Genomic DNA, 57,671 nt, shown 5'->3' with positions numbered 1-57,671 from the left:
TTTGATTACATAGGTCATCTTTCCATCGGTATTGGGTCTTAATTTGTTTCTAGATAAAGCTCCTCCATTATTCCAAGACCATCCAGAAATCTTTTTAATCTCTTGTTGTTGTATATTAAGAGACGATACATTTTTCCACGATACCTGATACTGCCCATAATTAACTTTAGCTATTATGACTAGCAATAATATTACTATAAGAAATCTTAATTTTTGCATCTCTTTATTGTTTATGATATTCTGCTTGAACTGTATTTGACAATCTTCCCTGATTATCTTCTAAGTATACCTCTCCATATAGATCACCAACATTGTTGTACATTCCTAAAACCAATTTTATTTGATTTAATGTTCTACTATAAGTTATTGCTCCATGGATTTGATTATCATCATAAACAACATTCCCGTTAAGCACATCATTTGAATTTTGGGCTCTTCCCATTTTATAGTGTATTTTGGCTATATCTGCCGTATCACTAAGTATGATATACATTTTTACTAAACCATTGAGCTCCCCCTGGTGTTGTAATAACTCTGTTTTATATTGAATTATCATAGGGTCTTCTTGCATTGCAGGATCATTTAACATTACTGAATCAAGCATTTGTAAATCATTATTATTCATAACTCCATTATCTACCTCCTCTACAGAAATGGATAATGAGAGTGGTGTAGAAATTGTTACCTGTGAACAATACTGAAGCTGTATAAAAAGCAATAAAGAAACTAATATTAGTGTTTTCATAATTTTTGGTATTATAACATAAGTGTAACCATAGCTAGCGATTTAAGGTATACACCTATCGTTTTTTCTATTTAACGGTCATTTTTTGACGATTTTTGTGCAATTAGACTCTCTTTACAAAAGTAGCTTTCACTCTTTACCACACTAATCTGGTTATCAACAATATACACCCACAAACAAAGATTCCTCTCCATAAACGACCACTTAATTGTTAACAAATCTAAAGCACCTCCCAACAAACACTTAGAGCTTAAGTATTATAGAAAAACAGCACTAAACAAGTTGTTCGCATAACATTTACAATCTGGTAAGAAAAGTCTATCTGAACACCTTAATTTTATTCCGTTATAAAACATTCAGAACAAAAAAAAGCCAGTTGCTTTTGATAAAACAACTGGCTTTAAAAATTTCTATTTTTACTTAATAAGAGTGTTAGCTCTTTATCAGCTTAACTATTTTAGCTCTATTATTATCTATTGTTACCTTAACAAAATAAACTCCTGCAACTAAACGGCCAACATCCTGAGTATAAACCAACTCTTCAGGCGTAGCATTTAATATTTTATGACTTAATATTTGTCCACTAATATCAATAATTGAAATAGCAATTTGCTCTCCACGTACTTGACCTAACTCAACAGTTAAGAGGTCTCTAACTGGATTTGGATACACAACCATATTGACAACCTCTTCTAACTCTTCTTCTACTCCTACTACAGCTGGAGTAACCTCAAATACTAAGGTATCGTTATTACAATTTCCGTATGCAATCAATGTAACAGTATAAATACCAGTAGTTGCATATACATGTGTAGGATTCATTGCTTCGCTTGTTGTACCGTCACCAAAGTTCCATAAATAACTATCAGCATTAATCGATGTATTAGAAAACGAAGCGGTAACAAAGGAGATTGAACTATTAGCACTTGCAACTGTTTCTGGGTTAAATGCAACGTCAATTGTATCGGTATATGAACCACAAGCATCTGTTACTGAAACAGTATATTCCCCGATATCATTAACAGCTATTATTTGACTTGTTTCTCCCGTACTCCATAAATAAGCAACACTGCCTGACGAAGCTCCAGCATTTAATTCTATAGGAGAATCACATATCCAAGCTACATCTGAAGCAAAAACATTTTCATTGGTTAAAATTTCATCTGCTCCAATTGTTGGAACTGTTGACCTAGCATTTCCATCTACATCAGACATTACATAACTCACTGGTAATCCCGCCACTAAAACTGAACCGCTACAATCAGTATGTAAATCTGTCGTATCGTTAACATAGGCTGGATCAGCATAAAAAGAATGTGTATCATAACCCGTTATTGAAGACCATTGTGCTAATCCATTAGTTATATAATCTGAACTTGAAAAATTATTTCCTATAGTATCAAATTCAAAAACATTGTAATCTAAATTAATAGTGTAAGCATTCCAAAAATCATAAACTGTTCCCGCTCCTCCATTATTGATTGAAAAAATATTATTGTAGGCATCTACCTCATTGACATACGACAATCTTAAAGCAGCTATATTTGAAGGTGAACTCGTAGAGTTATGAATTACATTTACCTTACTTGAGTTCTCGATTAAGACACTATAATCTGTACCTGAAATAAAGTTGTTGGCAATCAACCCATCAGCATCTATGAAATTACAATTTGAAAGGTGTACTCCATACATCTCATGTTCTGAGTATAATTTATTGGCAACAACTTCCATATATTTTTTCACATTATAGGCATAAAACAATTGCGCATTACCAGTTGCTTTTGGCGCCATTAATGTATTATTTCTTACATAATAGTTATGTCCTCTATTTAAATAAATTCCATATTGATCTATACTACTAATTGTATTATGCTCAATATAAAACCCTTCTGAGATTCCTTCACTACCTCTAATTTCTATTCCTTTTGCTAAAGTATCATTATTAGGACTTATTGTATTGTACTGAATATGACAGTCTGTACCTATTCCATCTACATAAACCCCTCTATTGTGTGCTATAATATCATTATGTTCAATCCATACGTTATGAGTTCCTCCATAGTCGGCTTCTACTTTTATCCCGTCATATCCTTTAAATGTATTATTTTGAACCCATACATTTAACCAATCTCCATAATCTGATTCTAAGTCCAATGCTTCTCCATAGGTATTGTCAGAAATACTATCACAAATAAAAGAAGAGTTGGTTACCCAAATAGAATCTCCTACTAAATAGTTGGATTCAATTTCTGCTACCTTTCCTGGTAATAAACGGGTACAAATTGTAGAATCCAACACAAAATTTCTCAACCCTCCATCATAGGTCTCAACATCTAAAACGTAACTATTTTTTGAAGTTAAAGTTGAGTTTCGAACAGAACAATTATGAATATCATCATCAGAATCTAGATAAAGTGCTTTGCTGTTTGCCCAAACATCACAGTTGAAAATATGGAAATTATGAAATGCTGCATCTGAACCATACAATCGTATTCCTGAAGAGTGATCACTTCTAAAAGAAGAGTTAGAAATCGTCCAATTTCTTGCCACATTATCATCAAAATAAGTGTTGATGGCATTGCTTCCAGTAGCGTGCACTGTACAACTGTCAATTAAAACATTATTACTATAAGTATTCCCCTCAAGGTCGATTCCTCCATACCCTAAAAAGCTTGAATTAGTAATGGTAATATTATTTAGAATATAATCAGAATTATAAAGGTCTAGTGCATAACTTGCATTCATTGTATCAGTCCAAAAGTGAGAGTGATCAACAGTAATATTTTCAATTTTTTGATCTCCATCAATATAAAGACCTTTTGAGGTTTCACTCATTATTGAATCATTATAAAAATAAGCGTTCTCTACTAAAAAATCACTTTCTAATCGCATTCCATAACCATCTGCTCCATAAGATTTTGTATTGGTTACTTCTATATTAGTTACACCAGAATAGTACCCTCTGATTTTAGCTCCGCTTCCTGATGTTGAATATAAAGTCGAATTATTGACAGTCACACTATCAATGGCTTCATTACTTGTTAAATCAAACGCATCTTCTCCTACTGTAATCGTAGTGCTTTCAACATTTGTATTTCCTATTTTTCCAGCATAACCTCTTATATGTAGTCCATCAGCTGTAGATAATAGTGTTGAGTTATTTACAGTAGTATTTAAGACATCGTATTCTGAGTCAATCCATACAGCATCTTCAAAACTTGACACATAAAGGTTGTTTATTGTAGTGTTATGAATATCTAATTGTGCATCAATATATATTCCACTACCATTTACAGACACAACACTATCATTCTGACTGGTAAATAAGTTTAGGTTCCCCTCACAATCAATTCGTAAAGAGTGCATTGTATTATTAAACTTATTCCCTGACAATTCAAAAGCACTCACTTCATTTACACTTGACAGATTAAAACCGTATTCTGTATTAAAAGTGTTACTATTTAAATTGATACTCTCAACATTCACATCTCCACTTTCGACATAAACACCATAAGCCAAAGCTCCTACAAAGTTATTCTGTAAAAACTCTACACTTTTTACATCGTGCATATACAACATTGTATCTGATGCAGCATTTTGAAATGAGATATTTTTGAAGTTAATATAACTCACACTATCGGTATAAAAGTTAAAACCAGAAGCGACGCTTATTTTAACTGCTGAGCTATCTGCACTTTCACTTTGATAAGTTATTGTATTCACATTGGATACACCTGAAACGAAATTTTGTACAACATTTTCGTTATAAATACCGTCTCTAATATTTAAGGTTACTGCTCCAGATATACCTTGGTTTGACAAAGCATCTGCTGCTGTTTGAATTGACGCAAAATCTGGTGCTGTTCCTCCCACTGTATAACTCCCAGAATACTGTGCTTTAGCTGAGCTAAAAAACAATAACCCTGCAAACAACAACGTGGATAAAGTCATGTAATTTTTTTTCATAATTAGGATTTTTAATTTAGCGCAAAAGAAGTACATAACCTTGACAAAAACAACTATTTCCCAACTTAAAGACTTTATTTTTTCCACAAAAACTTTTCACAAAATAAATGATTCCCCAAAAGCAATAAAGACACTTGTTTAAAACAAGTGCCTTTATTCTTTTACAAATTATATGAGGTTATTTTATACCCAATTTCTTTTGTAGTTTTTTATTGATTGCATCTTTATGGATTAAGATATTCATTGTTTTATATCTAGCATAAGGAAATGATGCGTAAAAGTATCCATCGCATTCATTACTTTTTCCCCAAGAGTTTTTAACGATAAAATATTTTGTTCCGTTTTGGTCTTCCACTAAACCAGTAACATGCATTCCATGATCATCAGTTGTTTCTTGGTTATCGAAAGCAATCTGACGTTCTTCTTGAGTAACAATACGCTCTTTTACAGGAGTAACAAATGCGTTACTAATTTTCTTTGCTCCTGCATCACTAAAGTGCTTATTATCTCTTCCTTCTCTTTTGATTGTTGATTCATCTTCAGGTAAGATTGCTAAAGCATCTCTATAATTGAATCCTTTTTCAGAGACATCAGCTCCCCAAGCGAAAGTATAACCATTTTTAATCGCATCTTCCATTACTTGCATAAACTCATCTAAAGGCAAGTTATAACCTGATTGCATCGCCCAGTTATCTTGTACCTCTAAAACAAATTGAGAATAAAATGGGTGATGTGTATACGATGTTAAAGAAACATAATCATCCATGTTTAACCCTAAAGATTCTGAGTATGATTTTGGTGTATACTCCTTTCCTTCATAAGTAAATTTAAAATCCTCTACATTATCTGGCAAGTCTCCTAAATAAGCATCTAAAATACCTGTATAAGCCTTTTTCCAAACAGGCGTTAAGTGATCGTTTTGTGGTTTTTTAGCCAATTCTTTTACAGTAGCTCCTAAAATTGCCTCCATTTCTGCATGGCGATGAATGGTATCACCATAATTTAATCCCTTATAAACTTCTTCTGGAACAATACCATATCTTCTAATCACCCATGGAATATCGTGAAATGCACCACCTGGTCCAAATGTAAATGTTCCATACATTCTTAAGAAGTTTTCTGCTTTACCAATGTATGCATTACGAGCAATAAACATCTCAGACAGATTATGCTTCCCGTGACCTAACCTTAAAATTTCTGATTCGAAAAACGATAATGAAGAAAAACTCCAACATGTTCCTGTTCTTCCTTGGTTTTGGACATCTGTGGCTTCTAAGTCTTTTATTACTTTAAACTTATACTCACTTCCTTCCTTATTAGTCTCAAACTTCTCCTGCCCAAGTGCTAGTACACTTGCCGACATGAAAACTCCAACTAAACCTTGCTTTAAAATTGCTTTCATTTCTGTTGTTTATTATTTAATTGTGTATGTAGTTCCTTCTTTACTGTCTTTTAGCTGTACACCCAAATCGTTTAATTGATCGCGAATTTGATCTGACAATGCATAATCTTTATTTTGCTTAGCCTCTTTTCGCATATTAATCAACAATTGGATCGCTCCATCTAATACTCCATTATCATTTTTATTTTCAGAAATTAACCCAAAAACATCTTCAATAAAACCATTAAACGTAGCTTTTAATTCATCAAATACTTTTTCTGACAAATCAATCGCATTACTTGTAATCATTTTGTTGATTTTGTTGACCATTTCAAACAATACAGCGATTGTTTTTGGTGTATTAAAATCATCATTCATATTCGCATAAGTAGCAGCAATTAAATCCAGAACTTTTTGTTCTTCTGTTTCAGAAATTGTGCCAGACTTATATTCTAATTGATTCAAAGCTTTCTTCGCCTCCATTAACTTGTTAAAACCTTTCTCTGAAGCATTTAAAGCCTCACTAGAAAAATCTAACACACTACGATAATGAGCTTGTAGCATAAAAAATCGTACTACCATTGGAGAATATGCTTTTTCCAACAGATTATTCTCTCCACTAAACAGTTCATGAGGCAACAGTGTATTTCCTGTCGACTTGCTCATTTTTTGCCCGTTCAAGGTCAACATATTCGCATGCATCCAATAATTTACTGGACTAACTCCATTACAAGCTTTTCCTTGTGCAATTTCACATTCATGATGCGGAAATTTTAAATCAATACCTCCACCATGAATATCGAACTGTTCTCCTAAATATTTGGTCCCCATTGCTGAACACTCTAAATGCCAACCAGGAAAACCTTCTCCCCATGGAGAATCCCAACGCATAATATGTTCAGGTGATGCTTTTTTCCACAAAGCAAAATCTTGAGGATTCTTTTTTTCTGACTGTCCATCTAATTCTCTAGATCCAGCCATTAAATCTTCTATATTTCTTCCAGAAAGTTCACCATAACCTCCCCCTTCTTCATTGTATTTCTTAACATCAAAATACACAGAGCCATTAGCCTCATAGGCTAAACCTTTGTCTAAGATGGTTTTCACCATATTGATTTGCTCAACAATATGCCCTGTTGCAGTTGGTTCTATACTTGGAGGAAGCGCATTAAATTTACGCAATACATCATGAAAATCCAAGGTGTATTTTTGAACGATTTCCATTGGCTCTAATTTTTCCAAACGAGCTTTTTTAGATATTTTATCTTCACCTTCTTCAGCATCATCCACCAAATGACCAGCATCAGTAATATTTCTTACGTAGCGAACATTGTATCCTAAAAACTTAAAGTAACGTACTACATTATCGAAAGACAAAAATGTACGACAATTTCCTAAATGGACGTAGCTATAAACTGTAGGTCCACATACATAAATACCTAAATTGGGTTTACTAACTGGTTTAAATTCTTCTTTCTCTCCATTTAGAGAATTGTATATAAAAATCTGGTTAGAATCAATTTTACTCATTGTCTGTTAAATTCGATGTGCTGTTAATGTGATTTAAAAATTCTTGCTTCACCTGAGGATCTTTAAAACGTCCTCCATATTCTGCTGTTACGGTACTACATTTAGAGTCTTTTACTCCCCTCATGTTTACACACAAGTGTTTTGCTTCTATTACGCAACAGACATTTTCCGTGCCTAAAACAGCTTGCATTTTGGCTACAATTTGTCTAGTTAAGCGCTCCTGCACTTGAGGTCTTTTCGCAAAATATTGAACATATCTATTGATTTTAGATAGTCCTACCACATTTTCTTCAGGAATATATGCAACATGCACTTTTCCGATAATCGGTACAAAATGATGTTCACAATATGAATACAATTCAATATCTTTTTCTACCAACATTTCATTATACTGGTAAGTATTTTCAAACAAAGATGTAGATGGCTCATTAGCTGGATTTAATCCACTAAAAATTTCCTCTACAAACATTTTTGCTACACGCTCTGGTGTTCCGGCCAAACTATCGTCTGTTAAGTCCAACCCTAAAACATCCATTATTTTTTCAAAGTGCTCTGAAATTTGTGTTATTTTTTCAGCATCACTCAGATCAAAAGCATTCTCCTTTATAGGCGTTTCTAAACTTGTACCTACATGATCATCACCCTGCTCTTGTATATATCTCTTTTCTGACATTAACTTGTTATTGAAAACATTATAAACCTGTAAAGATAATAATAGGATTCGATTTTTTGGGCTTTTTTTGTGTTAAAACACTATGCTAACCTAGCCATTCAAACTAGAAGACAGCCACCTTTCCATTTTATCGTATGGAATATTTTTTCGAATGGACAAACTTTGTACTTGATCCTTTTCTATTTTCCCTACTCCAAAATACTTACTTTGAGGATGAGCGAAATACCACCCACTTACAGAAGATGCGGGAAACATCGCTAAACTTTCCGTTAGCTCTACCCCTGTATTTTCTGTTGCATTCAACAACTCAAACAACCCTATTTTTTCTGTATGATCTGGGCAAGCCGGATAACCTGGAGCAGGTCGAATTCCTCTATACTTCTCTTTAATCAATTCTTCATTTGTAAATACTCCTCCCACTTCGTACCCCCAATCTTTTCTTCTTACTTTTTGGTGCAAGTACTCGGCAAATGCTTCTGCTAAACGATCGGCTAATGCTTTTAATAGTATTGAGTTATAATCATCATGATCGGCTTCAAAGCGCTTGATATGTTCTTCTATATTTAATCCCGTTGTAACAACAAAACCTCCTATATAATCTTTTATCCCTGTTTCTTTAGGCGCAATAAAATCAGCTAAACAATTGTTAGGTGCTCCTTTCACTTTTTTCAATTGCTGACGCATTTGACAAGACAATAAAGCAACTTCATTTCTATTTTCATTGGTATAGATCTCAATATCATCATCGTTTACTGAATTGGCAGGAAACAAACCATAAACAGCATTAGCAGTCAACCACTTTTCAGAGATAATTTTTTCTAACATTTTTTGAGCATCGGCATACAGTTTTTTAGCTTCTTCACCTACTACTTTATCTTCTAATATTCTCGGAAAACGGCCATGCAACTCCCAAGTTTGAAAGAAAGGCGTCCAATCTATAAAATCAACCAACATCGACAAATTAAAATCCTTTATCACTTGTACTCCTAATTGATTTGGGATAGCAATATCTTCGGCTTTCCAATCAATCTGAATCTTATTTTCACGTGCATCTTCTAACCTTAAAAACGACTTTTGGCCTTGCTTTTTTTGATGATTAACTCTTACTTTTTCATATTCGCTTTTTATTTCTGAAATGTAAGCCTCTTTTTTATTTCCTAGTAAACTTTCAACAACTGTTACAGAACGTGACGCATCTAAAACATGAACCACTTGTGAGCTATTTAAATGGGGCTCTATTTTTACTGCTGTATGCACTCTAGAAGTAGTAGCTCCACCAATCATCAATGGAATATTTAACCCTGATTGTTCTAATTCTTTGGCTACATCAACCATTTCATCTAAAGATGGGGTGATCAAACCACTCAATCCAATAATATCTGCCCCTTCTTCTTTTGCTCTTTTTATAATTTCATTTCCTGGAACCATTACTCCGATATCGATAACCTCATAGTTGTTACACCCTAAAACAACACCAACAATATTTTTACCAATATCATGTACATCTCCCTTCACTGTTGCCATCAGTACTTTCCCTGCACTAGCGCTTTCTCCATCTTTTTCGGCTTCTATATAGGGTAATAAATAAGCTACAGCCTTTTTCATTACACGAGCTGACTTTACAACCTGAGGCAAAAACATTTTCCCAGCTCCAAACAAATCGCCCACTACATTCATCCCACTCATCAAAGGCCCCTCAATGACTTCAATTGGTCGAGTATATTGTTGACGACATTCTTCTACATCTTCATCTATGTATTCTGTTATTCCTTTTACTAAAGCATGTGTTAGTCTTTCTTGAACTGATTTAGTTCTCCATTCTAATGTTTTTTCTTCTTTTTTTTCAGTTCCAACTACAGTTTCTGCAAAGTCAAGTAGTCGCTCTGTCGCATCCGATCTCCGATTGAGCAAAACATCTTCTACATGCTCTAATATATCTTTAGGAATATCATCATAAACTTCTAGCATAGCAGGATTAACAATCCCCATATCCATCCCCTCATTAATCGCATGGTATAAAAAGGCCGAATGCATAGCTTCTCTCACTACATTATTTCCTCTAAATGAAAAGGAGACGTTACTTACTCCACCACTCACATGCGCTCCTGGTAAATTCTCCCTAATCCAACGTGTTGCTCTAAAAAAGTCTAGTGCATTATTATTATGTTCTTCAATCCCTGTTGCTACAGGAAATATATTAGGATCAAAAATGATATCTTGGGGAGGGAACCCCACTTTATCTACTAATATTCTATAGGAACGCTCACACATTTGCACTCTTTTTTCATAAGAGTCTGCCTGTCCTTCTTCATCGAATGCCATAACTATGGTAGCAGCTCCATACCTTTTTATCAGTTTAGCTTGTTGTATAAACTCTTCTTCCCCGCCTTTTAAACTGATTGAATTGACGACACACTTTCCTTGCACACATTTTAACCCTTCTTCTATGATTTCCCATTTCGAAGAATCTATCATAATCGGGACTTTTGAAATATCTGGCTCTGAAGCTATTAGATTTAGAAATGTTCGCATAGCATCAACACCATCTAACATTCCCTCATCCATATTGATATCAATAATTTGTGCACCACCTTCAACCTGATCTCTTGCCACTTGCAAAGCCTCTTCATAGGCTCCAGTTTTTATTAAACGTAAAAACTTTCGAGACCCCGTTACATTGGTACGCTCTCCAATATTTACAAAATTTAGTTCAGGGGTAATCGTTAACGGCTCCAAACCACTTAATTTTAAATAAGGGATATCAAACCATTTATATTTATATTTTCCGTTATAATCTTTGTGTAAACTCATTATTAATGTATTAAGTACAATGTAACTTGAATAATATTTTGGGCAAACCTCCAATCTAAGATTGGAGTCAGGTTATCCGCTATATCTTTTTTTAGTACAAATATTAAGCATCATTTTCACCATCTTCTTCATCTCCCTTATCCAAGGAAAAGCATTTGTGAACAAAAAAAGGATGCCACTCCTACCCTTTTTGCAATTGATAGGCTCTAGGTTTATATTCTGCGGCTATATCTGCAATCACCTTGATGTGCGCAGGAGAAGTCCCACAACAACCTCCTACAATATTTAATAAATTATTTTCTAGGAAGTCTCTTATTTGTTCTCCCATCATCTCTGGAGTCTCATCATACTCTCCAAATTCATTAGGAAGTCCTGCATTTGGATGCGCACTTACTCCAAAAGGACTTTCTTTGGCTAAAACGGACAAATAGGGTTTCATATCCTTTGCTCCTAAAGCACAGTTTAAGCCAATTGATAATAATGGGGCATGTTGCATAGAGATATGAAAAGCTTCAGTTGTCTGCCCTGTTAAGGTTCTTCCACTAGCATCCGTAATTGTTCCTGAAACCATAATTGGCAATATTTTTCCAACTTCATCGTAAACGGTTTGAATAGCAAACAATGCTGCTTTTGCATTTAACGTATCAAATATTGTTTCCACTAACAACACATCCGCCCCACCTTCAATTAGCCCTCGAGCCTGTTCGGTATAGGCATCTACTAATTCATCATAAGAGATATTCCTAAACGCTGGATTATTAACATCAGGAGAGATGGAAGCTGTTCTATTTGTTGGACCAATTGACCCTGCTACAAAACGAGGTTTATCTGGATTTTTAGCCGTGTATTCGTCTGCAACTTCTCTAGCTATTTTTGCTCCATAAAAATTAATGTCATAAGCATATTTTTCCAAATCATAATCAGCTTGAGCAATCCAAGTCCCACTAAATGTATTGGTTTCTATAATGTCAGCCCCAGCTTCAAAATACTTAGCATGAATAGCCTTTATTATTTCTGGTCGAGTTAGCGACAACAAATCATTATTTCCCTTTAGTGGACTTTTATGATTTTCGAACCAGCCTTTTCTAAAATCCTCTTCTTCAAGTTTATACTGTTGAATCATTGTCCCCATTGCTCCATCCAGCACTAAAATTCTTTTCTTTATTTCTTCTAAAATATTTGCCATTTGATTATTCTATTAGCTACACACAACTTCAAACAAAAAAATCCCTTCCAAACAGATTGAAAGAGATTTTTGCAAATATTATATCTAACTTATCTATTTGGAATTGGCACCTTCATTCTCAGAATGGGTTGCCAAGGCTTCAAAGGGCCAATCCCTCCACCTTTCTTTATAAGATTATCTTTGTAAGAACTTCTTCAAAGATACATTATAGATTTGTATTCAACAAATAAAGTCGCTTAAGGCAGTGTTTTTAAATCTTTAATAAAGCCTATAATTTGTTTACGAAACAGAAAAAACAAAATGACATAAGGAACTCCCATTAAAATATAAATCCCTGTATTTAGTCCATTACCAACGCTTAAATCTGAACCTTCGGCAGACTCTATTTGAGCCCTACAAGTTGAGCATCCTTGAGCAAAGTTTTGCAACGACCCAAACAATATAATAATGAAAACAATTATTTTTTTCATAACGTCGATCCTTAAGAGTTTAACACCTTAGGTATTTTAAAATAAGTTGAATCTTTTTTAGGAGCATTTTTTAACGCTTCCTCTTGCGAAATCGAAACAACATTAACATCAGGTCTTAAAACATTTACTTCATCTGACATGTGAATTAGCGGTTCAACTCCATCTGTATTCACCTCATTTAATTTCCCAACAAATTCTAACATTTTATTCATGTCATTTTTGATGGCTTCTTGCTCTTCTCCTGAGAAAGAAAGCTTAGACAAACTAGCGATTTTAGCTACAGTTTCATTATTTATTTCCATAATTCTTCAGTTCCGTATCGATTACTCGAAATGTTTCGTTACGCAAAGATAATAAATCTTTAAAATCTTTTGGGTATAATGGTTGATGAACCTTAGCTTTTGACACCCCTGGCTGAGCAGGACCAAACAAATCGGTATGATCGCTAAACAACCTCCAGTTATTGTAAAAGGTAATAGGAACTATTGGTACATTATTTTGTACAGCTAATGCAAAAGCACCACGTTTAAATGCTGTCATTTTAGGTGTGTTCTCTGGGATTTTCCCCTCGGGAAAGATGACTATCGAACGTTTATTTTTTAATTCATTGGCTGCAGGAACAAGGCAATCTAACGCTTTTTTATTTCCATCTCTATATACAGGAATATCAACGCCTCTTTTAAAAAACAAACTAATAATGGGCCACTTTAAAATCTCTGCTTTTCCTAAAAATGCAATATGATGTGGCAACATTAAATAGAGCATTACGATATCTAGATAAGATGTGTGATTGGGACAAAAAATATAAGGTTGATCGTGGGGTAATTCTTCCTCAAAAACCACTTTGGGCCTAACGAATACTAACCAACAAACTATTCTAGACCAAATTCGTTTAATAATAATCCCATTTCTCACCCTTTTTTCTCCTCTAATAAATAGTAACATAAACGGATACATTACTATTCCTAATGAAAGGTACACCACCCCAAAATAGAGTTTATAAATAAAACGAAATATACCAAACTGCTTTCTCATTCTGAAAGCAAAGTTAATTTTTTTCTCTAATTTGCTCCTATAAATCTCTCTTGTGAACAGAATACCATTATTTTTGCAATTCAAAAACAAGCAAAATGGCAAGAATACTTACTGGAATACAAAGTACAGGAACCCCTCACTTAGGAAATATTTTAGGGGCAATTTTACCAGCAATTGACATGGCTAACAATAAAGAGAACGATTCATTTCTTTTTATTGCTGACCTCCATACACTCACACAGATTAAAGATGGCGAGCAACTAAGAGAAAATACTTATTCTACTGCAGCTACGTGGCTTGCTCTTGGTTTAAACACCGAGAACACTGTATTCTACAGACAGTCTAACATTCCTGAAGTAACAGAGTTAACTTGGTATTTAAACTGTTTTTTTCCTTATTCTAGGCTTGCTCTTGCACACTCTTTTAAAGACAAAGCCGATCGTTTAGAAGATGTTAATGCAGGACTATTTACCTATCCAATGTTGATGGCTGCTGATATTTTACTATATGATGCCGACATTGTTCCTGTTGGAAAAGATCAAATGCAACACTTAGAATTTGCGAGGGATGTTGCCAGCAGATTTAACCATAAAATGGGAGAAACATTAATTTTACCCCAAGCAAAAGTCAACGAAGAAACGCAACTTATACTAGGAACCGATGGTGAGAAAATGAGTAAATCAAGAAATAACTTTATCAATATTTTCTTGCCAAAAAATGCGTTAAAAAAAGTCATCAACAAAAATATCATTACTGATGACACTCCTCTAGAAGAGCCTAAAGATGCTGAATCTTCTACTGTTTATCAATTATATCAATTAATTGCATCACCAGAAGAAGCTGCAGCAATGAAAGCTCAATTAGAAGCAGGTGGATATGGATGGGGACATGCAAAAAAGGATCTACTCAACGCCATCTTAACTCGTTTTGAAGAAGCCAGAGAACGTTACAACTATTACATGGAAAACAAACATGAAATAGACAAAGTATTGGAGGAGGGAGCTGCTAAAGCTAAGAAAGTAGCCGACCAAACTTTAGCACGTGTAAGAGCCAAATGTGGTTATTAATTTTTTTATACATTTGCTCATTATTAAAACACTTATTACGCTATGAAAATTTTAAAAGGTATTGGTATTGTGTTGTTAACACTTGTTGTTATCTACATTATACTAGGGTTATTTGGCCCTTCTAATTACAAAGTTGAAAGAGCATTACTAATTGATGCTGCGCCCAACAAAGTATGGAGTCAAATCGCTGACTTCAACGCATGGGAAAATTGGAGCCCTTGGAAAGAAAAAGATCCTACAATGGTTAATACTATTGAAGGTACACCTGCTACCGTTGGACACTCAAACTCTTGGACAGGTAATCCTGAAACTTCTGGAAAAGGAGGGATGACATTTACCAACGTTAAAGAAAATGAAAGTCTAACTTACGACCTAAGCTTTACTGAGCCTTGGGAAATGCATTCTACAGGAGGTTTTACTTTAACAGAACAAGATGGAAAAACATTAGTGAATTGGTATGATACTGGCGATATTCCATTTGGGCAAAGACCAATGATGTTATTCATGGATTTAGATCAAATGATGGGACCTGACTTTGAAAAGGGGCTAAAAAACATCGAACAACTCGTTAAATAATTACATGACAATAAAGTAAAAAAGCTACTGTTCTAGAATAGTAGCTTTTTTTTATGCATAAAAACGACCTAAAAACTTAATCTTTATAATATTTTTTAGTAAATCGAGTGATATTGATTTCCTTTTCTAGTGTTCTATCGTCAAGCAAAAATTCACTCATCCTTTTAGCATAATATGGAGCTAATTGCACTCCCTTACTTCCTAAGCCATTAAAAACATGTATTACAGGAATTGCTGGATGTGTTCCTAAAATAGGCTTTCGATCGATAGTTGTTGGTCGAATTCCTACTCTTTGTTCCAAAACTTCAACTTTTTCATCACTAATATTACTAAACTTTTCTAATAGCTCTTCTTTAGCTTCTATAGTTTTTAAATAATCTTTGCTTCCCCAATCGTAGGTCGCCCCCAATATATACTCTGATTTACCTAACGGCAATACAAAACAATTTTTACTTAATGCATAAGGAGGCAAGTTTTGGGCTTTAATTCTTAAAATTTCTCCCTTAGTCAAATTCTCTGGTAAATATTGTAAATATGGGTTATGAATAGACTGATGCCCTTCACAAAAAATAACCCCATTAGCTTTAATTTCTTTATACTCAACCCCCTCATCCATTATCATTAAGCTATTGTAATCGAATTGTTCTTCTATGATTGCTTCTTTTGCTTTTAATTCTTTTTTTATTGCCTCTAAAAAGACACTTACATGCAAACGATAAGACCAGTTTACCCGACCCAGCCCTTTATTATTCTTAACATTATACGACGATAAATCATCTTTAAAATCAAACAATACTTGATCAAAAGGCGCTATCGATTGCTTTGCAAACCAAGTATTTTGTTCTTCAATAGAACCAAACAACCTTAAAAACGTTAAAGGTTCAAAGAATGTACAATTCAACGCGTTTTCTTTTTCTTGGTAATATGTTATGGAATAATCGGATAATAAAGCTGCATTCCAACTTAAAATTGTACGTTTAAACGACATAGGATGTACTAAGCCCCCTGCTATATTTGATGAAGATAAATGGTGAGAATTATCTATCACTTTTACGCTCTTCCCTCTCTCCATTAGTTCCATTGCTAAAACAGACCCTGCCAATCCTTGCCCTACAATAATATAATCTAACATCACTACAATTTTAAATGCATTAAGTATAAATCTAGGCCCTCTGCCCAAAAATTTTGAGTTATTGTTTGTAATTTAAATCCAAACTTTTGATAAAAGAGAGTGGCTAATTGCGAAGTACGCACCACAACTTTTTTTTCTTTTCGATTATTTTTAACCCAATCAATTCGATACTCTACTAAGCTCTTTCCTATTCCTTTTCCTTGGTAATTTGGATGAACTACATCCCAAGAAAACCTTACTTCTTGGTCATCTCCAACGCAATAATTGATTCCTCCGGCACCCACTACATCATTGTCTTGCTCTACCACCAAGTAATCTTCTTTTAAATGAGTTAAATAGTGAATAAAATCTTTTTCTTCGGAGGGATGAAAAAATTGAGGAGTATTAAGCCGTAATAACTGAACAACTTTATCAAAGTCTTTCTCAGTATACTTTCTAATCATCTTAACTGATATCTTTAAAAGCAATCACTACACCAAATCCTATCAGGACACAGCCTACAACCACACTTATTCGATGTAATGCTTTTGCTGTTAACTTGTTTTTCAGTTTACTTGCGTAGTATATTTTTAGCACATCAATTCCAAACATTGTTCCTAATGTAGCCACAAAATAATAAACCAATAAATGCTCAGGTATATGTAATTCTTCAGTAGCTGTTGTACAAGCTGCAATCCAATAAACTAAAACCCCAGGATTAATTGCATTTAACCCAATTCCTTTTAAGATATAGGTTAAATAAGTCCTTTTTCTAAAGATAATGGTATCCATTTCAGAAGGGGTATCTAAAGCTTCTACATCGATATTCCTTCCTTTTTGCGGAGATTGCTTTTTTAAGATAGAAAGTACCCCCATAAAAATAAAGACTGCAGAAGCTACATACTTGATATAACTGTTTTCATTAAGGCTTTCTAAAATTTTTTGCGCAAAGAAATAAGCAGCAATTAAATATAAAATATCACTCAACAGCACTCCTATATCTATAAAGATTGCTGGCTTCACTCCCTTTTTGATACTTGTTTCGAGTAACACAAAAAAGACTGGTCCTATTAAAAAACTTAATAAGACTCCAAAAAAGACACCGTTGAGTAATATTGTAACCAAACCTTTTAGCGTTTTTTATCTAGCTTCCGTAAATATAAGCATTTATCCATTTAAGATTTATGATTCTTGTCAGAAAGGCAGCTTTTAACTATAATATTCTTACTTCTGTACGTCTATTTTTTGCTTTGTTATCTGGAGAATCGTTCGGAACAACCGGCTGCTCTTCCCCATACCCTTTAAAAGTTAATCTTCCAGCGTCTATTCCTTTTTCAACTAGCCAATTAACAACTGCTTTTGCTCTATTTTCTGATAAGACCTTATTTTGACGATCATCACCATCACTATCTGTATGCCCTCCCAATTCAATTTTAAGATTAGTATTTTCTGCTAGAATAGTTTTTAACTTTTCTAATTCAGCAATAGATGCAGGTTTTAACTCATACTTATTCACATCAAAGAATATATTTTCTAGCACAAAAACATCTCCCGATTTCATTGGTCGCATAGGGACATCCACTAAGAAGCCATCTTCATTTCTTTTAAGTTTATCTACAGAATAATTTTTAGAATAGAAAAAGTAACCATCGTGTTCAGCTATCAAAGCAAAATCTTTGTTTTTGGGCAAAGCAACAATAAAGTCTCCACTTCCACTATTGGCAATTGCTGCTTTAAAGACCTTATTCGTTTTTAAATCGATGAGTTGAAACTTAGCAGCCAAAGGTTTCTTTGTGTCTTGATCATAAACCAACCCTTTCATAAAAGTTGTTTCAATAGGTTGATATTTTTTAGGCAATTCAAAAGAATACAAATCCAAACTTCCAAAACCACCCTCTCTATCTGAAGCAAAAAGCGCAATATTCCCTCCTGAAGAAACCAACAAACTGTTTTCATCTTTATGGGTATTAATTGGATAACCTAGGTTGATTGCTTTTCCCCATCTTCCAGCAGCATCCATTCTACTCATATACAAATCTTGCCCCCCCATTCCTGTATGTCCATCTGAGGAAAAATAAAGCGTTTGTCCATCAGGGTGAATTTGAACAGATTCTTCTCTTCCTGGCGTATTAACATTGCTTCCCAACTTCTCTGGTTTAGACCATGTGCCATTTGGCAATATTTCTGTTTTATAAATATCTTGATTCTTAGGGTCTCTTCGCTCTCTATGTTTTACCAAGCCTCTTACAAAATATAAGGTTTTTCCATCAGAAGAAAAGCAAGGTTGAGTTTCCCAATGCCCTGAATTAATTGGTTTACCCATATTAACTGGTTCTGTCCATTGATCTCCAATACGTTCACTTACAAATAAATCGCAACTTCCATACCCTTGTCTGCCTTTTCCATATTCTCCATCAGGACCTGTTGCACAACCCACCATAATAATATACTTCCCATCTGCAGATAAGGTTGGCGCCCCCTCATTGGCTACTGTATTGATGCTAGGGCTTACAGAAGCTGCATTTTTCCATACTCCATCGCTACTCTTATTCGTAATAAAAATATCTTCTTGCTTTTGAAAATAAGGGACTCGGCTATCATCTATTGTTCTGGTAAACAACAAAGTACTATCATCTGCAGTCAACGAAGGAAAATATTCCGGGTTTTTAGTATTAATATTCCCTCCCATATTTTTTGGTTCAAAAGGAACAGGACTACGTTTTGCCTGAATCCCAAACTCTGAATTCCTAATGTATTTTTGACATGCTTTTACAAATACTGGATTCGGATTTCTTACCTCTAAATATTTTCTAGCATACCCCATACATTTTTGATATTCTCCTTGTGCCATGAGCAAATTAGCTAAATAGAAATATTCTGATGGAGAAAACCTAGTTGATTTTTGCAACATTGCCTCTTTATAAGCTACAGCCTGTTTATAGTCTCCTTTTTCTACATACACATTTGACAACAAACTATATGCTTCAGCAAATTTTGGATCTTTATCGAGTGCTTTTTTCAAGTTCACTTCAGCACAACCTAAAGATCTTTTTCCAGTAGTTGGATCCATTTGATTAAAACAAGCTCTTCCTGCCTCGTATAGTTTGATCGCTTTCTTGCTTGATGTTGAATATCTTCCTGGTTGTGCAACACTACATGATGAAACCAAAGTAAATACACTTAACAATAATATATAATACAATTCTTTCATAATTCTAACTAAGGTACGTTGATATATTTATGGGTTTGTAAAGAAAGGGTCCATTTAGGATTTTCTTTAATATAATCGATAATTAGGGGAAGCATTTCTTCACTTTTACTCCACTCGGTTTGTAGGTAAAGCTTACAGTTCTTGTTTAACTTTTCTGCATGTTGTTCTGCCCATTTTAAATCGTGTTTATTGAAAACGATTACTTTTAATTCATTGGCTTGAGCATAAATAGACTCGTGTGGTGCTTTAAACTTTTTTGGGGAAAAACAAACCCAATCTAGTTCTCCAGAAAGCGGATACACTCCCGATGTTTCTATTGCTAAATAACACCCTACAGCTTTAAGTGCTTTCGTTAAACCTGTTAAATCATACATTGCAGGCTCACCTCCGGTGATTACAACAAAATCGGCATGTGTTGCTGCTACTTCTTGAACAATTGTTTCTATCTTTTTTAACTCATGCTCTCCTGCATCCCAACTTTCTTTTACATCACACCAAACACAACCAACATCACAACCTGCTAATCGTATAAAGAATGCAGGACGCCCACTATAAAACCCCTCTCCTTGAACAGAATAAAACTGCTCCATTATGGGTAATTGACTCTCGAATAACTTATTCGTCATTTTATCACTTCTTATCTTTCTTCTTCTTTCCTTTCTTTTTCTTTCCTGCCTCTTCGGCTTCAGCTGCTTTTCTTTTTGACAACAGTTGATTTAACTCTGCTTCTTTCTCTTCATCTCTCGCTCCTCCAAATCGATCATACTCTACTACGATCACTTCTTTTCCTTTATCATATAATACTTCTGCTTGTTTTTGTCCCTCATCCAAAAAGTATTGCCACAACCCATCTTTTTTCCCTCCTGAGTGCTTACCTGTTTGACTCAATTGGCCATTCGGATGAAAATACTCCCATTTCCCAATGGGCTGCCCTCCACTAAACTTCTTCGTATAGGAAATTTGCCCATCTTTATAATAATAAACCGATTCTCCATCTACCTTTCCATTTTTATATTGTTTTTTTGACTTTAGCACACTATCTTCTCCAACAAAATAAGTAAGGTAATCTCCATGAAACTCTCCACCACTGTAATTAACTACTCTCATAATTTTGCCTCCTTTTCCATAGTACTTGCATTCTCCATCGAGCACATCATTTTTATAGTTCATTACTTTTTTTATACTTCCATCATCAAAAAAGAAACGCCATGTTCCAGACTTTCTTCCCATTTCATAAGTATTTTCCCAAGCTAAATTTCCATTTTCATACCAAAACTTCCATGTTCCATTTTCGATACCTTGATCCCACTGTGTAACTGTCCATGGTGATCCTGTTTGATAGTAAGAATAAGACGTATCCTGTTCTTTTCCATCCACAAACTTTGCAACACGTTCTCGTTTATTATTGTTATGATAAGAAATACAAACTCCAGAATAAGGTTTATTCGTTTTTCTATGGTAAATTAACTTATTACCTGGATCCATTTCTAGATCACTATCACAATCTACAGCGTGAGCTGGCGTTTGAAAATTCTCTCTTGGGTTATCAGGATAACTTGGCGCCTCTTTTGGCGTAGCTGGAGATGACCCTCCTCGGGTAATTTGCCCAAAACCTACGATCGTACACACCATTAAAAAAGTTGATATCAAAACTTTCATCTTATTTATTTTTGACTAATATAAGTATTCTAGATTGAATGCTACCTTGCAAACACTTTCTATTTAATCTAAAAACAGAAATTATGCCAATAAAAACACCGCTTTAAAGTTACTCTAAAGCGGTGTTTGTTTTTTATTTAAAGTTTGCCTAAAACTTATTCAATACTAATTTTTCTTACTACAGTTCCTTCTAGTGTTTCAATTTTCATGAAATAAGTTCCTTTATTGAAACGAGACACTTCTATTTGTTGAAGATTAGTTGCTGTACTAAATACATTTTGTCCAATTACATTATAAATTTTAACAGAAACTATTTGCACTGCCGACTCAATATTAATAACCTCTCCTGTGGATGGATTAGGATATATTCGTATGTATTCTTCTGCTAATTCTTCTACAAAAGATGGAACACCAACAGCTACATTAGTGTTAGTTGTATCTGTACATCCGTTGGTCGCCGTTACCACTAACGCTACATTATATGTTCCATTTGCTCCGAAAGTATGTGATGGATTCTGAGTTGTTGAAGTATTCCCATCTCCAAAAGTCCAAGCCCAAGCAACGGCATTGGTCGAACCATCAGTAAAACTAACCGTTGGACTTCCTGAATGTGTAAAACTTGCTGTAGGGCTTGGATTAACAACAATCGTTTCAGTAGCTACGCTAGTACATCCTTGAGCACTTGTTACTGTTTGGGTAATTGTTACACTACCTGTTGAACTCGTCATATAATTAACCACCCCATTTGCATGTGATAAAGTTGAAGTCCCGTCTGAGTAAACATAAGTATTTGCAGCATTATAATTTGAAGCTGCAATAGCTACTGTTTGGTCAGTGCAAATTGTAGATGGAACTGTCATTCCTGCGGTTGGAACATTGTTCACGACAATATAAAACACAGAATCATCAGTTGCTCCTACTCCATCGGTAACCGTTAAAGAAATCTGGTAAACACCAAATGTATTAAAAGTAAACGCGTCTGAAGCATTTGTAGATGTATTACCATTTCCAAAATTCCAAGCAACAGTATAAGGAGTTGTTCCTCCTGTTGAAGCATTTGAAAACTGAACAGTTTCTCCTGCACAAATAGTATCATTACTCACTGTTGGTATAGCTGTTAGAGGTGTTTGAGGAGCAAAGCAGCTATTGTTAGCATGCCCTCCTAAATCACTTACATCATCATTCGCTAACACATTCCATTGCTGATCAACAAAACCAACCCAAACGTCAGTTCCTTTTCTTATGGTATTCATCCTCACCAATGTATTATTTGCCGTTGAACCACTCCCAACAGTCCAACTTGAACCTGGATCTACTCCAACTTGCCCGATAACATCAATCACCCTTGCATTAACGACATCATACAACTCTATGGCATCATCTCCGTTAAAGTTTGCAATCGTACTATTTTGCAAATCAGTTTGTGCCAATATTGATGCCATTGCACTTTGATTAGCAATTACAAAAACATCATTAGAAGCTACTGTTCCCGACAAGGTCACTGTAGTAGGTGTTGTTGATCCATTTGCATACTTTCTAATTTGATAATTGGACAAATCAATTGAAGAGTTAGTTGGGTTAAAGATTTCAAGTGCTTTATTATTTCCTGACCCCTCTATATACTCAGAGAAAAATGGTTGTGCACAATCTTGTAAAACAACAGGTGTATGTTGCGTTAGTTTAACTGCAATAGCCATTGATTCGTACAAATAATTTGGAGAAGCTCCCATGAAAGCATAACTAGGAATATAAGAGCCATTCCAACCTCCTGCATTATCATACCTAACATTATCATTTACAATACTTCCGACATTATAATCTGTCCTACTATAGTTTGGATAAGTTCCACTACCATTTAATTCATAAGAACCAAAAATCCATCCATTTTTATTCACTCCTAACGTATCTAAATTGGCATTCCAGGTATACCCAGGTATAAAATCAATCGTTATAGCAAATATTCCATTGGCATTGCTTGAGATTAAATCTCCTGCAGCAACCCTTGCTCTATGAAGTCCTTGCCCTCCATTTGAAGCAAAAAAAGTTTGATCTAAAGGTATTTTATATACTGACAATGGCCCGATGACTTTTTGAGATGGCTGATCCCAATCTAAATTTCGAATAAAAACAGAATCAGCATTTAAATTGACATTAATATTTTGACCTTGAAAATAAGATTCAGAATTTAAGTTTGTTCCTACATTTACGACACTTACGACCAATGTATCTACCACACTGTTATCTGGTCTTAAATAAGACCCTACCACTTCGATGGAATCTATCGTAATATCATTCAGACCATTAATCCCTATTCCTGTATTCAAATAGGCTGCGGCGTTCATATCAAAAGTTTGTGCTACTGAATGAATCCAAGGCCCAGCATAACCTCCAGTCCCATAATCTACCAAGATTGTTGTATCTGGGAATAAAAAATTACCAATCACACCGTTAGGTGTAGAGCCATAATTCCCCATATAAGCTGCGGTATAATCGACCCATTGACTTTGAGTTGTTCGATTTGTTATGGCCTCATGAGCTACTTCTTGATGCGAGAAATAAATAGGGTTTGAAATTATTTTTTGATTAATTTCAGTAGATTGATTTTGTGCTAAAAAACCTCCTCCTAAAACTAATACACTAACTAAAGTAGAAAGTATTTTCATAGTTGTTAATTAAGGTGAATATTACACTAATTTAACACTTTTTACTTAAACCTCAAAAAACTGATTTAATGGTTTATTTAGAATTGAAATCGTTCATAGTTCTTTGCACACCAATTGTTGCAAAAGCTTTAATGATCTCTATAGCCAAGTCTATCTTTGCTACAAGTTCTTCCTCTTCTATATTGGTCCATTCTCCAAGTACAAAATCGACTTGTTTTCCTTTTGAGAACTCATCTCCTATCCCAAAACGTAGTCTAGCATAAACATTTGTTCCTAAAACAGCTTGAATATCTTTCAACCCATTGTGCCCACCTGGACTTCCTTTAGGCTTCAACCTTAACTTCCCAAAAGGCAATGCTAAATCATCGGTGATAACCAACGTGTTTTCTATGGACACATTTTCTTTTTTCATCCAATAGTTAACCGCTTTACCACTAAGGTTCATGTAAGTAGACGGCTTTATCAACACCAATGTTCTTCCTTTGTGTTTTACGACAGCACGCTCTGCTAACTTTGCTGTATTAAAAGCAACATTGGACACTTTAGCTAAAGTGTCCAATGTTTTAAATCCGATATTATGTCGGGTATTTTTATATTCAACTCCAGGATTACCTAATCCTACTATTAAATATTTCATACGATTAAATTTGAGCTGTTGATTAAGCTTCTGCTTCCTCTTCTTCCTCTTCACCTGGTTTCTTAGCACCACGCGCCATTTGTACAGCTACTACTACTGCTGATTCTGGGTTTAAGAAAGATACTCCTTCGATATCTACTTCTCCAACTCTTACTTTCCCACCAATCTTAACTTTAGTCACATCAATATCAATAGTATCTGGCAAGTTATCTGCTAAAGCTTCAGCAGTTAATCTTCTAAAGTTTTGAACTAATTTACCACCATTCTTAACACCAACAGCTAAACCACTAATATTAACAGGAATATCTACTTTTACTTTTTTACCTTCTATTACTTCTTGGAAGTCTGCATGCAACACTTTATCTGTAACAGGATGTATTTGAACATCTTTAAGAATAGCTTGTGCTTTTCTTCCGTCAACATCTAAATCAATCATATACACATTAGGTGTAAAAACGATTTTGTTGATGTCATTTTCTTTTACTGAGAAATGTACTTGTTCTTTATTTCCATAAACAACACTAGGAACTAGCCCTTCTCTTCTCATTAATTTTGCATCTTTCTTCCCTACGTTCTTTCTTACAGAACCGCTCAACGATACTTTTTTCATTTTACTTTATTTATTTGTTATTTAATTTACTTATTGGTTTGCAAACACAAAATGTTCACTAATTGATTCAAAATGTATTGCCTTCTTCATAACGTCTGCAAACATATCTGCTATTGACAACACTTTAATTTTTGAACTCTCCTGTTTTTGAGGAATGGTATCTGTTATGATTAGTTCTTCTAAAACAGAGTCATTAATTCTTTCATACGCAGGTCCAGACAATACCGCATGCGTACAAATTGCTCTTACGCTCTTTGCTCCATGCTCCATAAACAACTGCGCAGACTTAGTTAAAGTCCCTGCTGTATCTACCATATCATCGATAATTACAACATCTTTCCCTTTAACATCTCCAATAACAGTCATACTCGCAATTTCATTGGCCTTTTTACGTTGTTTGTAACACAATGCTAAATCAGCATGTAAGAACTTGGCATATGCACTTGCTCTTTTAGACCCCCCAGCATCTGGTGCAGCGATTACGATATCTGGATTATTTAAATTCTTCAAATAAGGCGCAAATAGGCTTGAAGCGAATAAGTGATCCACAGGAACTTCAAAAAACCCTTGAATCTGATCTGCGTGTAAGTCCATTGTCATAATTCGATCAACTCCAGCAGCCTCTAATAAATTAGCGACCATCTTTGCTCCTATAGCAACCCTTGGTTGATCTTTACGATCTTGTCTTGCCCAACCAAAATAAGGTATTACTGCTATAATCTTACGAGCTGATGCCCTTTTAGCAGCATCAATCATCAACAACAACTCAAAGATATTGTCTGTTGGTGGAATTGTAGATTGAATTAAGAATACATCACACCCTCTCACTGTCTCATTAAAAACAGTTGTAAACTCCCCATCACTAAATTTTTGCAACTCAACATCTCCCAATTCTTGTCCGTAAGATGCTGCAATCTTTTCAGCTACTGGTTTTGAAGCTGAACATGAAAATATTTTAACCTTATTAGCCATTTTAAAATAGTTTTTGGGACTGCAAAATTACGCCTTTTATTAGATATAAAAAATTATTTAACATTAATATTTGCTGAAATAAAAACTAATACTAACTTTGCGAAACCTTTTAGCCGAAGTGGCGGAACTGGTAGACGCGCACGACTCAAACTCGTGTTCCGAAAGGAGTGTCGGTTCGATCCCGACCTTCGGTACTAAACCTCATCTTAATTCTAATAAGATGAGGTTTTTTTATTCCTTATATCTACCCCAAAAAAAAACAAAGCTTTACCCCTATTCATAACCTCATTTTTTGTTTTAGATTTTTTTTACTAAAAAAACGAAGGATTTCCTTTACAGCCTCGTCTACTTTAAGAAATGGTTAAATTAATTGAAAGAAATTCTAAAGCCCCTAAAGGCAAAAGGATGATCTTTTTCTAAACAAAAGAATATGAACCCAATTAAACTACTTGTAGTTATTCCAGCTCTTTCATTCATCCAAGCTCAACAGCTTCCCAGTGAAATGTTTTACTCTTCTAATGGAAAAATCCTACACACAGGAGGGACTGCTCCTAATGGGCTTTACAAAATAGATTCTGTAAAAAATGTTTATTTAAACTTTTCTCAAGCAAACTATTGGACACAACTAACCAATAATTATGATTCAGAAACGTTACTAGAAGCCTCACTAACATATGATGGTGTAACATACGATAGTATTGGAGCTAGGTTTAGAGGAAACACTTCTTACCAACAAACAGGTAGTTCTCAAAAAAAATCATTTAAAATAGAAATGGATTTCTTAAAGGATGACCAAGAACTTTTAGGATATAAAAACTTAAAATTCAACAATGGCCATGAAGACCCATCGTTTATGAGAGAAGTTCTCTATGGAAACATGGCCAATATACACATCCCTATAGCTAAAGCCAACTTTGTACACCTATACATCAACAATGTTAGCTGGGGAATCTACCCTAACATTCAATCTGTAGACAAAACATTCCTAAAAGAATGGTTTTTAAGCAATGATGGGGCAAGATTTAGAGCAACTACAGATGAGAATGGTACTACAGGAGGTGGACCAGGTGGTGGTGGGCCTGGTGGAGGCGGACCAGGTGGCGGCGGAGGGCCCAACTGGGGAGATGGAACGGCGGCACTAAACGATCTGGGTTCTGACACTACAACATACCAAGATTACTACTCTTTAAAATCTAGTGATATTTCAAACTCTTGGCAAAAACTTGTTGACGCTTGCGAAACATTAGACAATGCCACTAACAACAACACCCTCTCCACAGCAGCAAAACTAGACATTGATAAGGCTCTATGGTTTTTAGCTACTGAAAATATCTTTACAGACGACGACAGCTACACGATGAAAGGGAAGATGGACTATATGGCATATTACGAACCAGAAACCGACAGACTTACCCCTTTAGAATATGATGGCAACAGTACTTTTCAAATTTCAGAGGCTACTAGTAACAACTGGTCTCCTTTTAAAAATGTGACCAACCAAAACTATCCATTATTAAATAAACTCTTAAACATTCCTGAATGGAGACAGAGATATCTTGCACACTATAGAACAATACTGGAGGAATCATTTACCGCAACCAAAATAACAGAGCTCGTTAACAAATACGACTCACTTATCTCTGATGGTGTGGCTAACGACACCAAAAAACTATATACGACCAATGCTTACGTTAATGAACTGCCTGACTTAATTAATTTTGTAACCAGTCGACGAAACTATTTGTTATCAAACTCTGAAGTCGCTGAAGTCGCTCCTACGATAAGCTCAGCACCATTCTACAACAACAATATGGAACTATATACGGAACCTTTAGCCAATGAAGTTACAAACATTAAAGCTACTGTTTCATCCACTAATGGAATCAACAGTGTATACCTTTATCATGCTTCAGGAATTGTTGGTAATTTCACTAAAGTTCAAATGTATGATGATGGGCTACACAACGATGATGGAGCAAATGATGGTGTATATGGCGCAGAAATACCTGGATATTCATCGGGGGAAATGGTAAGATATTATATCGAAGCAATAGCCAATAATACTGCGCTATCTGCCTCATACCTTCCCAAAGGAGCTGAACACGACATCTTCGTGTATCAAGTCTCCTCTCAAAACACCTCTTCTCCAAACGGAGTCGTGATTAATGAGCTTATGGCCTCAAATTCCAATTCCGCATTTGACGAGCAAGGGGAATTTGAAGATTGGATTGAACTTTACAACACCAACAATCACAGCGTTGACCTTGGAGGTTTTTATTTATCTGACGATACAAGCAACTTAAGTAACTGGCAAATTCCCGCAGGAACAGCTATCGCTGCAAATGGGTATTTAATCATTTGGTGCGATAACGATCTTACTGACGGAACTTTACATACCAACTTCAAACTTTCTGCTGGAGGGGAAGCTGCTGTACTATCCACACCATCATTAAGTGTTGTGGATCAGGTTACATTTTCGACTCAAACAGAAGACATGGGATATGCAAGAGTTCCTAACGGCGTAGGACCTTTTATGATTCAAGAAGCTACTTTTAACTTTTCGAATGATGAAACAACTAGTATAAGCGAATCTTCAAACACAGAAGCAACATTCAAATTATACCCTAATCCTACAAGCAGTATTTTAACCCTTGAGTTCAAAAACCAAATTCCTAATGACAACTTAATAATCTATTCAAGTGTTGGAAAAGTTATTCTAGAAATAACTCCAAATAACAAAACACAAATAGAGGTAGAACATCTAAGTAAAGGAGTCTATATTGCAAAATGTGGTAACTATCACAGCAGGTTTATTGTTCAATAAATAAAAAACTACCTTTATCACACTTTAATTGTATATATAAAAAAAGGGTACATCAAAAGATAAATTAATGAACGTTAAAATCATAACTATATTTACACTTTGTTTTCTGTCTCTTTCTAACTTCGGTCAAGAAATAGGAAGTAGTGGTTGGTTTTCAGTTATTGCAAAGAAAAAGCTTTCAAAGAACACAACTTTAAAAACAGAATTAGGGTTTAGAGAAAGTACTATAAATGACAAAACAAGATATCTAGATTTAGCTTTAAAATATAAAATCAATAAACATTTAAAACTATCAGGAGGATATAGATATGGACTTGACAAAGAAAACTTCGATTATTTTGAAACCGGTCATCGATTTAACATTGATTTATCTACAAAATACTCGATTATAAAAAAACTAAAGTTCAACTACAGGTTTAGATTCCAAAAAAGGTATTCAAATCCATTTACAAGTGACCTTGGACACCTACCTAACAATAATTTCCGTAACAGGTTATCATTGAGATACAAACAAAACAAAAAACTTTATTTTGTTGGTGGAACTGAACTCTTTATAAAACAAAATTATTCGACAACACCATTTTTCAACAAAATAAGGGGACTAGCAGGAGCAGATTATAAAATAAATAAAAAACAAACGATAAGCATCTCTTATATTTACCAACAAGAAATTCAAGTCACCAATCCCAAAACTCAAAACATTTTATCTTTAGAATATTACCTTGATTTCTAACACTATACCTATGAAACATTTAAAATACATCTTTATTGGCGGTATTATTGCCGCAACCTCATATTCCTGCAAAAAAGGACCTGGAATAGGAGGCAAAGCCACAATTACAGGAAAGGTTTATGAATACAACTATAACAACGACTTTAGTGTCCTAAAAGACGAATATTACAAAGGAGATCATGACGTATACATTGTATATGGCGATGACAACATCTATTCCGACAACTTTAAAACACACTATGACGGCACTTTCGAATTCAACTATCTACTACCAGGAGAGTACACGATTTATGTTTATTCATCTGATACAAACATTACTTCAGCAAACAACATGACAGTAACACAAAAAGTGACGATAAACGAAAAGAAAGAGGTTGTAGACATAGGTACTATAGAGGTATATGACCTATAGCTCATTATGACTAATGTTGTTAAATTAATTGGTAAGAAAGCTCACCACTTACAACCAAAGCACTCCCTATTTTTTTTGAATAGAGAGTGTTCTTTTGTTACTTCAACTCACTTAACTCTTTTACTTTTTTACTCCATTTTTCTATTTTATCTTTTTGAAGACTCGCCCCTTCAATAAAAGGACCACAAACTATTTTTAACACCGTTGATTGCTTTGTTTCATCTTCCAAGAGAAAAAACTTTTCTGTATAATTCATCTTTTCAAAATCATTTTGGATATAATAATTTCCAAACAATTTATCACCATAAGCACTAGCTACCTTGCCCGCACTTTCATATTTAAAATTAACCCCTAATTCTTTTTGGTTATTTTTCACTCCTAAAACCGCAAATAGTTCTTTGGCATATTGATCTTGTGTTAAGACTTCCCAAACTCTTTGCTGCCCCTCATCTATTTGAACATCAACAGCTATAAACTTAGACGACGGTATTGCTAACAACTCTACTTCTGAAAGAATTTTAACATCGCTAAGTCTAGCACTACCGTTTCCTCCATTTAAATAACGAAACCCAACTATTGAGTCTTCCTGAACTGAAAACGCCTGAATCACAATTACTAAATCTTCTCTTTTCGAATAACGATTATAAAACTTCGCCAGTTGAGGCAGTTGAATTGGCAAAACTTTAGCCTCAGGATATTTCTCTAAATCAACATCAATTAACGAAGCTCCCTTTTCAAACTCTTCCTCATTCGCAAACCTTCCATTTACAACTGGCACTCCTCTCCAACTTTCAATATCCACAGCTGGAAATTGATTCAAGTTATCCGGACAATACCACCCTCCATACCTATGAGGCTCCAACTTCTTATTAACTTGAGGGACTACCTGATTTATTTTTTCTTCCAATGATTGCTCTTGTTGTGCACAAGAAGAATAAAAAACAATAGTTAACAGGAATAACAATTTAAAACTTTTACTTTTTTTCATAATTCTATTTTTTTGTGTTAGTCCCTAAAAGTATTCCCCCATCGTTTAAAGCTAGTTTAAAAAGTGTAAAATAATGTAAAAAACCATGATTAAGCAGCAAAAACAAGGAAAGTCCAACTTAATTCTACTAGTTTTGTTTGTCTATACTTTACCCAATGAGAAGAATAATATTACTGTTTATAATCACTCTTGCAACACTAACAAGTTCCGCGACCCAAAAAGAACAACACACCAAAGTTGTTCTTAGAGCCATTGCCGATGAGTTTTTATTACAAATAAAAGATAGCACTTCTCGCATTTTACCCATTAACAACATCAATGGGAAGTATGTTATAACATTCGAAAAGGAGTTTTCTTTTGAACCTGATCTCCTTTTATTCTCAACATTTAAAGTTCTAGAAAAAACCGCACCTACAGAGCACTACATTGTTGAAGTGAAAGAATGCAATTCACCGCTAGTCATCCATAGCTTCCAAACAACACCTAACCAAGAACTGGCCCCTTGTAAACACAGAGCACTTCCACTTGGTTGCTACACCTTCTTTTTTACTGAAATTCCCAACCCAACTCCTCCTCCACAAAAAAACACCGCTATCTATTTAGGACTTTTTCTATTAATAGCTTTAACTGGAGGTTTTTTCTATTTTAAAAAACAGAACAGCACCTCCAACCTTATCTCAATTGGAGAATATCAACTTTCACCACAAAAAATGACCCTAATCTACCAAGGAGAAACGATGGAATTATCCAACAAAGAAACCAACTTATTGACCTATTTCCATACCAACATCGATCAAGTACTTGAACGAGAAGAAATACTCAACATTATTTGGGGAGACAATGGAAATTACATTGGTAGAACACTCGATGTTTACGTTTCAAAACTACGAAAAAAGCTTCAGCATGACACCAACATCAAAATCATAAACATAAGAGGAGTAGGTTATAAATTTACTATTGACCAATAAGACCTTTGATAAAAACAATACACCATGTTGTCTTTACTCTCTTCTCTTTTCTCTTTTCTCTTTTTTCTTTACTCTTTACTCTTTATTCTTTTCACTTCATTCTTCTTTCAAGACAAGCACCCCGTCTGGTTCTCGATACTTCTCCTTTGTCGAAACTCAAACTGACTGATTTGATAAAACAATAGATTAAATTGGAGACTACCAGATTCATGACCATCAGATTCAAGACTGTTAGACTCAAGATTTTAAGTTTTGTACTCATTGAACAGGGTTTAATTTTATTTGCATTCGGATTTTAAAATTTGTTACTGTATATTTATAGCCATAACACTGACATCAAAATGAAACCAACATACCGTTTAGTACTTTTACTTAGTTTTTTGATTCCCTACTCCTTTTTCTCGCAACTTTCCGACGATTTTAGTGATGGTGATTACACTAATTCTCCTGCGTGGAATGGTGACCTCAACAAATATGAGGTGAACGCTAGCAATCAACTACAAAGTAATGGACCATCAGTAAGCGACACTGCATACTTAAGCACCAACACTGGGAATTTAGACTTTAATGCTACCATTGTATGGGAGTTCTATCTTGAAATGGGATTCAACCCATCCAACAGTAACAACTGTAGAATTTACCTTGCTTCTGATAATGCTAACTTACGTTCCTCATTAAATGGCTACTATATAAGAATTGGAGAAAATGGAAGTTCTGACGCTATCAAATTCTACAAACAAGTAGGAACAACAAGCACCTTACTCCATACAGGTACCGGGAACACATTTGGAACTTCTCCTGTTGCAAGCATAAGAGTTACAAGAACCAATAATGGAAATTGGACTTTTGAATCTGACGCTACGGGAGGCACTTCCTATATTGCTGAGGGCTCAACAACAAATACCGACATTACCGCTAGTCAATTTTTCGGCGTATGGAGTAAATATACCTCATCTAACTTCGATAATTTTATTTATGATAATTTTTCAATTACTGGCTCTACTATTGTTGACAACATTCCTCCTGTTGTTTCCAATGTAGCAATAATCTCAAACAATCAGTTGGACATCAGCTTTAACGAACCGCTAGACCCTACCACTGCACAAAACACTAGCAATTACTCTGTTAACAACGGAATCAGCAATCCCAGCTCAGCAACCCTAGATGGTAGCGACCCAACATTGGTGCACTTAAATTTTGGTTCAAACTTTACTGATGGACAAACCAACACCATCACTATTCAAAACGTTCAAGATTTGGCCAACAACACCATGAATGCAAGTCAACACGACTTCCTTTATTTTGTTGCTGTAACTGCTAGCTACAAAGACCTTGTTATCAATGAGATTTTTGCTGACCCTAGCCCCCAATATGGATTACCTTCAGGCGAATTTATCGAAATCTACAATGCTTCATCGCACATTTTTAATTTATCGAATTGGACTATTGGAGATGCTTCCTCAGATGAACAGCTAGGGAATTACACTCTCCTACCTAATGAATATGTGATTATAGCTGATGATGCTTATTCTTTTGAGTATTCTATTTTCCCCAACTCAATTATTGTTTCAAGCTTACCATCATACAACAACAGTACTGACGATGTTGTCTTAAAGGATCAAAATGGTAACGTTGTTGACTTCGTTACTTATTCTGAGGAATGGTATGGCAGCTCTCTAAAAGAAGATGGAGGATACACCTTAGAATTAATCAACCCAACACTTCCATGTACAAGCTCTTCTAATTGGATTGGATCTAACAACCCTAATGGAGGAACACCTGGAACTCAAAATTCCGTTTTCAATGTAACACCTGATGCAACAACACCTAGCATCATTAATGCTTCGACGCAAAACAATGCTACAATCACACTTTGTTTTTCTGAAACATTGGACACTACTGGTGTTTCTATTAGTAATTTTTCTATCGACAACGGAATAAACATTATCGCCTATAGTTTTGATGAATTTTTTAGCTGTGTAGAACTAATTACGAATCCAAGCCTTGACACTGGGACAGTATATACGATAACCGTTAATGGTTTAAGTGATTGTTCTGGAAACGCCACTACAAATGAGCAGGCCGAAATTATTCTACCTCACGCAGGTGCTAAAGGAGACCTTATCATTAATGAAATCCTTTACAACCCTCACCCAGATGGAGTAGACTTTGTCGAACTTTATAACAACTCCGAAAAAAACATTGACTTATTCAATTGGCAATTAGCTAAGATCGCTGGAGACACTATCTCAAGTAAAAAACTTATTGAATCACACTTTTTACTCAAACCTCAAGAATATGTTGTTTTAACAACTGCTCCAGACAACATTATAGAGCACTATCCGAACGCTCAACCTGATCGTTTTATTGACATGAGCAGTTTCCCTTCATACGCTGATGATGAAGGCACCGTTATACTTTTTTTACCCAACAACCAAGTTGTAGACAGTGTTCATTATGATGATAGTTTCCAATTTGCCTTATTGAAAGAAACTGATGGTGTATCTCTAGAGCGAATAGACTTTAATCGTTCATCAAATGATGAAACAAACTGGCATAGTGCTGCTGAAGCTGAAGGCTTTGGAACCCCTACACTCCAAAACTCTCAATATACTACGACTGAAACATCTCCTAGTACATTAACGGTTGAACCTGAACTCTTCTCTCCTGACAATGACGGATTTGAAGATGTCCTAACGCTTTCTTATAAGATGGAAAACCCAGGTTTTGTAGGAAACATCACTATTTTTGATACACAAGGACGAACAGTGAGACAACTTATGCAAAATGAATTATTGGGTATAGAAGGTGCTATTTCTTGGGATGGTTTGAATAACCAAAGGGAAAAAGCTAGAATAGGAGCTTATATTATTTATTTCGAGTATTTCGATTTAGACGGTAATGTTCACGCCATTAAACACCCTTGTGTTGTTGGAGGAAAATTTTAATACAAAAAAGAGATGCCCCCAGCTAAAACACTTGTACCTCTAATTCTTTTCACTATTGTTATTCTCTGCTTGAATGCTTGCTATGTTGGACGTTTTTTCACTTTAAACATTGCTGACATCAACGACTATCAACACTTCCCTAGCCTACCAATTCAGAAGGGTGATTCTACCTTTCTTTTTAGTCAAGCAACACCTAAAAAAATAACATCCACCATTAAAATAAAAGAAAAAAATTACCATTTTGAAAAAGGGCTAGAAAAATCAGGAACAAAAGCCTTTATCATCATTAGAAACGACAGTATTCTGTATGAAAAATTCTTTGACAACTACACCAAAAACACCCTACATTCTTCATTCTCTATTTCTAAATCTTTTGTCTCTGCATTAATAGGAATAGCAATAGATGAAGGCAAAATTAAAAGTGTAAAAGAACCTATCACCAACTATTTAGACTTCTTAAAAGACGAAAAATTCAAGAAAATTACCATTGAACATTTGCTAGACATGCACTCAGGAATAAAATTTTCTGAGCAATACTTTACTCCCTTTTCTAGCATTGCTAAATACTATTACACCAAAAACTTAAAAAAAGCATTACCCCAACTTAAAGTAGCCTCTTCACCTGGAGGAGATTTCAACTATCAGAGCATCAACACGCTATTGCTCACACAAATACTGGAAGTAGCTACTAAGGAAAAAGCAAATTACTATCTTCAAGAGAAAATATGGAAAAGAATTGGAATGGAAAACCAGGGAACCTGGTCTATTGATAGTAAAAAAAACCAAACCATCAAAGCTTTTTCACACCTTCAACTCACCCCTTACGACTATGCTCGTTTTGGAAGGTTATATCTAAACCAAGGAAACTGGGACAATGAACAGGTCATTTCTAAACAATGGGTCACTCAATCAACAACATTCGACACCCTAAAAAATAAGCTCATCTATTCCTACCAATGGTGGCACAATAGAACATTTGAATTTGTTGAAAAAGCAAAGCCTACCGATAAAATCAATTTCAGATATACAATTAAAAATAACCTAGGCGATGAACACGAAATACGAGTTACAGATAAAAATGATTATTATGCAGAAGGAATCTTAGGCCAATTTATCTACATCAACCCTGACAAAAAAATAATCATCGTACGACTAGGAAAAAAATATAGAGCAAATAATTGGCCTCTAGTATTTGAATCTATTAGTCGTCAACTCTAGCTCTTTTTCTTATAAGCAGCTTTTATTTCCATAAAATTTGTTAAGCAATATTTAGCTGAATAATTTTTGTTTACCTTTATTACGATGTTACCCCTTATCAAACTTCTATCAACTTCCCAAACTATTAATTTTTAGAAGTAATTCTATTAACATTGACCGTATTTTGGGCTGTAACATTTGTAACGTTTAAATTGCTAACAGTTAATACCTTTGTAAACAAATGGACAGAGATAAATTATTCAATATTGCTGTAGCATTGATTGCTTCAACAGGAATCTATTTTCTAGCAAACTATATTCCTATTTTAAACAGTGTAATGCTTGGTCTTTTAATTGGTATTGTTTTGGGAAACACTATTGCAATCCCTCAACCCCTTAGCAACAACTTAAAATATACAGGGTCTAAGCTCTTAGAAATATCTATAGTACTATTAGCCTTTGGAATTTCAGGATCTTCTTTAGTAGCCATGGGCATTCCCTTTCTTATTAAAATCATCATTGGAGTTCTATTGGTATTAGCAACAGCTATGCTGCTACACAAACTATTAAAGTGTAAAGGTTCTACAGGACTACTTACTGGTTTTGGTACTGCAATATGCGGATCTTCTGCTATTGCAGCAGCATCTCCTGTTATTTCAGAAGACAAAGAAGACGCCGGAATTGCCATTGCTGTTGTCAACTTAATCGGAGCACTAGGAACTTTTATATTACCTGCTGTTTTAGCTTATATTGATATTGACGATAGTCAGAAAGGGTTTCTAATCGGGGGGACACTTCATGCTGTTGGGAACGTAGCTGGAGCCGGCTATGCCATGAATGACCACATTGGAGAAACTGCCATTGCTGTTAAAATGGTAAGAGTTGCCTTATTATCTCCTATGGTTATTTTATACAGTTATTTTGTAAACCGAGAAAAAGGGAAAGAAACCTCTTTTAAACTCCCTCTATATCTATGGCTATTTATTGGAATCACAGCACTTACGCTATTCATTGACTTCCCTAAAGATATCATCTACTATTTAAAAATTGTAGGAAAAATATTCCTTACTGCTGCTATGCTTGCGATTGGACTTCGATTAAGCCTTAAACGTTTATTTCAGTCTGGGAAATCAGCTTTTATCTATGGAATCATTCTTTTTGCATTACAACTCGTCATCTATACTGCTTTGATTTTAATCTAAACAAAGACACATTCGTTCGATAACATTGGTTTATTAACAAAAATTACAAGGAAATTTTACATTATTCTTTTTTAGTTTCCTTTCTTGCAACAAAAACAATAATGCTTTGTAAGAAATGAGGCAATTTCTGACACAACACCTTTCATTGAGGCTCAAACTTTTTTACAGAAATTTTGAACTCGGCTTATTATTTTGGGTTATACCTGCCATAACAATAAGCGGCATTACCTATGCGCTCATCTACCTTAATGATTTTTTCCACGAAAGACCAGTTCATCTTTTATTAGGAAACATATCCATGCTAATATGGATACATGCTAAACGTAAAGATGGCGCTTTCCTAAAAAATTCACTTACCAAAAGTCAAGTACAAACAATCTATTACGCTGAGTATTCCTTACTTTCTTTTCCTTTTTTAATCTTAGCTCTCGGATGTAACAACTGGATTCATTTAGGTATATTTTTAGTTATACTAGGGGTTTCTTTCCTTTCTCTTTCTTCCAATCACAACTCCAAGCCCCTTAGCCTTTTCAAAAAACACAACATTGAATGGAACAGCGGATCGAGGCTCTACGGAATAGCTCCTTTACTAGCAGGGGGAATTTATATCGCTTCATTTTTTCTATCAACTACAGTCTACCTCAACCTCTTCTTATTGGGCTTAGTTATACTTAGCTCCTCTTCATTTCTTTCTATAGAAGAAAAACCGGATTGGATTCGTATTTTTGATTGCACACCTCAACAATTCCTAGCTCAAAAGACTAAGCTTTACTTTACTCCATTGCTGAACCTTACCCTTATTACTACTATTCCCATGATAATCATAGCACACCATCATTGGCCTCTAATTTTACTAATCGCAACGCAAGGTTTATTTTACAACCTCAATACAGTATTAGGAAAATATGCTAATTACCAGAACGAGGCTGGAAAAATCATTATAAGCATTGTAAAAATCATTTTTACATTAATCCCTTTTCTTCTCCCGCTAAATATTATTCTATCGATATTCTTATATCGTAAAGCTATCCAATCATTAAACCCTTATTTAAATGCTAACAATCAATAATTTAACCAAACGCTTTGGAGACAACACCCTATTTAAAAATGTAACTCTAACATTTGAACAAGGGAAAATCATTGCTGTAATTGGCAAAAACGGGGCTGGAAAAACAACTTTTTTCAATACTATCACCAAAACAGACAACAACTTTGAAGGTCAACTGCTATACCATAAAAAGCCTTATCAAAAAATAAATGATCTAGGCTATGTTCCAGCTGAACTATACTTCTATCCTAAAATCACAGGGATGGAGTATTTAAACTACTTTCTCTTCTCCAGAAACCTTACAAACAACGGTAAAATTGAACACTGGAACCAACTTTTCCAGCTCCCCCTACAAAGCTTTGTGGACTCCTACTCTACAGGTATGAAGAAGAAGTTAGCGCTTTTGGGAGTACTAATTCAAAACAATAACATTTTTATTTTTGATGAACCTTATAATGGGTTAGACATTGAAAGTTGCTTACTGTTAGACAAGATCATCCTTAAGCTCAAAGAGAACAATAAACTAGTTATTATTTCTTCTCATATACTTTCTTCTCTCTATGAAATTAGCGACCAAATTTTATTAATACAAGACCAAAAAATTGAAGCTTTTACCGACAAAAAAGAATTTAAACAACTAAACAATTTATTAATCGATAAAGATATTGAGTTGACTATTGATGGAATGATTAATTAACGCTACCTATAATTATAAAATCTCCCTATCATTACTTTTAAATTTTCAAATTCAGAATCAATAATTTTTTGTTCTGGTACTTGAAATAAGCCAATACTTCTTTTTTCATCTCTATCCATCATAACATGATGCAAATCATCAAATGCATGATCTGTAATTAAGGCTATACACGATACTTTATATTTTTTTGGAAGCTCCTTTAACAACAAAGGCACAAAAGAGTTTTTCTTAGTCATATGATCTCTACCCATTATAAAAATAGATTTATTAAGCCCCTCCTCTTTCTCTACATCCAACATCAACTTTGCAAAACTTTGATCTCTAGTCTTTAAGTCAGGCTGTATTGGATTATTGATTATTTTAATAAAAGCATCAACATTAACACCTAATATTGAATCATATTCCTCTTTATGTGTTGAATAGGAGCTTTTAACACGTTCTAATATCACATCCATTTCTGCCCTTTGTTTCTTTATCGCTTTAATTCCTTTTCCTTTTAACATTCTGAGTCTTTTGATGTCTTTATGAATATCATAGCCAGGTATTTTTTTATTATGAAACCAAACAGAAAAAAGATTTGCTACTACTTTAGGTCTTTCAAAATCGAATCCTTTAAAAACGATAGCGTTAGTCGTATCCAATCGTTTCATCTCATAGATAAAATTTAATTGTTGATGATCCTTTCTCACTTCTTTTAATAACGAATCGTTGCCTGTTCTAAAAAAGAGATTATAAACTTCTGCTTCTGCATTACCACCCTCAATAAAAACAGTAAAAAAATCTTTATTTATCAATTCTTTAAGCACAGTTAATTCCATGTCCAGGGCTCCTTTATCAAAATGAAACTCTCCAATCATAACAATGCTATTATCATTAAAATCAAATTGATTAAAACAACGATAAAACGATGCTGAATCCACCAAAGATTGAGCACTTATTTTTAAACCAAACAAAATCAATAAAACAAAAAATATACTTCTTTTCATTGTAACTCAACTCTTCTTTAATTCTATTCTAAAAGTAGTTCCTTTATCTGTTGACTTAAGCACATTTATTTTCCCTTTGTGATGCTCTTCCACAATTCTTTTTGCTAAAGATAAGCCTAATCCCCACCCTCTTTTTTTAGTTGTAAACCCTGGTTCAAAGACTGTTTTCAACTTTGTAGCAGGAATTCCTTTTCCTGTATCAGCTACATCTAACACTATTTGGCCTTCATCTTCTTTTACGAGATAATGTATACTACCAACCCCCTCCATTGCATCAACAGCATTTTTGGTTAAATTCTCTATTACCCATTCAAACAAAGGGATGTTTAACCTTGTATTTAGCTCTTTATTTTCGCAAACTAAGCTAAAGCTCACCTTTTTGGAGACCCGTGTTTGTAAATAAGCAACACTTTTTTCCAATACACTATAAAAGTTTGCCTCTTCTAATTTTGTTTCAGAGCCAATTTTAGAAAAGCGGTCTGTAACGGTATTTAAACGATGAATATCTTTATCCATTTCTTGTAAAGAAGACTCATCTACTCCTTGGACTCTTAACAACTCAATCCACGCCATAAGAGAAGAAAGTGGAGTACCTAATTGATGTGCCGTTTCTTTTGCCATTCCCACCCATACTTGATTTTGTTCTGCTCTACGGAAAGTACTAAATAAAAAATAAGCTACAACTAAAAAAATTCCTATTGCTACCAACATTGCTACAGGAAAAAAACGCAACTGCTTCAATGTTAATGACTCTAAAAAGTAAACCCTACCTATATTATCATCTGTTAGTGCAACTTCAATTGGTTTATTTTCTGCTGCCATTTTTAGTTTTAAACGTTCTATCCCTCCGTAAGATTGGATTTCTTCATTGGATAGATTAGCAGCTATTAATTCATTTGTTGAATCAGCTACAAAAACAACAGGAACTAGCGCTGTATTTTCTACCAAGTCTTTGTTAAAAGCTGTAATCAACTCATTTCTTCGTTTTTGTAATTCAAAATACTTTTGGGAATTGGTATAATATATTTTTTGAGAATTGTTGCCTGCAAAAGTAATTTCAATTGGCTGATTTTCTTGTTCCCATTGTTGAATTAATAGCAATAACGAATCATCACTTTGTGTACTCAAATTCGCCGTTGTTATTGGAACATTCTCATTATCCGTTAGAATCAAAGGAATGCTTTTATTATTTTGAATGATTGACAGCGCAAAACTATAATCAGACAGCTCTTTTTGCATTTCTTCCGTTGCCTTAAGCCATAGTTCAACCTTTTTACGTTCTTGCTCCGCCAACTCTTGAAACGCCTCATTAGTTACTCGTACCAAATCTGCTTTTTTTCGAATAGCTTCACTCCACAACTTTACTTTTTGCCGTTCTTCTTGCTGAACTTTTCTCGCAATAGCACTTGAATACCAAAGCGTTACTCCCACAATTAATACGGCGAAAGCAACTAAAACTAATTTCCAACGTTGTTTTTTTGAATATAGGTTCATGAAATCTAAACTATAAAGATAACGTAGAATTATTGACTTTATTCTCTTATATATTCTCCATAAAACAACAATAGAGATGCTTGCTGATACAGTTTTGGATCATTCGGTTCGATTTGTATTCCAATATTATCACCTCCATTACTAATTAACTCTCCTTTTGCTGTCCACTTTACCTCCCCTAAAAAATCATCTTCGAAATCCAAAGCACCATCATCTTCCAACTGCCCCAACTTTGTTTTTTTATGATCTAAAATGGTATTTGAATCATCTAAAGTAAGAACCACCTTAGCATCAACTCCTAGCACTTTATTCTCCGAGAAAGCTCCTATTTTATTCCCGTTCTGAAACAGCTCTCCTTTTGCATTCACAGCTAACTTCACATTATGCTCTTTAATTGTAATCGAAAATGGATGATAACTTGACTCCTCTTTAGCTGATTGACATGCGGTAAGAACTAAGAAAAGAAACAAGACTTGAATAAAAACTTTCATAACATAACATTTTAATGGTTTAGTGACCTTACGTACACCTTGTTTCCTCTGTTTCTTTTTTAACATTTTTTCGCACTACTTTTCTAGCAGCACAATTTCAATTCTTCGATTCAGGTCTCTTCCCCAACGATAAGTATTGGGAGCCACTGGATTTTCATCACCACAACCAGAATAAAACAAACGCTCTGGATCAATGCCTTTTTCTACTAAACGTTCGTACACAGCCTTAGCCCTATTGATAGAAAGTGTAATATTTTTTTCTGGGATCCCCGACTTATCGGTATACCCTGTAACTTCGATCTTAATTGTTTTATTGTACTTTAATATTTCCGCTAGAGAATCCACCTGCACTGCATTGGTATCATTGATTGTATACATATTAGGTTCAAACACGACATAATTCAACAGCAAAGACTCTCCTATTTTCTTATCAAACAAATCTTTCAAACTTGTTTTCAACTTATTTTCATAAGGGTCTACTTTTTCTACTGGTTCTTCATCAACTAATTTATCAGAAGATTCAACTTTTTTATCTAAAACTTTTACTTCAATCCTTCTATTTGCGGCTCTTCCATCTTTTGTTCTATTGGTATATGCCGGCTTAGCAGAACCATATCCTTTATAAACTAAACTAGCAGGACTCACACCTTTTCGAACTAAATAATCATAAACATACTTTGCTCTATTCTTTGATAATACCTTATTGGTAGCTTCATTTCCAGAACGATCGGTATGCCCCCCAATTTCTAGTTTTAAATCGGGGCTTTTTTGTAGTGCTTTTAATATGTTTTGTAAATCTTTATTTCCATCGGGATTCGACAAGGTTGTCTTATTGGGTAAGAACTTCACTTTATCTAAAATCAATACCGTATTAATAGGTATTGCTTCTGGAACAATCACCAAATGTTCTATACTAATATGTAATTGACTTTTATCTATAACTTTTGGCATTGGAGGGCAGATGTTATTTTTCAACGAATCATACAACATAAACTTCGAGTAAGGTTTAAAATTTTTGATTCGGTCACGAATTTTATTGTATCGAGGACTTGTATTTGCTCCATCTGTTCCTAAATCCCAATAGGCAACAGCATCCAAGTCACTCATTCCACAAAACTGCTTTAAAATAACAGCAGAGATAAATCCTGAAGCATGCCAACCGTTCCAACAATGCAGATAAACGGGGCCTATAGAACTATCTTTCGCACTATTGTATACAATTTCTAGCATATCATGAATGTGTTGATCATCAAAGTAATCAAACTGGTCATACTGAAGAATATTACGACTATCGTTAACACATTTACAAGTATCTACAACTGGGGCTGTTTCCCAGTTTTTACGATATAAATAAACGGAATGAGAAAACCCTTCTTTACATAAGTTATTGACACCATCATTAGGCAAAGGGTTACTATTTTTTCGTTTTGCTGTTTTATGATAATAATTATTCGCTCCTCCTCTATAGGCTACACCATGAAGTATTGGGCGCATGTTCCTTGTACCATATAAACTATCAAAACCATTCCCCCAGTTATCTACAATTTTATACATTAGATCGGTCTCAACATATCTACTTTTATAATAATCGTAATCTAAGATAAACTTAGGATCTGTATAATTATCCGTTGAATCTTGTGCCCAATAACTGGTCATCAAAACAATACTTATTATGCTATATGCTATAAACTTCATGTATTATTACTTTGCAAAAAGAATACCTTTTTTGGCTTTTAAGTGCCTATCTATACAAAAATAAGATAGTAAGCTTGCATATCTTTAGCCAAACAGATTACTTATTAACATTGATTTTGTAATACATTTTTTAACACTTATAAGCTTCCTTTTTTTATACCTTTACACCATAATTATTTAAACAAAAGGAAATGAATCAAAACAGACCACCAGAAATAGACACCGACAAAATCAAAAAAGTTGTCATTCCCATTATTTTATTAATCATCACTATCGTTTTTGTGATTAAAAGCTCTATCACTATAAAAGCTGGTGAAGCAGGAGTATTATTCCAAACTTTTGGAGGAGGGGTTAAAACCGACAAAACTTATGATGAGGGATTTCATATTATAGCACCATGGAACAAAATGGTTGTTTACCCGACAAGACAGCAAGAAGTATTAGAAACAATGGGAGTTTTATCTTCTAACGGACTAGATATTACCGTTGAGGTTTCTACATGGTTCCAATTAGAACAGGCTTCAATACCATCATTACACAAAGAAAAAGGTAGAGGTTATTTAGAGAACATTGTTAAACCAGCAATCCGTTCTGCAACCAGAAGCGTAATTGGACGTTATACTCCTGAAGAAATATACTCTTCAAAAAGAGATGTTATTCAATCTGAAATCTTTGAAGAAACTCAAAACATTTTGACTAAACAATATGTTCAAACCAATGAAGTTTTAGTAAGAGATATTACTTTACCTCCTACGATTAAAGGGGCTATTGAAAATAAATTGAAACAAGAACAAGAATCTTTAGAATACGAGTTTAAACTCCAAAAAGAACAAAAAGAGGCGCAAAGAATTAAAATTGCAGCAGAAGGAAAAGCAGAAGCGAACAGAATTCTTAATGCTTCACTTACCACTAACATCCTTAGAGAGAAAGGAATAGAAGCTACACTCGAGCTTTCTAAATCACCAAACAGTAAAGTTGTTGTGATTGGAAATCAAGATGGAATGCCATTAATTTTAGGTAATGAATAATATTTTTTTAAAAATTGTTTGGAGAAAGAAATAAAGTTATTATCTTTGCCGACCAATAAGGTTGGTACCTTAGCTCAGTTGGTAGAGCACAGGACTGAAAATCCTGGTGTCCCTGGTTCGATCCCTGGAGGTACCACACTAACAAAAAGGCTTTACATCATGTAAAGCCTTTTTTGTTTTTAATCCTTTCTAAAACTTATTACCTTAGCTTATATGCTTCTTAAAAGATCTTTCTTTTTTATCTCCATTCTCTTGGCGTACATCAATTATGCGCAGATAGAAAGAGGCACTATTCTACCCTACACGAACGTTAACATTCAACAGTTTTATGACAACAACTATCTCAACATAGAAAAAGTCAGACAATTAACCAACTTTCTTACTGATGCTAACATCCAAACTTACAAAGGAGATACACTTCCTAAAAGAAAGAAAGCTTTTATACGACACATCAAACACTTAAGTGAAAAAATAGAATACGACTATTTCAATTCTACTGCACATAATACTGATCAAGAAGAAATTTTAAGTGAATTATTATTATTTAAACACTCCCTAATACATAAAACCAAAAATAAAGCACACCCCAAAGTTAGGTTAAGCGAAAAAATAAAAATGGTTTTCAATACTTTCACTAGTAAACAAAGGTTAAAGGTTAGGATTCCATCTTACACCTCTCCTACTGATTCTATTGTTGAATCGCCTTATTGGCACTTACCAGTTTCAACGCAACCTCTACATAAACAATTTGCCTATTTAGCCAGACAAAAAAAAATCAAACACCAAAAAAACATTGTTGTCATTTTTAAAAGCCTTAGTCTTAGCGGATCGGCCCCTAAAGTAAACACTTATGATTTAGACTTAGATAACGAATGGTCGTTAAAGTGGGGAGATGAAATTCATACAGATATTGTAGGCTCTAGAATTTTTGCTGCATTAGGATATGATGTTGACCATCCTTATTTCTACGAAAAAGAGAAACTTACATTAATCTTTGACGACTTTTCTGAAGTTCACAATAAACAGGAACTACAAACAGCGATAAAAGACATTTACAACATTGATCTTCTTCCTTTTATCTACCAACACGGAACAGTCACCCCAGCCATGGCTGTTGACAACCCCAACCTACCCCCTTTTATTGGAAAACAATTTGTTCAGTTTATAAAATGTGCCATTGAAGCTCGACCGGATAGGGTAAAACGAATTGGTAGTTTTGTACCAGAACTCAATACTGAACGAAAAGAGTTAAGAGCAGCATTATTGGCCCATCAATTTATAGGAAATTGGGACACCAGAAAAGAAAACACACTACTCACAACAGTACACAACGGTAATTATCAATACCAAGTTTCTGCTGTATTTTCTGATTTAGGCACAAGTTTAGGTGTTTACAACAACTATTTACCTCCCGACTTCAAAGTGGGATTGGTTAATCAACTTCCATGGGAAGCTGTCAAGAAAAAGGGGCAAAAAATTAGCTTTACCAATAAGGTCAATGCTGTACTTTCACCATACAAAGAAGCAACCTATGAAGATTTATTATGGATGGCTAAACGAATAGCCCAACTCAACGAACAAGACTTAAAAATGATCATTAAAAAAGCACACTGGCCTACTCCAATTGCTACGCTTTACTTTCATAAACTAGCTTCCAGAAGAGCTTCAATATTGAACGCGTTTAACCTCACAGACCCTCACCCTATTGTTTTTGACAAAGCAATCACAATTATCAAAAAAGAAAAAACCATTGTCAAAAATGGTGTGCTTTTATCGGATTATAAACCTCGAAAGAATCCGGAAAGTTTTTATAGAAAAAAAGGACGTTTACGCAATTATGGTCATTAAAATTATTGTCGGCATATTATTTCTCATAATTATTACACTTAATTATGGGCAAACAGAAAATCAATTAAAGTTTAGCATTGACGCTGCTGAACAATTTAAAACGTTTATCACCTCTTCTCCTCAAATTGGAAACCTCAATAGCTTTTATCACTCAAAGAATACTTATTCAGATATTTATTTAGATACTCCTGACAGTTTAATTTTTAAAAACAACCTTTCCTTAAGAATTAGAAAAAGGGTTTTTGACGATTCCATAAGCACCACAACTTTTTCTCTTCAGTTAAAAAACGAAATGAATGAATTTAACAGTATTAGAATGGAAGTTGAAGAACCTGAACTGGATTTTTATCACCTCAATATAGATGGTCAAAAAACACCAATTATCGAATTAATAGAAACCGTTTTTAATCATTTTGAACAAACTCCTTTTCTGCCTCAAAGTGAACCAACCAAAAACGCCATTTTTTATCTAGAAAAATGGATTCAAATGAAAGCGAATGCTCCCATTGCTCCTTTTCAAAAACTACGAAGCCTTCCTTTTGTTGGATCCAAAGCTATTAGCAACCTTAGATTATTTACTTGTGGTTCATCCACCAGGTATCGCAGTCACATATATGCACCACACACCACCACTTTACAACTTGGAATCTCTAATAATAAAATCAAACGAGACAAAACACCTTCATTCTTTATCAAAAATCCATCAGCCAACTGGCTATTAGAAACCTCTTTAGATATTGCCCATTTTTACGCTATCAACCATCAGCCAACTCAAGAAATTACTATTATTGAATACGAAGTTGAACAAAAACACCATGACACTTCTCTTTCTCCCCTCATTTTTAAAACCTTTCAATCAGAAATGAAAACGCTTTTTGATTTAAAGCCTAAATTCAACTCTAAATACAGACAAATGCTTCTTTTTTTTAGCGCCCAATAGTTATGTTAAATAAAATCGCTTCTTTTTTATTCCAACATCGAACTCCATTCTTCTGGGGGGTACTGCTGACTTTGGCTTTAATGATTTCATTTATCAAAATCCCTAAAATAGACGGACAACTTACAGGGTTTGATTTAGAAAACAGCTCTTACTATCAAGCAGGAAAAAAAATGGGCGAAATTTTTAACATCAATGATTTTATTGAAGTAAAAGTTGTGGTAAAAGACACCTCTACCCAAACGATTTTCCATTCCTTATCTCAAATAGAAGAAGAACTTACAACTGCTTTTAAAGGACTAAAAGTAAATTCACTACATCAAGCTAAGCGCTTATTTAAAACAGACCTTAAAAATGACTCTTCTATTTTTAATACTATAAAAAAATCCACTCACATCCCCATTGTAGACCAATTAATCAGCAGAGATCAACAATCTTTTTTAATGCTTGTATTACTTGACTCTAGTCACAATTTCGAACTGGAACAATTCAATAAAATAATACAACAAAAACAACCAGGAATCGAACGCCTTGTACCTGTTAGCCACTTTCACATAGAATCGGAAATTGAAAAAACACTAACTGCCGATGTCATTCTTTTATCGGGATTAATTCTTACTTTATTCTCCCTATTAATTTATTACATCTACAGAGACTTTTTGGCTTTGTTGTATGTTTTGATCATTATCTTAATTTCACTCATCCCAGCCATTTTCTTTTTTACACTTTTAGACATCCCAATTAACTTAATTTCAGCACTCATTATTCCTGTAGTTTTAATTTTATCACTAGCAGATTCAATTCATCTGCTCACAGGCTATTACCAATCCAATCTAACAAACTCAGAACTAAAAATCAAACAAAGTATTACCACTTATATCCTCCCTTCTTTTTTTACTTCTTTAACAACGACTTTCGCCTTTTTCTCTTTTGTGTTTAACGACTCTGAAAGTATTAAAGAATTTGGTTTAATCATCGCCTTTTCAATTGGCTGTTCCTTCATCTTTACTTATGCCATCTCCCCAACTTTATTACTAAAAATAACTCCCCAACCTTTACCTCAAAAGCAACTGATTAGCTCCATACTTATTTCACTTAAAAAACACAGAAAACCTATCTCCTATGTCTTAATCCTTATTGGTTTGATAGCAGCTCCATTGTTTACTCAACTTAATTTTAAAACAGACTTTACAGCATTTATTCCCAAAAACTCTGAAGCCCTTAAAAACAGAAATGAACTCTTGAACGACTTTGACTCTCAACTTTCATTATCTATTTTATTGGAGAAAAAAAATAAAACCGCATCGTTAAAAACAACTGAAACCTCCATTATCTCTCTTGTTGAAGATTTAAAGTCCATTGAATATATCGCCAACATTAAATCCATTAAGGATCAAACAGATTTTAAAAAGAAGTTTGGAGCCCTGAGCAGCTTTATTAAATTCCCCAATAAAAACAACCCTTATAGAAATGCCGACAGGACTGCCTACATGATTGACCTTCGATATAAAGACATGGACAAAATCGAACAATCAACACTAGAAATTGAACAAATTTTGAAAAAATACCATCATAACTTTGAGCATACATTATTTAGCAAAGCTCTTCTTGTGGATGAAATCAATAAAAATATCTCAACGTCACTTTTTAGATCATTGGGTTTTTCTTTTCTATTAATTTTCTTATCCATACTATTGCTGACCAAAGACCTAAAAACAACACTGATTAGCTTGTTAGTAAACCTAATTCCTCTTTCATTTATTTCATTAATTTTTTATTTAGGGAATTTAGATTTAGATATTTTAACTGCGATTACATCGGTTATTTGTTTAGGAGTAATTGTCGATGACACCATCCACATCATTTATCAAAAAACTATTTTAAAGCAAAGCAAAAACGAGTTAGGCTTTGGAATCTTATCCACTTCTTTAGTCTTAATCGTTGGCTTTTTATGTTTTAGTATTAGTCGATTTATCCCCTCTCAAATCTTTGGAATTGTTTCGGCGTTAATCTTCTTTTTTACAGTACTAGCCGATTTAACTTTACTTCCTTACTTGATCGATAAATTCATTAAAAAATCTAGTGACGAATCATAGCCAACAAAGCATCCTTAAAAGAGGAAAAACCTCTTTTCCATTCTACAAAGCTGATATACGCCATTACTATTAAAACTACAACTCCCCATACATAATAGAAGAAAGGCAATTGATCAATCCCCTCATAATTGGTAAAAAATCCCCAAATGAACATACTCACTGTTTTTATAAAAACAGTAATCCACATTCCTAGATGTAAATTTGATTCATAGGGAGTACAACGATCAGTATGAAAATGCAACTCATCAATAAACTCATGTGTTAGTCTAACAACTAGAGCCGCTATAAAAAAAGGCAAAACTTCTATATCCCACCAATACATTATCACTAAAGACAACTCCATAAAACCAGAAGCAATTAGAATATTGCGATGTGTTTGAAGCTCTTTATCGGTGATATCTATTTCTACCAAACGCTTATGAGTAACCGCATCTAACCCCCACAATAAGGAGAAGATGGTAGCTGAAGTTAAGATTAAAAAAGCCCAATATTCAAAACTTATATTTTCTATCATACCCATAGTTTATCTACCATAACGACTAAAAGAATCACCACACAAGTCATCAAATTGAATAACTGTCCCCAAAATTTTGAGAAAGGCTGTTTACTTAGCATCATTAAATTTACAGCTCGCCAAATTACAACAGCTGTAGTCATAACAAAAAAATCAGCAGTGTAATCTCCCCAAAATACAACAGAAAAAGATAATAAATTAAACCAATGCATTGACCAAATGGTTTTCTTCACTCCTAATACTACTGGAAAACTTTTGACCTGTTGCTTCTCATCTTTCTCTCTATCTGGAACATCTCTTATCATACTGCCAATAAACACCTGAACGATGGTCAAAATAGTTAACTGAACAACAATACTAGAATCAAAAGAGCCACTACCTATAGGTATCAACGCTCCCCAAGCCAATCCTATTGCTAAATTTTTAAAGAAAAAAACATTCTTTAACCTAAAACTACAATTAGACCATTTAAAGTTAAATGAATATACAAAACCTAATATTCCTACAAAAGCAAACACTTGAAAACGAAACCAACTGACTAATTGGGCTCCAAAAATTATTAGTCCCAAAATACACAATGAATACAGCAAATAGAGTGGATTACTAAAAAACTGTTTCAGATTAAACTTTAAATCCTCATCATAGTCAATAACGTCATTGACCTTATAGACCCAAAAGACCCCTAAAACAGTAGCTCCCCCTAAAAACAACAAATCTTTCCAACCAGTTTCATTACCCACAACACTACCAGCTGCTAACAATGATAAAGCAGCTACAAAAAACAAAATATACTTTTGATTTTTCAATAAAATATCCTGAAAAGAAACCAACACCTCACTTTTTTTATTGTATAAAGCTAACATAAATGAAAGGAATCTTAATAGACTAGATCAACACTAAACTTAATATTTACCGACATAAAAACCCTCACAACAGACTAAGAAACAGAACCTTAGTTTTAAAAATTCTTATTTTAAAACCTCCAAGATAAAATCAACCCGTTCTTCAATTGTTCCTTTAGGAACTTCTACAAGTTTAAACCCAAGATTGGTATAAGCTTTTCTTAAGGCTTTATCTATATTCATTGCTTCTTCAACAGATTCCTTACGTTGCTCATCATTGGCAAAAATACCCTCCCAGAAAGGCATATAAAAGACTTGTTTTGAATACCCTGCTACTTTAGCACCTTCTCCATACCTACTTGGAGCTTCTTTTCCTGCAAACTCCATATAGCCTATCAAATCAACCATACTTCGATCTAAGAAACAAAAAGAATCGTCTTCAATAGTATCTAATAATGCTAACATTCTATTGTAAACCTCATCACTAAATGCCAACATATCAACCCAAGGTAACAAGTTATTATTCTTACCTTGATTTTCTTTGATAACCTGTCTAGCTATTTCATCATGGCAAACATACCCTCTTCGAACCAGCTCATTGACAACTGAAGATTTACCTGTACTCGGCGCTCCAGTAATTATAAAGTATTTTCCACCAATATCTACCATAACTGCTGACAAATATAAACTATATCTGTCAATTTAACCAGACCCTACAAAATAGTTCATTCTAAAACTGCCACTTAGACACTTCAATAAAACTAAACAGAAATTATAGTTAACCCTACAAATCTTAAAAAAACACCCCAAACCCCTTAAAAACAAAGAAAACCACAAAAAAAACACTTACAAACACCAACTATTAAAGTTTTTTGGTTCAATAATTGACCATGACCTATCAAACAATTAAAAACTTAAAATTTAACAGACCATGGATTTAATTAAAACATTAGCATACGCAGGATTAGGATTAACAGCAGAATCAAACGAAAAAATCAAAGAAAAGTTTGATGCATTAGTAGAGGCAGGAAAAAAAGCTGACAATGAGGGGAAAAACATTATTGGAGATTTCTTTAAAACAATAGATTCAACTAAGGAAGATTTTGAAGCTAATGTTGAAAAAAATAAAGAAAAACTATTTGAACAATTTCCAATATTAAAAGAATTAGAAGAGAAATTGAATCAAACTAAAGATGATGTAACTTCTAAATTCAACTCAACAAAAGAAGATTTAACCGAAAAGGCTAAAACAGTAAAAGAAGACATTACTAAAAAGGCTAAATCTGCTCAAGATGAAATTACAAACAAGGTAAAAGCAACAACTGAAGACCTTACACAAAAAGCTAAATCAGCGAAAGAAGAAATTGAAAACACTGTCAATAAAGTGACTAAAGTAAAGAAAGAGGAGAAATAAGCAATTTCACCTAATTGTAACAGAAAGGCCATTTGAATCTTCAAGTGGCCTTTTTTCGTTATTACTATTTTTTTCTTACTTATTTTCATTTTTTTTTAGCATCTTTATCACAATGATACGCCCAATAATAATATTTTTTTTGCTACTCATTGTTCAGGTTAATTTTGGACAAAACAAAAAAAGAATTGCCGAACTTGAACAAAAGCTAAAAACGGAACTACCCCAAGATAGAATTGCTGAAATTACCTTTGAACTATCAAAGTTATACGAGTCTTCTAAAGAACCTAATGATATTAATAAAGCTATTGAATATGCAAAAACAAGTATAGCGATTAGCAATAACATTAATTATACAACAAAAAAAATAAAAGCCATTCACCAACTGGGGCAATTGTACCGAAACATAGGTAATTACAAGCAGGCCTTAATTCACCATAATCAGGGACTAAATATTGCTAAAGAATATGCCAACCAAAAAGCCATTGCTACAGCGTATATAAATATAGGAAAGGTCTATGCTGCATCTAAAGAAGAAGATTTAGCAAAAGAAAACTTTCTAAACGCCATAAAAATTGGAGACAAAATCAAAAATCCATTAATAAAATCTATAGCCAACTCTTCTCTAGGGGATTTTAACAAGCAATTAAAAAAGGATAACATTTCGACACAGTACTATATCGAAGCTTTAGATAATATTCTTCAAACAGACAACATCTATATGCAAGGAATAGCCTACAAAAACGTAGGTATTATGCAAAGGCAAACGCATCAAAATGAAGCAAGTGTTGTTTCCTTAAAAAAGTCTTTACAAAAATTCGAAATCGTAAATGACAAAAAAGAGCTTTCTGAAATTAACTTTTTTCTTGGAGAGTATTATCAAGAAATTAAAGACTATGATAATGCTATTATCTACATGAAAAACAGTTTAGGATTTGCCGAATTGAGTGGACATCAAACGTTTATCAAAAAAGGATATGAAAACCTAGCCAATGTATATGAAAGAAATAACGATTTTAAAAATGCCTATAACTACCAAAAATATTATTGTGCAATAAAAGACACCAAGTTAATTTCTGAACTTGAAGCACAATTAGAAATAGAAAGAAAAAACGGTGAAATTGCGCTAATAAACCAACAGAGAAGAATTGAGCTAGAAGCAGAAAGAACAAGAACTTACATTCTCTTATTTATTGCCATTATTGTACTCATATTCAGTATCACTTTATATTATAACCTGCGTCAAAAAAACAAAATTAACAAAGACCTTGCTCTTGCCACCAAAGCAGCCAACAAGTCTAAACAAGAAAAAGAGGAATTCTTTACATTTACAAGTCATGAAATCAGGACTCCATTAAATGCTGTGGTAGGCATGACTCAATTGCTAGGAAAAACCAACCTCAATGAAACACAAACTAAATACCTGAAAACGATTAAATCTAGCGCCAACAACATTTTATTTTTGGTCAACGATGTCTTAGATTTAGCAAAGCTTGAAAAAGGCGCTATTAAACTCGAAAAAGTAAACACTTCCATCAGAGAAATAGTATTAGACCTCATCGATTCTCTAAGCTTTAAGACTCATGACAAAGAGGTCACGTTATCATATCACATTGATGAAAGCGTTCCCAACCACATCAAAGCTGATCCTCTTAGAATAAATCAGATATTGCTCAACCTTACTGACAATGCCTTGAAGTTTACTGAAAAAGGGACTGTTCAAGTGGATGTTAAACTTGTAGAAACAGACCAAGAGAGTGCTACCTTGCGTTTTACAGTAAAAGACACTGGAATAGGAATTAGCAATGAGAAAATAGAAAAAATATTCGAAAGTTATCAGCAAGCGAGCATCGACACCTCCAGGCATTATGGTGGAACTGGTCTAGGTTTAGCCATTACCAAACAACTGGTAGAATTAATGGGTAGTAAAATTGAAATCGAGAGTAAGGTCAACCATGGAACGACATTTAGTTTTACCATCAAATTTCCAAAAAGCGAAACAGAAATAGAAGAATTGGCCAATGACAGTGCTTCAGAGCAACTTAGCAATGTTTCGATACTTGCTGTTGATGATACTGACTTAAATCGCTCTATTTTTTATGATTTGGTTTATTCGAAAGAAAACAATGTAGAAGTTACACTTGCTGAAGATGGACAAAAAGCAATTGAACTGTCTCAACGCAAGAAATTTGATGTCATTATGATGGATTTACAAATGCCTGTTCTGAATGGCTTTGAAACCACTAAAAAACTAAGAGAAGACCATAGCAATCCCAATCAAAACACCCCAATTATTGCGATGACAGCTCATGTCATCGAAGGCGTTTCAACAAGATGTGATGAAGTTGGAATGAATGATTATATTTCCAAGCCAATCAACACAGCAATCCTTTTCAAAAAAATCAAACAATACATCAACGTTCCAACTTCAACAGAAAATAAAAACAACAGTTCTGAAAATACTTCTCTTGATCAACCAGTTGCTTTAAAAACCTCTCTAGTAGATCTATCTAGTTTATCTGAATTAGTAGGAGGCAACCCAACTAAAATCATCAAATACATTGACCTTTTCCTAAAAAACATCCCTCATGATTTTGCATTATTGAAAGAACAATTCTCAACGGAAAACTGGAGTGAATGTGCAAAAACAGCACATAAAATAAAAGGGAATGTAAGCTATATGGGAATACAGCCTGCCAAGGAACTTTTGATAGAGATTGAAAAATTAAAAAAAGAAGTTGGAGAAGTTGATAAAAATAGTGATATTGTGGACGAATTAGAGGAACTTCTAAATCAATCGATTGAAGACTTGAATTTAATAAAACAAAATCTAATCACTTGAATATGAGAACTATTGTAGTTGACGACGACGATTTATCAAGAAATGTAATAGAAGATTTAATAGCAGAATCTTCTGATATTGAATTGATAAAATCGTGCGCAGACCCCGTAGAAGCTTTTAAAGCTATTAAAGAAGAACACATAGACTTGGTTTTCTTAGACATTGAAATGCCTAAAATGGATGGTATGGAAATGATTCGCTCATTAAATCCACTACCACAAGTTATCTTAGTCACATCACATACTGAATATGCTTTGGAATCTTACGAATATAATGTAACTGATTTCATCCAAAAACCAATCACTCTACCTCGTTTTTTGAAAGCTGTAGAAAAGGCTAAAGCTCGTTTTGAAGACAATAGAGCAGACATTAGCACTAAAGATAAAACCATCTTTATCAAAACAGATTCTAAGTTGGTACAAATCAATACGGAAGATATTCTTTGGATAGAGGCATTAGGAAATTATATGCGTATTTTTACTCAAGATGATAAATTCACTATTTTGAGCACAATGAAAGATATCGTATCAAAACTACCAGCTGACCAATTTACTAGAGTTCATCGTTCTTTTGTAATTAGAGTGGATAAGATAAAATCAATTGAAGACAATTATATTTTAATAAAAGATAAACAAATAAGCATTGGAAAAGCTTATAAAGATGATTTATCTAAAAAGCTTAACCTTTTATAAAAAAGACGTAACAATATAACAAAGCCAACTCTTAAGTTGGCTTTTTTTATATGCTATGAATTCACTTTTAAAACCTCAATAAGCCTTGACTTATTTTGCCTTGAAATAGGAACCTCAACCCCTCCTTTCAAAATAACATTTTGCCCCTCTATCTTCAACACATAATCAATATTTATTATATAACTCCTATGGCACCTAAACAGTTTTTCATGTAGTCCCTCATAAGCTTTTAAAGGCTTTGAAGAAAGCAGTTCTTTATCCACTAATTGAAAATGACTATACATCCCATCTGCAGCAATAAAAACAATAGCTTCAACTTTTAGAAAGTGTGTTCCACCATGGGACTTGATCACCAAAACATTTTTTTGCTCTATAGAGGCTAGCTGTTGATAAGCTTTTTCATTGCTGTTTTTCTCTTTAAGCACCCTATTTAAGCAATCTGTTAATTCATTCAACTCAATTGGTTTCAAGAGGTAATCAAAGGCAGACAACCTTATTGCCTGAATAGTATATTGATCATATGCTGTCACAAAAATTAACTTAAAGTTGAAATCCTCCTCCGATAAAAAATTACGAATATTAAGCCCATTGTGAACTGGCATTTGTATATCCAAAAAAACCACCTTAGGCCTTAATGATTTAATCAAATCTATTCCCTCTAACAAACTCTTTCCCTCTCCTACTAAGCGAAAAGGCAACCCTAATGAGCGAATGGTATAAATGAGCAACTCCCTAGGGTTTGACTCATCATCAATTACTATATATTCAATCATAATCGTTTACTACTATTTGTGTCTTCGTACCGTTAGAACTAGATGCTACGTTTAGGCTTACATGTAGTCCCTCCAAAGAATTAATATAATTGATACGTTTTTTTATTGCTGACATTGCAAAAGACTTTCGTTGATTATTAGCTTCATTTATTCTATTTGCTGCTGTTACACCTATTCCATTATCAACAATTTCAATCACAAAACACCCCTCACTTTTCTTTACAACCCTTATCACTAATTGCTTTTTACCTTCAAGGTGTCTTAATCCATGCTGTAAACTATTTTCAACGATAGGCTGTGTAATCAAAGAAGGAATTCTGTAATCCAATAAATCCATTGTCTCATCAATAAAAAACTGAATATCTATGCTGTCTTCAAACCGCTCTTGCTCTAAGTCGATATAATTTTTGAGTATGGTTATCTCCTCTTTTAAAGCAATAACTTCTACCTGCGAGTGCGTTAGAACCCCTCGCATTAAAGAAGAAAACTTTTGGACAAGTTTAAATGCTACATCTGTTTCCTTTTTAGCGATTTTCAATTGAATAGTTGACAAGGTATTAAAAACAAAATGAGGGTTCATTTGAGACCTTATCGCTGTTAATTCAGAACGAACCAAACGGGTCTTCATTTGTTCTTGCTTAATTTTGGCTATATTTTCCACATTCAACTTCGCTACTCTATGCCTTTGATAAAGCAACAACGC

49 protein-coding genes, 2 tRNA genes and 1 riboswitch (2 of these 52 cut by a window edge) are annotated in these 57,671 nt (G+C 34.1%); of the genes, 20 read left to right on the top strand and 31 right to left on the bottom strand.

The window, feature by feature from the left end:
- From N4A35_00880 to N4A35_00830, 11 genes are all read right to left on the bottom strand, one after another.
- A protein-coding gene (locus N4A35_00880) for a hypothetical protein (GenBank protein ID MCT4579942.1) crosses the window boundary here: on the bottom strand, positions 1 to 219 show its start. Its footprint begins 4,485 nt before the window's first position; 219 of the gene's 4,704 nt are visible here — the first part of the coding sequence; it begins with the start codon at positions 217 to 219; the stop codon falls past the left edge of the window.
- 4 nt (positions 220 to 223) lie between these two features.
- Positions 224 to 745, bottom strand: coding sequence for a hypothetical protein (locus tag N4A35_00875; GenBank protein MCT4579941.1), 522 nt, complete (start codon positions 743 to 745; stop codon positions 224 to 226).
- 432 nt (positions 746 to 1,177) lie between these two features.
- A complete protein-coding gene (locus tag N4A35_00870; protein MCT4579940.1) occupies positions 1,178 to 4,711 on the bottom strand; it encodes a right-handed parallel beta-helix repeat-containing protein in 3,534 nt (1,177 codons plus the stop codon).
- A 178-nt stretch (positions 4,712 to 4,889) separates the two neighbouring features.
- Complete coding sequence (locus N4A35_00865; protein ID MCT4579939.1) at positions 4,890 to 6,113, bottom strand: C1 family peptidase; 1,224 nt, start codon at positions 6,111 to 6,113, stop codon at positions 4,890 to 4,892.
- Between the two features lie 12 nt (positions 6,114 to 6,125).
- Positions 6,126 to 7,622: a cysteine--tRNA ligase gene (gene cysS, locus N4A35_00860; protein MCT4579938.1), complete on the bottom strand. Its 1,497-nt coding sequence runs from the start codon at positions 7,620 to 7,622 to the stop codon at positions 6,126 to 6,128.
- A complete protein-coding gene (gene folE, locus N4A35_00855) occupies positions 7,615 to 8,295 on the bottom strand; it encodes a GTP cyclohydrolase I FolE (protein ID MCT4579937.1) in 681 nt (226 codons plus the stop codon). The genes cysS and folE overlap by 8 nt, the downstream gene beginning before the upstream one ends.
- A gap of 90 nt (positions 8,296 to 8,385) precedes the next feature.
- The gene (metH, locus tag N4A35_00850; protein ID MCT4579936.1) at positions 8,386 to 11,106 is read right to left on the bottom strand and encodes a methionine synthase; all 2,721 of its coding nucleotides are present in this window, start codon (positions 11,104 to 11,106) and stop codon (positions 8,386 to 8,388) included.
- 181 nt (positions 11,107 to 11,287) lie between these two features.
- Positions 11,288 to 12,292: a homocysteine S-methyltransferase family protein gene (locus tag N4A35_00845; protein ID MCT4579935.1), complete on the bottom strand. Its 1,005-nt coding sequence runs from the start codon at positions 12,290 to 12,292 to the stop codon at positions 11,288 to 11,290.
- Positions 12,293 to 12,367: 75 nt separating this feature from the next.
- Positions 12,368 to 12,467, bottom strand: a riboswitch (SAM riboswitch).
- Between the two features lie 61 nt (positions 12,468 to 12,528).
- The gene (locus N4A35_00840) at positions 12,529 to 12,762 is read right to left on the bottom strand and encodes a hypothetical protein (protein MCT4579934.1); all 234 of its coding nucleotides are present in this window, start codon (positions 12,760 to 12,762) and stop codon (positions 12,529 to 12,531) included.
- Between the two features lie 11 nt (positions 12,763 to 12,773).
- The gene (gene gatC, locus N4A35_00835) at positions 12,774 to 13,064 is read right to left on the bottom strand and encodes an Asp-tRNA(Asn)/Glu-tRNA(Gln) amidotransferase subunit GatC (protein ID MCT4579933.1); all 291 of its coding nucleotides are present in this window, start codon (positions 13,062 to 13,064) and stop codon (positions 12,774 to 12,776) included.
- Positions 13,051 to 13,797: a 1-acyl-sn-glycerol-3-phosphate acyltransferase gene (locus N4A35_00830; GenBank protein MCT4579932.1), complete on the bottom strand. Its 747-nt coding sequence runs from the start codon at positions 13,795 to 13,797 to the stop codon at positions 13,051 to 13,053. The genes gatC and N4A35_00830 overlap by 14 nt, the downstream gene beginning before the upstream one ends.
- Positions 13,798 to 13,892: 95 nt before the next feature.
- Here N4A35_00830 and trpS point away from each other — a divergent pair, with 95 nt between their 5' ends.
- Together trpS and N4A35_00820 are read left to right on the top strand one after the other, a co-directional pair.
- Positions 13,893 to 14,864, top strand: a complete 972-nt coding sequence (trpS, locus tag N4A35_00825; protein ID MCT4579931.1) for a tryptophan--tRNA ligase — start codon at positions 13,893 to 13,895, stop codon at positions 14,862 to 14,864.
- Positions 14,865 to 14,906: 42 nt separating this feature from the next.
- Positions 14,907 to 15,440: an SRPBCC family protein gene (locus N4A35_00820; protein MCT4579930.1), complete on the top strand. Its 534-nt coding sequence runs from the start codon at positions 14,907 to 14,909 to the stop codon at positions 15,438 to 15,440.
- 76 nt (positions 15,441 to 15,516) lie between these two features.
- Here N4A35_00820 and N4A35_00815 read toward each other — a convergent pair whose 3' ends face one another.
- From N4A35_00815 to N4A35_00770, 10 genes are all read right to left on the bottom strand, one after another.
- Positions 15,517 to 16,572 carry an FAD-binding oxidoreductase gene (locus N4A35_00815; protein MCT4579929.1) on the bottom strand — a complete coding sequence of 352 codons (1,056 nt, stop codon included), beginning with the start codon at positions 16,570 to 16,572 and terminating at the stop codon, positions 15,517 to 15,519.
- Positions 16,573 to 16,574: 2 nt separating this feature from the next.
- Positions 16,575 to 17,015: a GNAT family N-acetyltransferase gene (locus N4A35_00810; protein MCT4579928.1), complete on the bottom strand. Its 441-nt coding sequence runs from the start codon at positions 17,013 to 17,015 to the stop codon at positions 16,575 to 16,577.
- A 1-nt stretch (position 17,016) separates the two neighbouring features.
- Positions 17,017 to 17,676 (bottom strand): LysE family translocator, encoded by a 660-nt coding sequence (locus tag N4A35_00805; GenBank protein MCT4579927.1) that lies wholly within the window; start codon positions 17,674 to 17,676, stop codon positions 17,017 to 17,019.
- Between the two features lie 88 nt (positions 17,677 to 17,764).
- Positions 17,765 to 19,762, bottom strand: a complete 1,998-nt coding sequence (locus N4A35_00800) for an OmpA family protein (GenBank protein ID MCT4579926.1) — start codon at positions 19,760 to 19,762, stop codon at positions 17,765 to 17,767.
- An 8-nt stretch (positions 19,763 to 19,770) separates the two neighbouring features.
- Complete coding sequence (locus N4A35_00795; GenBank protein MCT4579925.1) at positions 19,771 to 20,388, bottom strand: 7-carboxy-7-deazaguanine synthase QueE; 618 nt, start codon at positions 20,386 to 20,388, stop codon at positions 19,771 to 19,773.
- 4 nt (positions 20,389 to 20,392) lie between these two features.
- The gene (locus tag N4A35_00790; protein MCT4579924.1) at positions 20,393 to 21,421 is read right to left on the bottom strand and encodes a toxin-antitoxin system YwqK family antitoxin; all 1,029 of its coding nucleotides are present in this window, start codon (positions 21,419 to 21,421) and stop codon (positions 20,393 to 20,395) included.
- A 155-nt stretch (positions 21,422 to 21,576) separates the two neighbouring features.
- On the bottom strand, positions 21,577 to 24,084 hold the full coding sequence (locus N4A35_00785) for a PKD domain-containing protein (GenBank protein ID MCT4579923.1): 2,508 nt from the start codon (positions 24,082 to 24,084) through the stop codon (positions 21,577 to 21,579).
- A gap of 73 nt (positions 24,085 to 24,157) precedes the next feature.
- Complete coding sequence (gene pth / locus N4A35_00780) at positions 24,158 to 24,721, bottom strand: aminoacyl-tRNA hydrolase (protein MCT4579922.1); 564 nt, start codon at positions 24,719 to 24,721, stop codon at positions 24,158 to 24,160.
- A 22-nt stretch (positions 24,722 to 24,743) separates the two neighbouring features.
- Positions 24,744 to 25,331 carry a 50S ribosomal protein L25/general stress protein Ctc gene (locus N4A35_00775; GenBank protein MCT4579921.1) on the bottom strand — a complete coding sequence of 196 codons (588 nt, stop codon included), beginning with the start codon at positions 25,329 to 25,331 and terminating at the stop codon, positions 24,744 to 24,746.
- Positions 25,332 to 25,361: 30 nt separating this feature from the next.
- Positions 25,362 to 26,303, bottom strand: coding sequence for a ribose-phosphate pyrophosphokinase (locus N4A35_00770; protein ID MCT4579920.1), 942 nt, complete (start codon positions 26,301 to 26,303; stop codon positions 25,362 to 25,364).
- Between the two features lie 112 nt (positions 26,304 to 26,415).
- Between N4A35_00770 and N4A35_00765 the strand changes: the two genes are divergently transcribed.
- From N4A35_00765 to N4A35_00750, 4 genes are all read left to right on the top strand, one after another.
- Positions 26,416 to 26,497, top strand: a tRNA-Leu gene (locus tag N4A35_00765).
- A 236-nt stretch (positions 26,498 to 26,733) separates the two neighbouring features.
- Complete coding sequence (locus N4A35_00760) at positions 26,734 to 29,127, top strand: CotH kinase family protein (GenBank protein ID MCT4579919.1); 2,394 nt, start codon at positions 26,734 to 26,736, stop codon at positions 29,125 to 29,127.
- 67 nt (positions 29,128 to 29,194) lie between these two features.
- Positions 29,195 to 29,860, top strand: a complete 666-nt coding sequence (locus N4A35_00755; GenBank protein MCT4579918.1) for a DUF2490 domain-containing protein — start codon at positions 29,195 to 29,197, stop codon at positions 29,858 to 29,860.
- Positions 29,861 to 29,870: 10 nt separating this feature from the next.
- Complete coding sequence (locus tag N4A35_00750; protein MCT4579917.1) at positions 29,871 to 30,272, top strand: hypothetical protein; 402 nt, start codon at positions 29,871 to 29,873, stop codon at positions 30,270 to 30,272.
- A gap of 97 nt (positions 30,273 to 30,369) precedes the next feature.
- On the opposite strand, the gene N4A35_00745 is transcribed toward N4A35_00750, so the two are convergent.
- Positions 30,370 to 31,260: a hypothetical protein gene (locus N4A35_00745; GenBank protein ID MCT4579916.1), complete on the bottom strand. Its 891-nt coding sequence runs from the start codon at positions 31,258 to 31,260 to the stop codon at positions 30,370 to 30,372.
- A 155-nt stretch (positions 31,261 to 31,415) separates the two neighbouring features.
- Between N4A35_00745 and N4A35_00740 the strand changes: the two genes are divergently transcribed.
- The 6 genes from N4A35_00740 (at position 31,416) to N4A35_00715 (ending at position 39,319) form a co-directional block, all read left to right on the top strand.
- Complete coding sequence (locus tag N4A35_00740; GenBank protein MCT4579915.1) at positions 31,416 to 32,228, top strand: winged helix-turn-helix domain-containing protein; 813 nt, start codon at positions 31,416 to 31,418, stop codon at positions 32,226 to 32,228.
- Between the two features lie 341 nt (positions 32,229 to 32,569).
- Positions 32,570 to 35,176 (top strand): lamin tail domain-containing protein, encoded by a 2,607-nt coding sequence (locus tag N4A35_00735; protein ID MCT4579914.1) that lies wholly within the window; start codon positions 32,570 to 32,572, stop codon positions 35,174 to 35,176.
- Between the two features lie 12 nt (positions 35,177 to 35,188).
- Positions 35,189 to 36,394 carry a beta-lactamase family protein gene (locus tag N4A35_00730; protein MCT4579913.1) on the top strand — a complete coding sequence of 402 codons (1,206 nt, stop codon included), beginning with the start codon at positions 35,189 to 35,191 and terminating at the stop codon, positions 36,392 to 36,394.
- Positions 36,395 to 36,614: 220 nt separating this feature from the next.
- A complete protein-coding gene (locus N4A35_00725; GenBank protein ID MCT4579912.1) occupies positions 36,615 to 37,574 on the top strand; it encodes a putative sulfate exporter family transporter in 960 nt (319 codons plus the stop codon).
- Between the two features lie 115 nt (positions 37,575 to 37,689).
- Positions 37,690 to 38,643, top strand: a complete 954-nt coding sequence (locus tag N4A35_00720; protein MCT4579911.1) for a hypothetical protein — start codon at positions 37,690 to 37,692, stop codon at positions 38,641 to 38,643.
- Positions 38,627 to 39,319, top strand: coding sequence for an ABC transporter ATP-binding protein (locus tag N4A35_00715; protein MCT4579910.1), 693 nt, complete (start codon positions 38,627 to 38,629; stop codon positions 39,317 to 39,319). Before N4A35_00720 ends, N4A35_00715 begins: the two co-directional genes overlap by 17 nt.
- 2 nt (positions 39,320 to 39,321) lie before the next feature.
- On the opposite strand, the gene N4A35_00710 is transcribed toward N4A35_00715, so the two are convergent.
- The 4 genes from N4A35_00710 to N4A35_00695 form a co-directional block, all read right to left on the bottom strand.
- The gene (locus N4A35_00710; protein MCT4579909.1) at positions 39,322 to 40,305 is read right to left on the bottom strand and encodes a hypothetical protein; all 984 of its coding nucleotides are present in this window, start codon (positions 40,303 to 40,305) and stop codon (positions 39,322 to 39,324) included.
- A 6-nt stretch (positions 40,306 to 40,311) separates the two neighbouring features.
- A complete protein-coding gene (locus N4A35_00705; GenBank protein ID MCT4579908.1) occupies positions 40,312 to 41,799 on the bottom strand; it encodes a HAMP domain-containing histidine kinase in 1,488 nt (495 codons plus the stop codon).
- A gap of 38 nt (positions 41,800 to 41,837) precedes the next feature.
- Positions 41,838 to 42,290, bottom strand: coding sequence for a hypothetical protein (locus N4A35_00700; protein ID MCT4579907.1), 453 nt, complete (start codon positions 42,288 to 42,290; stop codon positions 41,838 to 41,840).
- A 75-nt stretch (positions 42,291 to 42,365) separates the two neighbouring features.
- Positions 42,366 to 43,985, bottom strand: coding sequence for an OmpA family protein (locus N4A35_00695; GenBank protein ID MCT4579906.1), 1,620 nt, complete (start codon positions 43,983 to 43,985; stop codon positions 42,366 to 42,368).
- A 191-nt stretch (positions 43,986 to 44,176) separates the two neighbouring features.
- Between N4A35_00695 and N4A35_00690 the strand changes: the two genes are divergently transcribed.
- From N4A35_00690 to N4A35_00670, 5 genes are all read left to right on the top strand, one after another.
- Positions 44,177 to 45,013: a prohibitin family protein gene (locus N4A35_00690; protein MCT4579905.1), complete on the top strand. Its 837-nt coding sequence runs from the start codon at positions 44,177 to 44,179 to the stop codon at positions 45,011 to 45,013.
- Between the two features lie 63 nt (positions 45,014 to 45,076).
- Positions 45,077 to 45,149 (top strand) — tRNA-Phe (locus N4A35_00685).
- A gap of 77 nt (positions 45,150 to 45,226) precedes the next feature.
- On the top strand, positions 45,227 to 46,861 hold the full coding sequence (locus tag N4A35_00680) for a hypothetical protein (GenBank protein MCT4579904.1): 1,635 nt from the start codon (positions 45,227 to 45,229) through the stop codon (positions 46,859 to 46,861).
- A complete protein-coding gene (locus tag N4A35_00675) occupies positions 46,851 to 47,801 on the top strand; it encodes a hypothetical protein (GenBank protein ID MCT4579903.1) in 951 nt (316 codons plus the stop codon). Before N4A35_00680 ends, N4A35_00675 begins: the two co-directional genes overlap by 11 nt.
- 2 nt (positions 47,802 to 47,803) lie before the next feature.
- Entirely contained in the window at positions 47,804 to 49,894 is a 2,091-nt protein-coding gene (locus N4A35_00670) for an MMPL family transporter (GenBank protein ID MCT4579902.1), read from the top strand.
- On the opposite strand, the gene N4A35_00665 is transcribed toward N4A35_00670, so the two are convergent.
- From N4A35_00665 to N4A35_00655, 3 genes are all read right to left on the bottom strand, one after another.
- Positions 49,878 to 50,408: a hypothetical protein gene (locus N4A35_00665; protein MCT4579901.1), complete on the bottom strand. Its 531-nt coding sequence runs from the start codon at positions 50,406 to 50,408 to the stop codon at positions 49,878 to 49,880. The genes N4A35_00670 and N4A35_00665 overlap by 17 nt on opposite strands.
- Positions 50,405 to 51,271 carry a UbiA family prenyltransferase gene (locus N4A35_00660; GenBank protein ID MCT4579900.1) on the bottom strand — a complete coding sequence of 289 codons (867 nt, stop codon included), beginning with the start codon at positions 51,269 to 51,271 and terminating at the stop codon, positions 50,405 to 50,407. The genes N4A35_00665 and N4A35_00660 overlap by 4 nt, the downstream gene beginning before the upstream one ends.
- A gap of 105 nt (positions 51,272 to 51,376) precedes the next feature.
- Positions 51,377 to 51,919, bottom strand: a complete 543-nt coding sequence (locus tag N4A35_00655; protein MCT4579899.1) for an AAA family ATPase — start codon at positions 51,917 to 51,919, stop codon at positions 51,377 to 51,379.
- A gap of 262 nt (positions 51,920 to 52,181) precedes the next feature.
- Between N4A35_00655 and N4A35_00650 the strand changes: the two genes are divergently transcribed.
- The 3 genes from N4A35_00650 (at position 52,182) to N4A35_00640 (ending at position 56,195) form a co-directional block, all read left to right on the top strand.
- Positions 52,182 to 52,664, top strand: coding sequence for an apolipoprotein A1/A4/E family protein (locus N4A35_00650; GenBank protein MCT4579898.1), 483 nt, complete (start codon positions 52,182 to 52,184; stop codon positions 52,662 to 52,664).
- Positions 52,665 to 52,803: 139 nt separating this feature from the next.
- Entirely contained in the window at positions 52,804 to 55,503 is a 2,700-nt protein-coding gene (locus tag N4A35_00645; protein MCT4579897.1) for an ATP-binding protein, read from the top strand.
- A 2-nt stretch (positions 55,504 to 55,505) separates the two neighbouring features.
- Positions 55,506 to 56,195 (top strand): LytTR family DNA-binding domain-containing protein, encoded by a 690-nt coding sequence (locus tag N4A35_00640; GenBank protein ID MCT4579896.1) that lies wholly within the window; start codon positions 55,506 to 55,508, stop codon positions 56,193 to 56,195.
- Positions 56,196 to 56,248: 53 nt separating this feature from the next.
- Here the strand turns inward: N4A35_00640 and N4A35_00635 are convergent, their stop codons facing one another.
- Together N4A35_00635 and N4A35_00630 are read right to left on the bottom strand one after the other, a co-directional pair.
- Positions 56,249 to 56,968 (bottom strand): response regulator, encoded by a 720-nt coding sequence (locus N4A35_00635; GenBank protein ID MCT4579895.1) that lies wholly within the window; start codon positions 56,966 to 56,968, stop codon positions 56,249 to 56,251.
- On the bottom strand, positions 56,961 to 57,671 hold the 3' portion of the coding sequence (locus N4A35_00630) for a histidine kinase (protein ID MCT4579894.1). It continues 2,085 nt past the right edge of the window; only the last 711 of its 2,796 coding nucleotides appear in the window; its start codon lies beyond the right edge, outside the window; its stop codon occupies positions 56,961 to 56,963. Before N4A35_00630 ends, N4A35_00635 begins: the two co-directional genes overlap by 8 nt.

This window comes from Flavobacteriales bacterium (assembly GCA_025210295.1).
Classification (GTDB): domain Bacteria; phylum Bacteroidota; class Bacteroidia; order Flavobacteriales_D; family Parvicellaceae; genus S010-51.
Note: the sequence above shows the minus strand (reverse complement) of the source record. Positions and strands in the feature narration are given on the sequence as shown.

Coding starts and splice junctions, on each gene's coding strand:
- N4A35_00820 (MCT4579930.1), top strand. CDS start 14,907: ATGAAAATTTTAAAAGGTATTGGTATTGTGTTGTTAACACTTGTTGTT.
- N4A35_00740 (MCT4579915.1), top strand. CDS start 31,416: ATGAGAAGAATAATATTACTGTTTATAATCACTCTTGCAACACTAACA.
- N4A35_00700 (MCT4579907.1), bottom strand. CDS start 42,290: ATGAAAGTTTTTATTCAAGTCTTGTTTCTTTTCTTAGTTCTTACCGCA.
- N4A35_00875 (MCT4579941.1), bottom strand. CDS start 745: ATGAAAACACTAATATTAGTTTCTTTATTGCTTTTTATACAGCTTCAG.
- N4A35_00660 (MCT4579900.1), bottom strand. CDS start 51,271: ATGTTAGCTTTATACAATAAAAAAAGTGAGGTGTTGGTTTCTTTTCAG.
- N4A35_00755 (MCT4579918.1), top strand. CDS start 29,195: ATGAACGTTAAAATCATAACTATATTTACACTTTGTTTTCTGTCTCTT.
- folE (MCT4579937.1), bottom strand. CDS start 8,295: ATGTCAGAAAAGAGATATATACAAGAGCAGGGTGATGATCATGTAGGT.
- N4A35_00675 (MCT4579903.1), top strand. CDS start 46,851: ATGGTCATTAAAATTATTGTCGGCATATTATTTCTCATAATTATTACA.
- N4A35_00845 (MCT4579935.1), bottom strand. CDS start 12,292: ATGGCAAATATTTTAGAAGAAATAAAGAAAAGAATTTTAGTGCTGGAT.
- N4A35_00795 (MCT4579925.1), bottom strand. CDS start 20,388: ATGACGAATAAGTTATTCGAGAGTCAATTACCCATAATGGAGCAGTTT.
- N4A35_00750 (MCT4579917.1), top strand. CDS start 29,871: ATGAAACATTTAAAATACATCTTTATTGGCGGTATTATTGCCGCAACC.
- gatC (MCT4579933.1), bottom strand. CDS start 13,064: ATGGAAATAAATAATGAAACTGTAGCTAAAATCGCTAGTTTGTCTAAG.
- N4A35_00785 (MCT4579923.1), bottom strand. CDS start 24,084: ATGAAAATACTTTCTACTTTAGTTAGTGTATTAGTTTTAGGAGGAGGT.
- trpS (MCT4579931.1), top strand. CDS start 13,893: ATGGCAAGAATACTTACTGGAATACAAAGTACAGGAACCCCTCACTTA.
- N4A35_00650 (MCT4579898.1), top strand. CDS start 52,182: ATGGATTTAATTAAAACATTAGCATACGCAGGATTAGGATTAACAGCA.
- N4A35_00690 (MCT4579905.1), top strand. CDS start 44,177: ATGAATCAAAACAGACCACCAGAAATAGACACCGACAAAATCAAAAAA.
- N4A35_00705 (MCT4579908.1), bottom strand. CDS start 41,799: ATGAACCTATATTCAAAAAAACAACGTTGGAAATTAGTTTTAGTTGCT.
- N4A35_00735 (MCT4579914.1), top strand. CDS start 32,570: ATGAAACCAACATACCGTTTAGTACTTTTACTTAGTTTTTTGATTCCC.
- N4A35_00745 (MCT4579916.1), bottom strand. CDS start 31,260: ATGAAAAAAAGTAAAAGTTTTAAATTGTTATTCCTGTTAACTATTGTT.
- N4A35_00865 (MCT4579939.1), bottom strand. CDS start 6,113: ATGAAAGCAATTTTAAAGCAAGGTTTAGTTGGAGTTTTCATGTCGGCA.
- N4A35_00635 (MCT4579895.1), bottom strand. CDS start 56,968: ATGATTGAATATATAGTAATTGATGATGAGTCAAACCCTAGGGAGTTG.
- N4A35_00710 (MCT4579909.1), bottom strand. CDS start 40,305: ATGAAAAGAAGTATATTTTTTGTTTTATTGATTTTGTTTGGTTTAAAA.
- N4A35_00800 (MCT4579926.1), bottom strand. CDS start 19,762: ATGAAAGAATTGTATTATATATTATTGTTAAGTGTATTTACTTTGGTT.
- N4A35_00790 (MCT4579924.1), bottom strand. CDS start 21,421: ATGAAAGTTTTGATATCAACTTTTTTAATGGTGTGTACGATCGTAGGT.
- N4A35_00730 (MCT4579913.1), top strand. CDS start 35,189: ATGCCCCCAGCTAAAACACTTGTACCTCTAATTCTTTTCACTATTGTT.
- N4A35_00840 (MCT4579934.1), bottom strand. CDS start 12,762: ATGAAAAAAATAATTGTTTTCATTATTATATTGTTTGGGTCGTTGCAA.
- N4A35_00695 (MCT4579906.1), bottom strand. CDS start 43,985: ATGAAGTTTATAGCATATAGCATAATAAGTATTGTTTTGATGACCAGT.
- N4A35_00770 (MCT4579920.1), bottom strand. CDS start 26,303: ATGGCTAATAAGGTTAAAATATTTTCATGTTCAGCTTCAAAACCAGTA.
- N4A35_00830 (MCT4579932.1), bottom strand. CDS start 13,797: ATGAGAAAGCAGTTTGGTATATTTCGTTTTATTTATAAACTCTATTTT.
- N4A35_00670 (MCT4579902.1), top strand. CDS start 47,804: ATGTTAAATAAAATCGCTTCTTTTTTATTCCAACATCGAACTCCATTC.
- N4A35_00665 (MCT4579901.1), bottom strand. CDS start 50,408: ATGATAGAAAATATAAGTTTTGAATATTGGGCTTTTTTAATCTTAACT.
- N4A35_00760 (MCT4579919.1), top strand. CDS start 26,734: ATGAACCCAATTAAACTACTTGTAGTTATTCCAGCTCTTTCATTCATC.
- N4A35_00680 (MCT4579904.1), top strand. CDS start 45,227: ATGCTTCTTAAAAGATCTTTCTTTTTTATCTCCATTCTCTTGGCGTAC.
- N4A35_00775 (MCT4579921.1), bottom strand. CDS start 25,331: ATGAAAAAAGTATCGTTGAGCGGTTCTGTAAGAAAGAACGTAGGGAAG.
- cysS (MCT4579938.1), bottom strand. CDS start 7,622: ATGAGTAAAATTGATTCTAACCAGATTTTTATATACAATTCTCTAAAT.
- N4A35_00640 (MCT4579896.1), top strand. CDS start 55,506: ATGAGAACTATTGTAGTTGACGACGACGATTTATCAAGAAATGTAATA.
- N4A35_00810 (MCT4579928.1), bottom strand. CDS start 17,015: ATGATTAGAAAGTATACTGAGAAAGACTTTGATAAAGTTGTTCAGTTA.
- N4A35_00725 (MCT4579912.1), top strand. CDS start 36,615: ATGGACAGAGATAAATTATTCAATATTGCTGTAGCATTGATTGCTTCA.
- N4A35_00655 (MCT4579899.1), bottom strand. CDS start 51,919: ATGGTAGATATTGGTGGAAAATACTTTATAATTACTGGAGCGCCGAGT.
- N4A35_00815 (MCT4579929.1), bottom strand. CDS start 16,572: ATGTTAGATTATATTATTGTAGGGCAAGGATTGGCAGGGTCTGTTTTA.
- metH (MCT4579936.1), bottom strand. CDS start 11,106: ATGAGTTTACACAAAGATTATAACGGAAAATATAAATATAAATGGTTT.
- N4A35_00870 (MCT4579940.1), bottom strand. CDS start 4,711: ATGAAAAAAAATTACATGACTTTATCCACGTTGTTGTTTGCAGGGTTA.
- N4A35_00715 (MCT4579910.1), top strand. CDS start 38,627: ATGCTAACAATCAATAATTTAACCAAACGCTTTGGAGACAACACCCTA.
- N4A35_00720 (MCT4579911.1), top strand. CDS start 37,690: ATGAGGCAATTTCTGACACAACACCTTTCATTGAGGCTCAAACTTTTT.
- pth (MCT4579922.1), bottom strand. CDS start 24,721: ATGAAATATTTAATAGTAGGATTAGGTAATCCTGGAGTTGAATATAAA.